Source organism: Mesorhizobium sp. P2_C7 (assembly GCF_056404515.1).
Window position 1 is genome coordinate 1 of sequence record NZ_JBFUDW010000001.1, and the last position, 55,269, is coordinate 55,269.

Here is a 55,269-nt window from a genome sequence, read left to right on the forward strand (position 1 = left end):
GCGCCTGCCGATGCTGGCGGCGTTGCGCCTGCTGGGGCTGGCGGCGGAGTGGCGGCTGCAGCGGTCGCCGCAGGTGCGGCCTCCGCTGCAGGAGGCGTCGCCGGTGCCGTACCCGGTGGCGGCGTTGTGGCGGGTGCGGCCGCGGGCGGAGTGGCGGCAGCCGGTGCAGAAACCGCTGGCGCGTTCGTCGCCGAGGGCGGCGTGGTCAGTGCGGCGACCGATTCGCCTTCGCCGATGCCGCTCTGTCCGCCGGCCGGGCCGGGGTCGACTTCGCTGCCCTGCGGCGTCAGCCGCTGGGTGAATTTCGGGGCTTCGCTTTCGGTGCCGCCGGCCGCGGGTGCTGGCGGCGCTGCCGCGGCATCTGTTGCCGGCTTGGCCGGCGCCGGCTTCACCGGTTCCGTCTTCACGACCTTGGTGCTGCCGTCGAGCCCCAGCATCTTGCCGAAGGCGTCCTTGTTCAGCCAGATGCCATAGCCACCACCGGCAACGACCAGCAAGGCGACGACGACAGCGATCAAGCCGCCATAGCTGCGCCTGCGTTCGGCGGGCCTCAGGCGCTGGAAAGTGTCCGACACCGGCTCTTCGTTGCTTGAAAAGACATCGACCCCGTCGTCCTCGGCCTCCTCGCTGTCCATCCCCGGAAGGGGCGTTTCTGTGCGAGCAGGCGCTGGCGTCGGCTTTTGCYAGCTTGGCTCGACCTTGGCGGCAGGTGGTGGCGCCGGTCGATAAGGTTCCGGTTTGGCCGCGGGCGGTGCCGGCCAGGTTGGTTCTTCCTTCGTCGGTTGCCGTGCATGGCTCGGCTGGTTCTTGTTGCGGTCGATCGAGGAAAAGATGTGTTCCAGCTCCGCAAGCGGATCAGTGTCCGGCGCGCTCTTGGCGTAGTCCCGCTCGACACTCGCGACAGCGTCTTCCAGGGAGCGCTTCTGCTTGGCTATGACCTCGGCGGACAGCGGCGGCGAAAATTCCGCAAGCCTCTTTTCGAGTGCGGTACGCGCACCGTCATAGATCCGCTTGCGCGTATCGAGTCCCGGCTCGCCGTGCTTGTCGAGCTGCCTTTTCAGAACAGAAACGAAATCTGCCATGCTTCGGTCGACCTGTATTTTGCTCCCGGGCCGGCCCCCGCAAATCGGCCGCGATGCCCGGAAAGGCTGAGAAACTAGTCTTGAAACGGATCGGTCACAAGTATCGTGTCATCCCGTTCCGGGCTGGTGGACAGGAGCGCGACCGGGGCGCCGATCAGCTCCTCGATGTAGCGGACATATTTGACCGCCTGGGCCGGAAGATCGTTCCAGCTGCGTGCGCCGGCGGTGGTGCCCTTCCAGCCCTCCAGGGTCTCGTAGACCGGTTCGACGCGTGCCTGCGCGCCCTGGCTGGCCGGCAGATAGTCGATCATCTCGCCGTCGAGACGGTAGCCGGTGCAGACCTTGATCTCGTCCAGCCCGTCGAGCACGTCGAGCTTGGTCAGCGCAATGCCCTTGATGCCGTTGACGGCGACGGCCTGGCGCACCAGCACCGCGTCGAACCAGCCGCAGCGGCGCTTGCGGCCGGTGACGACACCGAATTCATGGCCGCGCGTGCCGAGGAACTCGCCGATCTCGTTCTTCTGCTCGGTCGGGAACGGGCCTTCGCCGACGCGCGTCGTGTAGGCCTTGGTGATGCCGAGCACATAGCCGATGGCGCCCGGGCCGACGCCAGAGCCGGCGGCCGCCTGCCCGGCGACCGTGTTCGACGAGGTGACGAACGGATAGGTGCCGTGGTCGATATCGAGCAACGTGCCTTGCGCGCCCTCGAACAGGATGCGTTCGCCAGCGCGGCGCTTGTCGTCCAGGATTTTCCAGACCCGGTCCATGTAGGGCAGGATCTCGGCCGCGACCGAGGTCAGCTCATGCATGATCGCTTCATGCGTGACTTCGGCATGGCCAAGTCCGCGACGCAGCGCATTGTGGTGCGTCAGCAGCCTGTCGACCTTCAAGGGCAGCGTTTCCAAATCCGCCAAATCCATCACCCTGACCGCGCGCCGGCCGACCTTGTCTTCATAGGCCGGGCCGATGCCACGACGGGTCGTGCCAATCTTCGTTCCGGAATTGGAGGCGGCGTCCTCGCGGAATCCATCCAGCTCCCGATGCAGCGACAGGATAAGCGCTGTGTTTTCGGCTATTTTCAGGCGATCCGGCGCCACTTCGACGCCTTGCGCCTTGAGCTTCGCCACTTCGGCGACGAAAGCATGCGGGTCGAAAACGACGCCATTGCCGATGATGGACAGCTTTCCCTGGCGCACGACCCCGGACGGAAGCAACGATAATTTGTAGACCTTGCCGTCGACGACCAGCGTGTGGCCGGCATTGTGGCCACCTTGAAAGCGCACCACGACATCGGCGCGCTCCGACAGCCAGTCGACGATCTTGCCCTTGCCTTCGTCGCCCCACTGCGAGCCGACGACCACCACATTGGCCATGTTTCTTTTCCCTTGAGACGCCGCCAAGCGGCTTGAATATGGTTCGAAACGACAGGCCTCTATAACGTCAAGACCTCGTGAGCGCGACCTTTCTTTGCCGCCAAAATTGCGCTGAGGCACAACAATTTTCGGCTTTGACATCATTTACTTGGGCAGACGGGGGCAATAGGCCGGCAAACACCGCAGCTCACCTCTGGCGGCCGGAATCCCGCCATGCATCGACGCGCCTACATATTTCTGTTGCTCACCACCTTGCTGTGGGGCGGCAACTCGGTGGCCGGCAAGCTGGCGGTCGATCACGTCTCGCCGATGACACTCGTCTTCCTGCGCTGGGTGCTGGCCGTGGCGATCTTGCTGCCGATCGGCCTTCAGACGATCCGCAAGGACTGGCCGGTGGTGCGCAAGCACTGGCTCGTGCTGGCGGCCCTTGGCGCCAGCGGCTTCACCTTGTTCAACACGATCTTCTACACGGCGCTCAACTACACGACGGCGATCAACGTCTCGATCGAACAGGCGGCGATGCCGATCCTGATCATCGTCGCCAATTTCGTCTTCTTCCGCTTGCGCGTGAACTGGGCGCAGATTGTCGGCGTCGTGCTGACCATCGCCGGCGTGGTCCTGACCGCATGCCACGGCGACCCGCGCCGGCTGTTGACGCTGGAGCTCAATTTCGGCGACGCCATCATGCTGGTCGCGGTGTTTCTCTACAGCGGCTATTCGGTCGGGCTGCGGCTGAAGCCGGTGATGCACTGGCAGAGCCTGATGCTGGCCCTGTCGGTTGCCGCACTTGTCACCTCGCTGCCCTTCTTCGTGTGGGAGATCGCCGCCGGCAAGGTCATCGTGCCCGACGCGCGCGGCTGGCTGGTCATTGTCTATACCGCGGTCGGCGCCTCGGCCATCTCGCAGATCTTCTACATCAGGGGCAACGAACTGATCGGCGCCAACCGCGCCGGCCTGTTCATCAACCTGGTACCGATCTTCGGCACGCTGCTTTCGGTGCTGATCGTCGGCGAGACATTCCAACTCTACCAGGCGCTGGCTCTGGTGCTTGTGGTGGGCGGCATCGGGCTTGCCGAATACAGCGGGCGCAAGGCAGCGCTGGGGTCAGCCAGAACACGCTGAACAGACGAAAGGCGCGGACCAGCCGCGCCTTTCGATCTTTCGCAACAGGTCGCGGCGTCACATCGCGTTGACGTCGAAGTGCAGCCGCTTGGCCGAGTCGATCGACTTGTGCGCCTTGACCTGCTCCAGCACGTTTTCCGGGAACGGCGCATCGAGGTAGAGCAGCGCGATGGCATCGCCGCCCGGCCGGTTGCGGCCAAGCTGGAAATTGGCGATGTTGACGCCGTTCTCGCCGCACACCGTTCCAAGCAGGCCGATGATGCCCGGCGCGTCGGCATTGGTCGTGTAGAGCATGTGCTGGCCGACCTCGGCGTCGAGATTGATGCCCTTGATCTGGATGAAGCGCGGCTTGCCATCGGAGAAGCAGGTTCCGGCGATCGAGCGGGTCTTGTGCTCGGTCTTGACCGTCAGCTTGATGTAGCCGTCGAACACGCCGGACTTGTCGCGCTTGACCTCGGCAACGATGATGCCGCGCTCCTTCACCATGATCGGCGCCGACACCATGTTGACGTCGGAGACCTGCGGCCGGATCAACCCGGCAAGGGTGGCGCTAATCAGCGCGCGCGTGTTCATCGTCGCGGTCGAGCCGTCGAACAGGATCTCGACCTCCGTGATCGGGTCTTCGGTGACCTGGCCGACAAAGGCGCCGAGCACTTCGGCGAGCTTGACGAAGGGCTTCAGCCGCGGCGCCTCCTCGGCGGTGATCGACGGCATGTTGATGGCGTTGGAGACGGCGCCCTTGATCAGGTAGTCGGCCATCTGCTCGGCGACTTGCAGCGCGACATTCTCCTGCGCTTCCGCCGTCGAGGCGCCGAGATGCGGCGTTGCAACCACATTCTCCATGCCGAACAACGCGTTCTGCTCGGCCGGCTCGACCTCGAAAACGTCGATGCCGACACCAGCCACCTTGCCGCTCTTCAGCGCCGCGATCAGGTCGGCTTCGACGACCAGCCCGCCACGCGCGCAGTTGATGATGCGCACGCCGTTCTTCATCTTGGCGATCGCGGCGGCGTCGATGATGTTGCGCGTCTTGTCGGTCAGCGGCGTGTGCAGCGTGATGAAGTCGGCGCGGGCGAAAAGCTCATCCAGCTCGACCTTGTCGACGCCAAGCTCTTCGGCCCGCTTGTCCGACAGGAACGGGTCGAAGGCAATGACATGCATCTTGAGGCCGACGCCGCGCGTGGCGACGATCGAGCCGATGTTGCCGCAGCCAATGATGCCCAGCGTCTTGCCGGTGATCTCGACGCCCATGAAGCGGTTCTTTTCCCATTTGCCGGCATGGGTCGAGGCGTTGGCTTCCGGGATCTGGCGCGCCAACGCGAAGATCATCGCCACCGCATGTTCGGCGGTGGTGATCGAATTGCCGAAGGGCGTGTTCATCACGATGATGCCCTTGCGGCTCGCCGCCGGGATATCGACATTGTCGACGCCGATGCCGGCGCGGCCGATGACCTTGAGATTGGTGGCGGCATTGATCAGCTTTTCGGTGACCTTGGTCGCCGAGCGGATGGCGAGGCCATCGTACTGGCCGATCACTTCGGCGAGCTTTTCCTTGTCCTTGCCGAGGTCGGGCAGATAGTCGACCTCGACGCCGCGATCCTTGAAGATCTGCACGGCGGTGGGAGAAAGTTTGTCTGAGACGAGAACGCGAGGCATGGATTTGATCCTTTGCGATTGGCGTCCCTCCACCTTGAGGGGAGGGTCGGCGCGTAAGCGCCGGGATGGGGTCCTTCTGGCCGGATGGCCTGATCTTCTGGATGTTGGATCGTTGAGCCGGGTGGAGGCGACCCCACCCAGCCCTTCGGAGTCAAGCCGCGACCTTGAGCGAGGCCTTTTGCGCGGCAAAGGCCCAGTCGAGCCAGGACAGCAGCGCTTCGAGATCGGCGGTCTCCACCGTCGCGCCGCACCAGATGCGCAGGCCGGGCGGTGCGTCGCGATAGGCGCCGATGTCATAGGCGGCACCTTCCTTGTCGAGCACTGAGACCAGCCCCTTGGCGAAAGCCGCCTGCCCGTCGGCGTCGAGCGCGGACACGTCCGGGTCGGTGAAGGACAGGCAGACCGAGGTGTTCGACCGCGTCGCCGGTTCGACGGCGAGATGACCGAGCCATGAGGACTTGCCGACAAAGCGATCGATGACGGCGGCATTGGCATCGGCTCTGGCGATCAGTGCCTCGAGGCCGCCGATCGACTTCGCCCAGTGAAGCGCGTCGAGATAATCCTCGACGCACAGCATCGACGGCGTGTTGATGGTCTCGCCCTTGAAGATGCCTTCGATAAGCTTGCCGCCCGAGGTCAGGCGGAAGATCTTCGGCAGCGGCCAGGCCGGCTTGTAGGTCTCCAGCCGCTCGACGGCGCGAGGCGACAGGATCAGCATGCCATGCGCGCCCTCGCCGCCCAGCACCTTCTGCCAGGAGAAGGTGACGACATCCAGCTTGTGGAAGTCGAGCCTTTGCGCAAAGGCGGCCGAAGTCGCGTCGCAGATGGTCAGGCCCTTGCGATCCGCGGGAATGAAATCGCCGTTAGGCACCCGCACGCCCGACGTGGTGCCGTTCCATGTGAAGACCACATCGCGATCGAAGTCGATCTTCGCCAGGTCGGGCAATTGGCCGTAGCCGGCCTCGATCTTGCGCACGTCGGCAAGCCTGAGCTGCTTGACCACATCGGTGACCCAGCCGGAGCCGAAGCTCTCCCAGGCGACCATGTCGACGCCGCGCTCGCCGAGCAGTGACCACAGCGCCATCTCGACCGCGCCGGTGTCCGACGCCGGCACGATGCCGATGCGGTAGTCCGCCGGAACCTGGAGAATTTCCCGCGTCAGCTCGATCGCCTGTTCGAGCTTGGCCTTGCCGATCTTGGCGCGGTGCGAACGGCCGAGCGCAGCAGCTTTCAGCGCCTCGACCGACCAGCCGGGGCGTTTTGCGCAGGGACCTGAGGAGAAATTGGGATTTGCCGGACGGAGTCCGGGCTTCGTATGTGTCGTCATCGTGGTCTATCCTTCCAGATAGTGGCCCCTCGTTGGGGAGGGGTGGCCCACGGACGGCGATATGCGTTCAGGCTTCGGGCGTCAAGAGGAAAGTTTTTGTCGTTGGCAGGATACCGGCGATCCGTGATCAGGATGTCGCGACCTCGAACGCAAACGGCAGATCCGAAGATCCGCCGCCGGTGTTTTGATGTGTACCGAGCCTGCTACCAGAGATCGTAGCGTAGCCCGAGCTTGAGCTGGTGATTGCTGATCCCCTTGTGGACCGGGAAGGAGGTCAGGCTTTCGGCAGTCACATATTCGGCGTCGGGGGCGGAAAAATACTGATAGCCCAGATCGACGGAAACGTTCTTCGACACCTGATAGGCAAGGCCCGCATTCAACGTGTAAGCCAGCGAGTACTTGGTCTGGTCGTCCTGCTGGATCAACTCGCTGGTCGGGTCATTGTTGTCGATGAAGCTAGCCGAAAGCTTGCGCGTGCTGCGGACAACGCCGATACCGGCGCCGAGGTAGGGCGTGATCCCGACATAGGTACCAAGGTCGACATAACCGTTGAGCATGCCAGAGAAGGCGTAGTTCTTCAGCGATGCCGATGCCACGGTCGACTCTACCGGCGGCGTCACGATCGCTGAATTGTCATAGCCGACGCTGATCTTGTTGCCGGGCAGGTAGCCGAGATTGAGATCTGCACGCAGATAGTCGTTGAAATGGTAGCCAAAGCCGATGCTGACAAAGATGGGATCTTCCTTGTCGTCGTAGCTCGCCGGCGTGAAGGTGAAATCCTCATTTTCGAAGCTCTTCTGCACCAGATAGGAGACATCGCCGCGCAGATACCAGCCCGAGCCGACCTCGACGGGCACATAGTCCGGCGCCTGGTCGACGTAGATCGGCGGATCATAGTCGGCGGCGAGCGTGGGCGTCAGCGGCATAAGGGCAAGTGCGCCGAGCGCCAGCGCTATACGCGAAGTAACTGTCATGGACCCGACTCCCGAATTTGGCGCCGCCAGCTATTGCAACGGCAGCCATCGTTTCAGGAAGCATTGTTAACCATAGTGGTTAAGTGCCGGTTAAGGCTAACAGAGCGTTAGCAAATTCATTTCCGGCGGAAACTTTCATTGCAGGCGACCCACGAGCAATTCCAGGAAAAGTGTCAAACGGATTGCGTCAAGACAAAGAGATTGAGCGGTTCTGCGTTTCCATGAAACGCAGAACCGCTCAAACGAAAACCGCCCGGTCGATGCCGGGCGGTTCGCGAACTTGCTGGGAATGCTGGCGTTACTTGGTGTAGACCGGCTCGGGTTCGGGCTGATAGGCAACCACCGGCGCCGCGCAACCGTTGTTCCCGCCGAACTGATAGCGCAGGCCACCGCGCACCTCGTGGGTGTTGATGCCGCCGTCGAAGCCGGGGCCGGCGCTGCTTGCGTCCCATTCGAACATGCGACCGCCCTGGATGTGGCTGTAGCGATAACCGGCATCAAGGATGATCTTGTCGGTCAGGCAGTAGGAAGCACCGGCCATCAGAGCGTAGGCGAAGCGCCAGTTGGACGAGCCGGGGTTGAACTCGGTGGTGTTCGGGTCCCTGAGATCATCCCATTTGACATGCGCGCCGCCGATGCCGGCGCCGACATAGGGCGTGATGCCATGATATGTGCCGAGATCGGCATAGGCGTTTGCCAGCAGGAGCAAGGCGCTCATCTTTGACTCTTCGGTCGATGTCGAGACGGCATCCGAAGTGCCGCCGTCGAAGTTCGACTTGAACCAGTAGTCGGCAGTCAAGTCCGTGCGGAAGTAATCATTGACCTTGTAACCAACACCGCCGCCGAGCGAGAAACCGCCCTTGAGATTGGCGAAATCGAAGCTCTTGTTGCCGGGTGTGATCAGGCAATTACAGGGATCGATGGAGTAAGTCATGTAGTCGACGCCGCGCACATCCGACTTGTGATAGTCGATATCGCCGCGAATATACCAGCCGCCAATATCGGCCGGCTGCTCGTAGACCGGCGGCGGAGCCTCTTCGACCACCGGGAGGTCGGCTGCGAAAACCGGCCCGGTCAGCCCCGCGAACAGCGCAGCGAGCAGGGCCTTTCTTGCTGTATTGAACATGCTTGTCACCCCTAGGAAGTTCGGAACGGCGATCGTGTCCGAAATGCGATTGCTTTCAGTCGTGGATAATGAATTGCAAAGGTTAAAAGGCGTTTAACCCTGTTGCTTAACCACGAATCTCTACACTTCGAGGAATCGGGGCGCGACTTTCGAGACCGGGAGCGACTGCTGGCCAACAAAAAGCCCGCCGGAAGGGCGGGCCTTTTTTGCGGGTGGATATGCTGAGGCGCGACGCCCTTCGGGCGCGCTAGGCGCGACGCCCTTCGGGCGCGCTAGGCGCGACGCCCTTCGGGCGCGCTAGGCGCGACGCCCTTCGGGCGCGCTAGGGATCAGGCGGCGCTGCGTGTTTCCGAGATGACTTCGACGATGTCGTTGACGACCGCCTCGACCAGTTGCGGGTCGTCGCCCTCGGCCATGACGCGGATCAGCGGCTCGGTGCCGGATGGCCGGATGACCAACCGCCCGGCCTTGCCCAGGCGGTGACGGGCGTCCTCGATGGCTGCCTTGACGGGCGCTTCCTCGAGGGGCTTGCCGCCGGAAATATGGACGTTCTTCAGAAGCTGCGGCACAGGTTCGAATTTCTTCGACAGCTCGCTGACCGGCCGACCCTGCCGTTTGATGCAGGCCAGCACCTGCAGCGCCGAAACCAGGCCGTCGCCGGTGGTCGAGAAATCCGACAGCACGATATGGCCCGACTGTTCGCCGCCGACATTGAGCCCATGCGCGCGCATATGCTCCACGACATAGCGGTCGCCGACCTTGGTGCGGTGCAATTGCAGCTTCATGTCGCCGAGGAAACGCTCGAGCCCGAGATTGGACATGACCGTCGACACGACGCCGCCGCCGGCAAGCCGCCCGCTCTGGTGCCAGGATTCGGCGATCAGTGCCATGATCTGATCGCCATCGACGATCGCCCCGTTCTCATCGACAATGACCACACGGTCGGCATCGCCGTCGAGCGCGATGCCGATGTCGGCGCGCACTTCGTGCACTTTCTTCTGCAGGCCCGCGGGATGGGTCGAACCGCATTCCTTGTTGATGTTGAAGCCGTTGGGTTCGACATTGATGGCGACGACTTCGGCACCCAGCTCCCACAGTGCCTCGGGCGCCACCTTGTAGGCGGCGCCGTTGGCGCAGTCGACGACGATCCTGAGGCCCGAAAGCGACATCGAGCGCGGCAAGGTGCGTTTGGCGAATTCGATGTAGCGGTCATGCACGCCGTCGACGCGCTTGGCGCGGCCAAGCCCGTCGGAATCGGCGAGCGTCAGTTCGATGTCCTTGTCGAGCATGCCCTCGATACGCTCTTCGATCTCGTCGGAGAGCTTGTAGCCGTCGGGGCCGAACAGCTTGATGCCGTTGTCGTAGTAGGGATTGTGCGAGGCGGATATCATGACGCCGATATCGGCGCGCAGCGAACGCACCAGCATGGCGACCGCAGGCGTCGGGATCGGGCCGAGCAGGAACACGTCCATGCCGGCGGCGCACAGGCCGGACACCATCGCATTCTCGATCATGTAACCCGAAAGCCTGGTATCCTTGCCGAGCACGACGCGATGACGATGACTGCCGCGCTGGAACGAGAGGCCGGCGGCCATGCCGACCCGCATCGCGATTTCAGCGGTCATCGGAAATTTGTTGGCGCGCCCGCGAATGCCGTCCGTGCCGAAATAATTCCCTGCCATGCTTACCAGATTCCTCGACAGTTCTTTGCTGGCACGTCATGCCACAATTGGCCAGGGCGCCATGATCACATTGTGTGATTGTATGTTACCAATCCTTAGAAAATCATTGTTGTGCACTGCACACAACATGACTGCAACCCAATTGCTGAGACTGCCACGCTGCAATATACCAGTCATGCGAGCATTTCAGCGCGGATGCACCTGGAAAAATCTTGCTCGCAATCCAGCAACAGGCAACAATTTCATCACCTTGTCGGGAGGAGCCAGCTTTGGGCGGTATATACGCCACTTAGCATCTGGCGCAACCGACCGTTGAGCGTTATTGATTTGCAGGGACATATCATGGGCTGCTGCAACGGAGAAACGCTATGCTCATCCACCGACTTGCCACTTTGACCGGCCTCGCCGTCGCGACCTTGTTCCTGGCTTCGCCAGCCAACGCGCTGACGATGGCCGAGTGCAGCACGAAGTATAACGCCGCCAAGGACGCGGGGACACTCGCCGGGGCGACCTGGAACCAGTTCCGCAAGGCGCAGTGCGGCCCCGATGCCGCCGCGACCACCGATACCAAGCCAGCCGACACCAAGAAGGCAGCTGAAACGAAGCCGGCCAAGGCAGCCAAAACGACCACCGCCGCGGCAACAGACAGCACCGCCAAGGGTCTGACGGCCAAGGAATGCAGCGCCAAGTACCAGGCGGCGAAGGCTGCCGGCACGCTGAACGGCATGAAGTGGAACGACTTCCGCAAGGCCGAATGCGCCGCCGGCGCGTCTGCCGCCGCCGACACCAAGCCGGCAACCACCAAGGCTGCCGCGGCTCCCGCCGACAGCAAGGGTCTGACCATGGCTGAATGCAGCACCAAGTATCAGGCTGCCAAGACGGCCAACACGCTGAAAGGCATGAAGTGGAACGACTTCCGCAAGACCGAATGCGGTGCCGCCGCGTCGGATGACGACACGGTGCCGGCTCCGAGTGAGGCAAACTACACCAAAGAGCCGGCAAAGCCGACGACGGCTGCGCCGAAGGGCGTCACTTTCCCGTCGGCGATCTCGCCGAAATACGCCAGCGAGACCCCCGGAAAGGGCCGCATGCATACCTGTCTCGACCAGTACTATGCCCTCAAGGACGCAAACGCGCTTGGCGGCCTCAAGTGGATCCAGAAGGGCGGCGGCTTCTACAGCCTCTGCAACGCCAAGCTGAAGACCTGAGCGCCGCATAGCCAGACAAACACAAAGGCCCGCGAGGCGTCAGCTTCGCGGGCCTTTTTGTTGCCTTCAAGCAGTCTCAATCGACCTGTTTCGCTGACCGCAGAAGCTCGACCAGGCTGGTGAGATCGGCGTTGGCCTTGCCGGCCGCCACGCCGCGCTTCATCAGGCCTTGCATCGGCAGCATGAGTTCGGTGCCGATGCCCGCCGCCTTGCTGGCGTCGATCAGATTGACATAGGCCTCGGCCTGCATGCCGAGATTGGAGGCGACATTGCTGGTGTGGTCGCCGGCGTCGATCTGCTCGGCCCATTTCGGCAACCCACCTTGCATCGCCTGCAGCCATGACATCAGCAGCGGCATGAATTCGCCGGCTGGAATTCCTGCCGAACCCGTCAGCGCCAGCGCCTGCATCACACCCCCGAACAGGCCATACATGCCCGCCAGCAGCGCGATATCGTGGAGCGGTGCCAGGCCGGCATCCTCGCCGAGATATTTGCTGGTTCCCAGCGCATCGAGTTGTCCCGAGTGCATGTCGAATCCCTGCCTGGAGCCGCTATAGAGGATCAGGGCGTGCCGCCCGCCGATCATCGGCGGCACCGCCATGATGCCGCCATCGACATAATTGGCGCCGTGCGTGAGGGCCCACTGCGACATCGCCCGCGCCTGCTCGGGCGTGCCGTTGGTGAGATTGACCAGTGTGCGGCCAGACAGCGCTTCCCGCGCGGGAGCAAGGGCCTCGTGGACCGTGTCGTAGACCAGAAGGCAGACCACGATCAGCGGGCTCGACCTGACAGCGTCCTCGACGCTGGCAGCCACGACAGCGCCCTTGGCCGCCAAAGCGTGCGCCTTTGCTTGAGAACGGTTCCACACTGTCACCACATGGCCTTTGTCGAGAAAGGCCTCGGTGAGAGCCGTGCCCATGGCGCCAAGGCCGATTACAGTCATATCGCTCATCTTGTGTCTCTCCGTGGTTCGGGTTTGCCAGGTCACGCCGGCAAGGGGCTCAGGTCCTGGCCAAGGCCGCCATCGACGGTCAGCCGCGCCCCTGTGGTGAAGGTTGCGTCGAAAGCCAGGAACAGCACCGCACGCGCCACCTCATCGATGGTGCCGTGACGCTTCATCGGTGTGACCGCGTCGCCGATCGCCATGAAGGCCGCCCGCTCCTCGGCGGAAGCGCTCGCCACGCCCATTGTCGGCGTATCGATGAAGCCGGGGCTGACCACATTCACGCGGATCCGGCGCGGCAGGAGCTCGGCGGCGAGGACCTTGGCGAAAGCGCGAAGTGCTGCCTTCGACCCGGAATAGACGCTCATTCCGCCGTTGCCGGATTCATCTGCGATCGACGAGGTGAAGACGATCGCACCACCATCGTTGATCAGCGGCAGCAGGCGCTGTGCGGTGAAGAAGGCGCCTTTCGTGTTGACGCTGAAGATGCGGTCGTAGCTGTCCTCGGTGACCCGCTCCACCGGTTCGAGATTGGCAACCCCGGCATTGATGTGGAGGAAGTCGATCTGGCCGAGCTTCTGTCCTACTTCCGCCCCGAGCGTGACGATATCGGCCATGTCGCCGATGTCCGACTGCACGACATGGGCGCGCGAAAACAACTTCGTGCGGGCGGCTTCGATGTTGCGGTGATCGCGGCCGGTGACCAGCACGTTGGCGCCGCCTTCGACCAGCGCCTCCGCCACGGCAAGCCCAATGCCGTGCGTTCCGCCGATCACCACGGCCTTCTTGCTTGCGTATCGTGTCATGATCCATCCTTTTCGCCAAAATTCGACCACCGACGGCCTTTGCAGGCCGAAGCAAGGTACCGATATGTTGTTGTGCTGTTTGCCGGTGCCGGCGATCTGTTTTGAAGTTATGGACCGGCTTGGGTTTTCTCAAGTACCGACAAAAATGTAAGCCACCCACCGATTGCTCAGAATTGGATGAAATATGGGAAAGAAACAGCCAGATAGTTGCGGATTGGGACCGGCGCTGGAGGTGATCGGCGGCAAATGGAAAGCTTTGCTGCTCTGGCAGATCCACAAGGCGCCGGCGCGCTTCGGTGAACTGAAGCGGCTGGTGCCTGACATCAGTGAAAAGATGTTGATCCAGCAGCTGCGCGAAATGGAGGCCGACGGCATCGTCCACCGCGAGGTCTTCCCCGAAGTTCCGCCCCGGGTCGAATACTCGATCACCGAATTCGGCATCGAGCTGGACAATGCGCTGATACCGCTCGCCAGATGGGGCAAGCAACATGCCGGCCGGTCCGACGGGCAAGGCCACGGCAAGGCAAGCGCGCTCGCGCCGCACGGCCTGTGACCAACGCCGAACAGCAAAACGCCGCGGATTGAAGCCGCGGCGTTTGTTTCTCTGAAATCAGTGGCCCCTGTCAGCTTGACGGCTGCGGTTCCATGCCACCTTCGGGCTCCGGCCCCTTCTTGCGCCGGCCGCCGGACTTCGGCACCGCCGAGCCACGGCTGGGCGGCGTGTCGTCGCCAAGGTCGCGCGAAGGCTTCTGCCCGGCGATCAACTGCTTGATCTCTTCGCCCGACAGCGTCTCGTATTCGAGCAGCCCTTCCGCCAGCGCGATCCATTCCTTCTTCTTCTTGGTCAGGATGGATTTTGCCGTCGAATAGGCCTCGTCGATCAGGCGGCGCACTTCAGCGTCGATGATCTGCGCGGTCTCTTCCGAGACGTTCTGCGTACGCGCCACCGAATGGCCGAGGAACACTTCCTCCTGGTTGTCGCCATAGGCGACGTGGCCGAGCTTGTCGGAAAAGCCCCAGCGCGTGACCATGGCGCGCGCCAGCTTGGTCGCCTGCTCGATGTCCGAGGAAGCGCCCGAGGTGATGTTTTCCTTGCCGAACTTGAACTCCTCGGCGACACGGCCGCCCATCATGATGGCGAGCCGCGAGATCATGTATTTGTAGCTCATCGAGTAGCGGTCGCCTTCCGGCAACTGCATGACCATGCCGAGCGCCCGGCCACGCGGGATGATGGTGGCCTTGTGCAGCGGATCGGCCGACGGCACGTTGAGCGCCAGGATGGCGTGGCCGGCCTCGTGATAGGCGGTCAGCGCCTTTTCGGCCTGGGTCATCGCCGACGAACGCCGCTCGGCGCCCATCATGATCTTGTCCTTGGCGTCCTCGAACTCGGCCATGGTCACCAGGCGCTTGTTGCGCCGCGCGGCCATCAGCGCCGATTCATTGACGAGGTTCATCAGGTCGGCGCCGGAGAAGCCCGGCGTACCGCGAGCGACGACCTTGAGGTCGACATTGGGTGCCAGAGGCACGTTGCGCACATGCACCTTGAGGATCTTCTCGCGGCCGACGATGTCGGGGTTCGGCACCACCACCTGGCGGTCGAAGCGGCCCGGCCGCAGCAGCGCCGGGTCGAGCACGTCGGGCCGGTTGGTGGCGGCGATCAGGATGATGCTTTCGTTGGACTCGAAGCCGTCCATCTCGACCAGCAGCTGGTTCAGCGTCTGCTCGCGCTCGTCATTGCCGCCGCCGAGACCGGCGCCGCGATGGCGGCCGACGGCATCGATTTCGTCGATGAAGATGATGCAGGGCGCGTTCTTCTTGGCCTGGTCGAACATGTCGCGGACGCGGCTGGCGCCGACGCCGACGAACATCTCGACGAAGTCCGAACCGGAGATGGTGAAGAACGGCACATTGGCTTCGCCGGCAACCGAGCGGGCGAGCAGCGTCTTGCCGGTTCCAGGAGGGCCGACAAGCAGCACGCCGCGCGGAATCTTGCCGCCGAGCCGCTGGAACTTCTGTGGATCGCGCAGGAACTCGACGATCTCTTCCAGATCTTCCTTGGCTTCATCGACGCCGGCAACGTCCTGGAAGGTGACGCGGCCATGCGCCTCGGTCAAAAGCTTGGCCTTCGACTTGCCGAAGCCCATGGCTCGTCCGGAGCCGGACTGCATCTGGCGCATGAAGAATATCCAGACGCCGAGGATGAGGATCATCGGCAGCCACGAGATCAGATAGCCGAACAGCGAATTGGAACCGTCGCTCTCAGGCCGCGCATTGATGGTGACGTTCTTGTCCTGCAGCCGCGAGACCAGCGACGGATCGCCGGGCGAATACGTCTGGAAGCCGCTGGCATTGTCGGTGTAGGTGCCGGTGATGCGAGCGCCCGCAATGGTCACCGTCTTGACCCGGCCGGCCGCGACGTCCTGCAGGAACTGCGAATAAGGCACATCGCTGGAAGCCCCTCGCGTCTGCGGCGTCTGGAACAGATTGAACAGGGCGATGAGCAAGACCGCTATGATCGCCCAGAGCGCGAGGTTGCGATAGTTCGGATTCATCAATTGTCCCGTTGGCGTCCGCGCGTCGGACACACGTCATGAGAGGAAACTTGCGCCTAACATAGGGAGAGCGCCTCCCCTTGCCAAGCAGAACAGCAGGTCTGGGTTAAGCTTTCGCCCAACATCGTCAGGCACTGTGGCCACTGAAAGGCAAGGCGGGAAGCGGGGCCGCGCCAATCAGCCTGGCGACGGCCCGCGCCGGTGCCAGGTCGAAGGACGGCAGGAAGCGGGCAAAGGGGGCAACGGCCGGCCGTACCTCGACCACAGCAGGGGCCCGGATGCTCCCCGGCAAACCCAAGCATTCACCGGCTCGCCATAGCGCCGGCTCGGCGGCGAGCGCGGCGCGCATCAGGCTTGGCGGGGATTGCCCCTCGCCGATCGGCGGCCGCTTTGCTGCTGCGCCGAACGGGGCGATCAACAATGCGCCGCTGCTGTCGTTCAATGTGATGCGCCGGCGGCCATCCCAGAGGGTGCCCTCGGTGACTGCGGCGGCGGGCGGCAGGCCGCGCGCCTCGCGGCGCAGGAAAATGCCGGCGCGCCGGGAATCGACCACCGTCCGCGACAATGTGGCGCAAAGAAATCCGGCCTTCAGCCGGCCAAACAGCGCCTCGCTGCGGGCCTGGTCCGGCAGAAAGGCAATCCCGCCGGTCGTGGCCAGCAGAAGGCGCAGTGCGTAGACGGCCGCATGCTCCTCCCCGGCGGTCAGCAAGCCAGGATCAAGACGAATGAGCCCCGCCGCCGGCTGGGTCGCGAAACGGCGGATCAGGTCCGCGGCAGCCAGGCCAAGCTGCCAGCGCGCGTTGCCCTCATGCGCGGCCAGCGCCAGCGCATCGTCGATGCGCTGCATGCCGTTCTCGTCGGCTAGCGTCGCGCGCAGGCGCGGTCGCTCGAACGCCTCGTCGACATTGGTCGGGTCGTCGGCCCAGTCGACATGTTGACGTCGCAGGACGTTGCGCAAGGCCGCGCGGCGCGTGCCGAGAAGCGGCCGCACGATCCAGCTGCGCCAGTCATACAAGGTGGCCGGCGCCATGCCGGCAAGCCCGCGACCTGCCGTGTCGGCATGGCCCCGGCCCTCATCACGGACCTGCCGCATCAACACCGTTTCCGCCTGGTCGTCGGCGGTATGGCCGGTCAGGATCAGGCCGATGCCTTGCGCCAGTGCCGCCTCGGCCAGCAGCCGGTAACGCGCTTCCCGGGCCGCGGCGGGCAGACCGGTCGATGGCTTGGGGCCGGACCATGTCAGGATGCGATGCGCAATGGCGTGCTTGGCGCACAGCCTCGCCATCCCCTGCGCTTCCGCTGCCGAACCGGGCCGCAAATCGTGGTCGATCGTCACTGCCAGCAGCTTCGTTGCCGGCGCAGTGCGATCGAGATGGTGTTTGAGAAGGAGGAGCAGGGCGGTCGAGTCGCTGCCGCCGGACACGGCCGCCACGGCGCCGCTGGTAAAATCGATATGCGAAAAAAGGCTCTTCGAGAGGTCAGGCTCGATATCGAGCATCAATGCATGTCGCCCAAAGATGGTCCCGGTTTCGGGGCAACGACATGCACGGAAAGGATCAGCACGCCGCCAGCGCCTTTTCCTGCTTGACGCGTTCCTTGAGCGCGCCGGAGATGTCGGGGTAGCGCTTGCCGATCTCGCTGAAGGTGGCGCAGGCCACGTCATGCTGCTTCAGGCCGACCAGCGAAACGCCGAGCTTCAGCAACATGTCGGGAGCTTTCTTGGCCTTGGGATAGTCCTTGCTGGCGGAAAGGAAAGTCTCGGCCGCGTCGCGATATTTCTGCTGGCCGAGCAAGGACTCGCCAAGCCAGTAATGCGCATCCGCCGCCTTCGCATCCTTGGGGAAGCGGGAGATATGATCGCGAAAACCCTGCTCGGCGGTGCTGTAGTCGCCCGAGAGGATGAACTGATAGGAGTTGCGGTAGAGTTCCTCGGGGTCGTTGGTGGCGGGCAATGCCGCCACCACCGTGCCGTCGGACTTGCCGGCCTTGGCCGGAGCGCCGCTGGCTGGCGCGGTGTCCTGCACCGGCGCGGTCGCCTGGGTGCTGCCGCCGGCATCGATGACATTGCCGTTCTTGTCGACGGTGATGGTGCCGAAAGTCTTTTCCGGCGCTCCCGTTCCGGGAATCACCTTGCCGGGGTCGCCAGTGGGCGATTCGACGATGACCTCCTGGCCGGCGGCGGGCGCGGTGCCCGCATCGGCCGGCGCCTGCGTTGCCGGAGCCGCTGCCACATCGGTGTTGCTATCCGTCGTGGTGGTGGCGTCCGATTTCTTCTGTGCCGGCGGCTGCCCGCCTTGCGTGCCGCCTTCAAGCTGCTGGAAGCGGAACTCGTTGTCTTCCTGCTGCTTGCGGATCTGCTCCTGCATCTGCAGGACCTGGAAATTGAGTTCCTCGATCTTGCCGTTCATCTGCCGCAGTTGCTCTTCCAGCCCGGTCACGGCGGTACCGTCGGACTGCACCAGCTGGACCTGATCCGGTTTCTTCTTCTGGCCGAAAATGCCGGGCAATTCGATGCTGGGCAGATGGAAGGAAAAGCCGCTGTCGGTCGATTGCCCTGTGCCCGCCAGGGCGGTGACGCCTGATAGGAGCAACAGCGCAAGGGTGCCGCTTAGAACCGATCTCAAATGCATGTGCCTCTCGCCGTGATTTCGTTAGCTTGTTCGCGCCTTCCAATCAGAGTGGGACCAGCCAAGCGCCCTCGGCTCATAGCAGGAGCCGAGACTTCGGCCAAATTTTGTTTCGGGCATCCGGATATGAAAAAGGCGGCCCTGGGGCCGCCTTTCGCATAGGTGTGTGGCATTTCTGCCGCTAGACCGTCGCGCCTCCTTGACGCTCCGGTCGGCAGCACGAAGGCTCAGGAACCCGCGCCGCTGAGCGTGGTGACCGCGCGGCGGTTCTGCGACCAGCAGGAGATGTCGTCGCACACCGCGACCGGACGCTCCTTGCCGTAGGAAATCGTCTTCAACCGGCTCGCCGAAACGCCCTTGGCGACGAGGAAGTCGCGGGTGGCGGCGGCGCGGCGGGCGCCGAGCGCCAGATTGTACTCGCGCGTGCCGCGTTCGTCGGCATGGCCTTCGATGACGATGGCATACTGCTTGTACTGGTTCAGCCACTGCGCCTGGCGCGAAAGCGTCGTCTGCGCATCGGCACGGATCGAGGTCGAGTCCGTATCGAAGAAGATGCGGTCGCCGATGTTGACGGTAAAGTCCTTCGCCGAGCCGGGCGTTGCCGCGCCGGCGCCGTTGAGGCCAAGGTCGGCGGCATTGTTAGGCGTCTTCTTCGAGGCGCAACCGGCGATGGCGAGCATCGCCACCAACGCGATCATGACCGGGTTTCTGGTAAGTGCTGCGATACGGCCCATGCCGCCTCTCCTTCGCATTTCGAGTGATTTCGTTGATCACCCAGTAACCACGTTTGGGTTAACCGGCATTCAAGAAACACGGTTAAAAATTGGTTTAGGCTGCCCGTCCGCAGCTGTCTCGTCCCGAGGGGAACAGAGCGCCACAATGCGTGCGGACCGTAGGCGGAAATGCGGCCAAAACGCGACCTTGGCGTGAAAAAAGCCCCGAAATGGGGCTTTTGAGGTATTGTTGCCAAGTTGCAACGAAGCGAGCGGATGCTCGACCGAAAACCCAGCCTGGTCTATTCGAGCAAGGGCGACCAGGCCGGATCCGAAGCAAAATTCGTCGTCGGGATCGACTGTTCGTTGCGGCCGGTGAGGTCGACGGAGACCAGCTTCGGTCCACCGGCGGAATCCCGGAAGAACATCAGCACGCGACCGTTCGGCGCCCAGGTCGGCCCTTCCTGCTGGAAACCGGACGACAGGATTCGCTCGCCCGAGCCATCGGTCTTCATGACGCCGATCTGGAATTCGCCGCCTGTCTGTTTGGTGAAGGCGATGAGGTCGCCGCGCGGCGACCACACCGGCGTCGAATAGACGCCGTCGCCGAAGGAGATGCGGTTCTGGCCCGAGCCATCGGCGCCCATCACATAGATCTGCGCGCGCCCGCCCCGATCGGAGGTGAACACCACCTGGCTGCCGTCGGGCGAATAGGACGGCGAGGTGTCGATGGCGGTCGAATTGGTCAACCGCGTCGTCGAACGGCTCCGCAAGTCCATGGCGAAGATGTTGGAATTGCCGTCGTCGCGCAGCAGGCTCATGATCACCTTCTGGCCGTCGGGCGAAAAGCGCGGCGCAAAGGTCATGCCGGGAAAATTGCCGACCAGTTCGCGCTGGCCGGTCTCGATCTGCAGCAGGTAGACCCGCGGCTGACCGCTTTCATAGGACATGTAGGTGATTTCCTGGCGGTTCGGCGAGAAGCGCGGCGTCAGCACGATCGACTTGCCGTCGGAGAGATAGCGGACGTTGGCGCCGTCCTGATCCATGATGGCGAGGCGCTTCTTGCGCGCATTCTTGGCGCCGGATTCGTCGATGAAGACGACGCGGGTGTCGAAATAACCCTTCTCGCCGGTCAGGCGTTCGTAGATCGCGTCGGCGATGATGTGGGCGACGCGCCTCGTATTGGCATCGTTGGCGAAGAACTGCTCGCCGGACATCTGCTGGCCGGCAAAGGTGTCCCACAGCCGGTACTGGGCGCGAATGCGGCCGTCAGCCTCCTTGCCGACGCTGCCGGTGACCAGCGCCTGCGCATTGATCACTTTCCAGTCGTCGAAGCGCGGTGCTGCATCCGGATTGGAGATCTTCTCGATAAAGGCACTCTTGTCGATCGGCGCGAACAGTCCCGAGCGCTTCAGATCGGCGGTGACGATTTCGGAGATCTGGGCGCCAAGCGCGTCGCCGCCCTGGAAGTCGGTGATGGCGATCGGCAGCGGTTCGACATTGCCCTTGTTGACGTTGAGCTCGACGAGCGCCAGGGCCGGCAACGTGCCGGCAGCAGTCATGCCCATCGCCATAGCTGCGATCATCAGGAGCGGCTTGAGGATTGATTTCATGTCTTCTCGCTTCTCGTACTGATTTTCGGATACTCGGGCCTACAGGCCCAGCATCTCCCTTGGATCGAAGGTGACGCGGACGTCGGCCCAGATGTCCTGCTTGCCCGCGGGGACCTGCAGGCCGGTGACATCGCATTTCTGCACGGCGCGAACGGCACTTTCGTCGAACTGGCGGTTTCCGCTCGACTTTTCGACATTCGGGCGGCCATCCAGCTTGCCGGAGGCGTCCAGGTTGAAGCGGACGACGACGACGAAGTTTTCCGAACCTTCAAGGCCAACCGGAAGGGTCCAGCAGCCGCCGAGCTGGCTCTCAAGGGCGCCCATTTCCGATTTCGACAGCTTCTGGCCCTGATCCTTGTCGCCGCCGAGCGAGGCCTGCTGGGTCGAGCGCTTGGCGCCGCCGCCGGACGGCTTCTGCTTGTCGAGGAGAGCCGAGATTTCGTCGGCGTTGAATTGCTTGTCTTCGGACTTCGGCTTCGACGAGGCTTCCTTGACCGGCTTGTCGGCATCCTTGCGCTCCGGCGCCTTGGCGCTTTCGGCCTGCGCCGGCTGCGGCTTCGGCCGCGCTTCCGGCGCGGGCGCCGAGTTCGGCAGCTGCGTCTCTTCGGTGGGCGGATCCTTGGCTATGGCTTCGGCGACTGCGTCAGGCTTGACCTCGGGCGTCGGATCGATGGCAGCGGTCTTGTCCTGCGGCGGCGGGGTCGGCGCCGGCTTGGCCGGTGTCGGCTTGGGGTCCGCCTGCTTGACAGGCTCGGGCTTCACCTCTTCCTTGGGCGTCGGCGCCGGCGCCACTTCCGTTGCCGGAATGGGCTTCGGCTTTTCCTGCGGCTTGGGCACGTCCTCGGGCTTCGGCTTTTCGACCGGGGTCGGCGCCGGCGGCGGAGCCGAAGTCATGTCCACCGGCTTCGGCTTGGCCTCCGGCGTTACCGGCTTGTCGGTGTCGACGCTGTTCTCGCCGACCTTCTGCGATACCGGCACGATGTCCGGGCGCTGGGTCGGCACAGGGGCCGGCTTTTCATGCATCACGGCCTTCTTGTCGCCCTGCAACGTCTGCGCAATAGCTTCCATCGGCACGATGTCGACCGCGACCGACTCGACATCGGCGGACGGGAGTGCAGCCGGCGCCGACAGCGTGAACAGACCGAAGGCCAGCACCGCCGTATGCAAGATCACCGATGTGGTGAGGCCGGTCTTCATCTCGCGTCTATTGATCCTGTTCCTGCAGTGAAACCAGGCCGATATTCTTGTAGCCAGCGGCCGAAATGCGGGCCATCACCTTCATCGCCGTGCCATAGTCGGTGGTCTTGTCGCCACGGATGAAGATGCGCTCTTCATAGCCGGTCTTCGAGATCGCCTGCAGCTTGGCCACCAGTTCCTCGATCGGGATCTCGGTTTCCTGCAGATAGATCTGGCCGGCGGCGTTGATCGAGACGGTGATCGGCTGCGTGTCGGCGTTCATCGCCTTGGCCTGCGTGTCCGGCAGGTCGATCGGCACGCCGACCGTCAGCATCGGTGCCGCGACCATGAAGATGATCAGCAGCACCAGCATCACGTCGACCATCGGTGTGACGTTGATCTCAGACATCAGTGCATGGTGACGGCCGCGCCGCCTGTGGCCGCGCCCACCGCGTCCTCCCATGCCAACGGACATACCCATCAGTTACTCCTCAGGCCTTGGGGGCCACTTTTTCATCGATTTGGCGCGAGAGTATGGCGGAGAACTCGTCGGAGAACCCTTCCATGCGCACCGCTATCTTGCTCGCGTCGGACGACAGTTTGTTGTAGGCGATGACGGCGGGGATGGCGGCGAGCAGGCCGATGGCCGTCGCCAGCAGCGCTTCGGCAATGCCGGGCGCGACCACCGCGAGACTGGTGTTCTTGGAGCCGGCGATCGCCTGGAACGAGGTCATGATGCCGATGACCGTGCCGAACAGGCCGATGAAGGGTGCCGCTGAGCCGGTGGTGGCGAGGAAGCCGAGGCGCCCCTCCAGCTTTTCCATCTCGCGGGTCAGCGCCAGGTCCATCGCCTTGTCGATGCGGGTCTGCAGGCCGAGCGGGGACTTGGCGCCCTTCTCGAAGCTTTTCTTCCACTCGCGCATCGCCGCCACGAAAATGGCGCCCATGCCGGTGGTCTTGCGGTCGGCGAGCGTGCGGTAAAGTTCCTCCAGTGACTGCCCGGACCAGAACACCTGCTCGAAGCGGTTGAGTGACAGCCGCATGCGGGCATAGGCAACCAACTTGTCGACGATGATTGCCCAGGTCCAGACCGAAGCGCAGAGCAAACCGATCATGACCAGCTTGACCACCCAGCTGGCCTGCATGAACAGCGCCCAAATCGACAATTGCGCGCCCGGTTCGGCGAGTGCGATATTTTCCATCGTTATCGTCCTTAAGATTTTCCGGGCGAAGCTGGCGGCTGGCCCCTGGCATCCCTTGTGGTCGGTTCGCACGCAGCTACCGGAACAACCCCAAACCGTGCCGTTGGTGGCCTTTTCAGGGCAAATATTGGTGAAAGGAAGGCGCTCGATAGCGCCAAACTTCACCAATCTCTTCATGAACCGTTATGGTTAAGGATGGGTTAGTCCATAAGGCGCGGCGCATTGCCGCGTCCCGCCATCGCAATGCCGTCGCTTCGATGCCTGGACCAGGGTGTGCTGAGATTCAGGTCAGACCGAGTCAGACCGAGCCGAAAACGGTGGTTTCCGAGAACCGGAGCGGAGCGTACTTGAAGTACGTGAGCACCGGAAGCGTAGGAAACCGCCGTTTGCAGGCCGGCATCACCTGAATATCAGCGTACCCGTGGCATGAATGCCGCCACCCATTCCCGGGGAAAGCGCCTTGGCCTGCCATTCTCGCCGATGATCGCCGCTTCGACCTTGGCCTCGACCAGCACCTCGTCGCCGCGTTTGAGCTGCTGCGCCATGAAGATGCGCGCACCGGAAATGTCCTCGGTGCGGGTATCGATCGTCAGGATGTCGTCGATGCGGGCGGGGCCGCGAAAATTGATCTCCATGCGACGCACCACCCAGACGATCTTCTCGCCATGCTTGCCGTCGGCGAGTTCGGTGTGATGCACGCCGGTCAGCCTGAGATAGTCGGAGCGGCCGCGTTCGAAGAATTCGAGATAGCGCGCATGGTAGACGACGCCGGAGAAATCGGTGTCGGCGTAATAGACGCGCGCCATCAGCCGGTGGCCGAACTCCGTCAACGCGCCGGAAAGCCCTGCCAGCAACGCCGCCGATTCACCATGATCGTCCATTGCGCTTCCTTTTTCAGTCCCGACCGGGCACGTGTTTTCCGCGCGACATAGCATCGGATGGCACTGTTGACGGCGATGATCAAGACCTTGATGGCGGCGCTGTTCATGCTGGTGGCTCTGTCGCTGCCTGGCCAAGCGGCCACCTTCTCGATGAAGCGCGGCCTCAATCTCGACCAGTGGACGACGTGGCCGGGCGAGGACCGGTGGGGCGATGCCAAGGCGATCCTGCCCTATCCGGAATGGCGCAAATTCCTTCGGGATGACGACCTCGAGGCGCTCAAGGATGCGGGCTTCGATTTCCTGCGCATGCCGGTCGATCCGTCACCTTTCCTGTCCGGCCAGACCGTGGCCTTGCGCGACGACCTCTATGCCAGCGTGCTGGACTCTGTGCGCATGATCAACCGCGCCGGCTTGAAGGTGATCGTCGACATGCACCTGATCCCGGCCGGCGGCAGCCGCAAGATCGGCATGAGCCAAGTGATGGATGACCCGCGGACCTTCGACGCTTATGTCGACATGGTGCGCGAGATGGCCCGCACGCTGGCCAGCGAAGATCCCGAAAAGGTCGCCTTCGAGCCGATGAACGAGCCGATCGTCGACTGCGACAGCGACGGCACCAGCCTCTGGCCGGAGCGCCAGCAGAAGCTGTTCGCGGCAGCGCGCTCCTCGGCGACGAAACTGACCCTGGTGCTGACCGGCGCCTGTTATTCGGCCGCGACTTCACTCGAGAAGATCGATCCCAAGACGATCCCTGACGACAATGTCATCTGGACCTTCCACTCCTACGATCCGTTCCTGCTCACCCATCAGGGCGCGACCTGGGCCGGCGACTTCATCCCCTATGTGACAGGCCTGCCCTATCCGCTGACCGCGGTGCCGCAGGCACAGCTCGAGGTGACGCTCGACACCATCCGCGCCAGGATCAAGGCAGAGGCCCCATGGACACGGCAGAGCGGCCTGCTTGCCTATCTCGACGAACAGGTCGCCAGCATGGATAGCCCCGACAAGCTGCTCGGCCTGATGGATGCGCCATTCAGACAAGTCGAGGCGTGGGCGAAGGCCAACGGCATCAAGCCGCAGAACGTCACGCTGGGCGAGTTCGGCATGATCCGCCAGGAATATGGCAACGCCTATGTGATGCCGGCCGCGTACCGCGCCGCCTATGTCAGGGACATGATCGCACGCGCCGAAGCGCACGGCTTCTCATGGTCGGTGTGGAGCTATGGCGGCGCCTTCGGCATCGTCGATGCCTTCAACGGCGACAGAGCCGAGCCCGAGGTGATGGATGTGATCCGCGCCCTGCATTGACCGCTCAGCCAAGGTCGATCGACAGGATTTCAGGGCGCATCCCGAAACGCACCGGCACAATGCTGAAGCCAAGCCCGCCCGAGACGATCAGATTGCGGTCGTTCTCGACGACATGGCCATAGGCATAGCGATTGCCGAACCGCGACGGCACGACCGGCGAGTAGCCGAACAGCCGTACCTGTCCGCCATGGGTGTGGCCCGACAGGGTCAGCGACACCCGCGACGGTACGATGGGAAAAATATCGGGTTCATGCGCGAGCAGGATGACCGGCGAGGCATCGGTGACCTTGGCCAGCGTGCCGTCAAGATCGTCAAGCCCCTTGAAGCCGGCGCGAGCCCTAGTCGGCAGCAGGGCCAGCTGATCGGCGAGCCCGGCGATCCAGACGCCATGCCCGTCCTTCTCCAGGCGCATGACGTCGTTCTCCAGGACCGGGATGCCGACTTTCTCCAAGGCTTTACGCGCTATGGTCGGGCCGGCGCCGGCCCGCTGCGCGAAGCCATCGCCCCACCAGTCGTGGTTGCCAAGGATCGACAGCACCCCGAGCGGTGCCTCGAGGCCCGACAACGCCGATGCCCATTGTGACGGCGTCACCGGCCCGGTCACCAGGGGCATGCCGGCGATATAGTCGCCAAGCAGGACGATCAGGTCCGCTTGCTGCGCATTCGCGTCTTCGACAAGCGAAGCGATCCGCTCCGGTGTCATCCACGGCCGGCAGGCATGGATGTCGGCGAGCGCGACGATGCGCAGCTTCAATCCCGCCGGCCAATGCGGCGGCGTCAGCGCGTAGCGCTTCAAATGCGTCAGCAGCATCGGTTCGATGCCGACCGCATAGGCGCTGAGCGCGGCGACCGACAGAAACGACCCGCCGACGAAGCGCAGGAACCCGCGTCTGGTTATCATGCTCGGCTCCGGACAAGATCGCGGCGACAGTCGCCAAGGCCGCGTTAAAGTCCATGATTGCGCCGGCAAACCGGCGAAGCTGAGGAGATTTTGCGCAAGGACGGTCACGGATCCTTGATCGCCGATCCCAGTCCAATCGTCCGGACCGCTACTCTTCCTGGAACAGGTTGATCTGCTGCTGCGCCAGATCCTTCGGCACATCGAGGCCGAGGTGCCGCCAGGCATTGGCCGTCAGCATCCGGCCGCGCGGCGTGCGTTGGATGAAGCCCTGCTGGATCAGATAGGGCTCGATGATGTCCTCGATGGCGTCGCGCGGCTCGGACAGGCCGGCTGCGATCGTCTCGATGCCGACCGGGCCGCCGCCGAAATTGCGGGCGATCATCGACAGATACCGGCGGTCGAGGGCGTCGAGGCCGAGCGCGTCGACCTCCAGCCGGGTGAGCGCCTCATCGGCAATCTGGCGATCGACATGGCCATCGCCAGCGACCGAGGCGAAATCGCGCACCCGGCGCAGCAGCCGTCCGGCAATGCGGGGCGTGCCGCGTGCGCGCCGCGCGATCTCCAGCGCGCCATCGTCGCCGAGCGGCATTTGCAGGATGCGGGCGCCACGCCGGACGATCTGTTCCAGTTCATCGACCGTATAGAAATTCAGTCGTACCGGAATGCCGAATCGGTCGCGCAGCGGATTGGTCAGCAGGCCAAGCCGCGTGGTGGCGGCGACCAGGGTAAAGCGAGCAAGGTCGATCTTGACCGAGCGCGCCGCCGGTCCCTCGCCGATGATCAGGTCGAGCTGGAAATCCTCCATTGCCGGATAGAGGATTTCCTCCACCGCCGGGCTCAGCCGGTGGATCTCGTCGATGAACAGCACGTCGCCTTCTTCGAGATTGGTGAGCAGGGCCGCGAGATCGCCGGCCTTGGCGATGACCGGGCCGGAGGTCGAGCGGAAATTGACGCCGAGCTCGCGCGCCATGATCTGCGCCAGCGTCGTCTTGCCGAGACCCGGCGGCCCGACGAACAGCACATGGTCGAGCGCTTCGTTGCGGCCCTTGGCGGCTTCGATGAACACTTTGAGATTGGCCCGCACCGCCGCCTGGCCGACGAAATCGTCAAGTGTCTGCGGCCGCAAGGTCTGCTCGGCATCCTCGCCGCGTTTTTCGGGCGTAATGAGACGGGGTGACAGGCTCATGGCACCTTCCTTGCACGCGGCAAGGACCTGAACAAGCGACGCCTCACCGCGCCAGTTCCTTCAGACCGAAACGGATCAGCTTCGGTGCATCGGCATCCTCGCCCGCAGTCTTAAGCGCCGCCGCCACCGCATTGGCGGCTGTGTCGCGCGAATAGCCGAGATTGACCAGCGCCGAGACGGCGTCGGTGATCGGCGCGGGAGCGACGCCTTCGCCGAGTTCCTGCTTCAAGCCGATGGTGCCGGAGGCGGTGCCCGCATAGGCCGGCGCCTTGTTCTTCAACTCGGTGACGATGCGCTCGGCCACCTTCTTGCCGACACCAGGCGCACGAGAGACCATGGCGATGTCGCGCAGCGCAATGGCGTTGGCGAGATCGGCCGGCGCCAATGTCGACAGGATGGCCAGCGCCACCTTGGCGCCGACGCCTGGCACATTGTTCATCAGCAGCCGGAACCATTCGCGCTCCAGCTGCGACTGGAAGCCGTAGAGCCGCAGCATGTCCTCGCGCACATAGGTCTCGATGAACAGCACCACCGCTTCGCCCGGCGCCGGCAATGCGGCCAGCGTACGCGCCGAGCAATAGGCGACATAACCGACACCATGGATATCGACGAGGCAATGGTCCTCGTCGATCTCGTCGAGCGTGCCCTTGAGTTTGCCGATCATGCCAGATCTTTCATGGAAGATGGGCCTTCATGGGTGCGTTTCAGGAGAGATGATGTCGAGATCCGGGAAGTAACTGCGATAGCGGGCAGCGTCGCGGGTCAGCAGACGATGTCCGGCAACGGTCGCATGGGCTCCGATGAAAAAGTCTGGCAACGTCCGCTCGCGAACCCCGCCAGCACGGCGATAGCGGGAATGCGTGACGCCTGCAAGGAATGCCGAATCCCAGGGCAGGAACTCGCGATCCATCTCGAGCATGTCGACTGCTTTTCGAAGCGCTGTCTCTGTCGCTATGAGCGGCGCGAGCTCAGACCAGATGATCGTATTGATCACCAAGGCCCCATCGCGGCGGCATGACGCAATCGCCGATGCCGACCATTTTGTCAGCGGTCCGGCCGGTCCCCAGACATCGATCAGGACATTTGTGTCAATCAACGTCGAGATCTTCACGCGGCCCCCTCAGCCAGTCCATGTACTCGTCGGTCGTCATGCCTCCCAGATCCAGCGTCCCCTCCATCCGGTCAAGGACATCACTGAACCTGCGGGATGCCTCTTCCTCGGACAGGTTTTCGTTGACGGCGACAAGACGAGCGCCCTCGTCGGTGGCCACGAACTCCACCTCGGAGCCCGGGCCGATTCCCAGATGGTCTCTTATCTGTTTGGGGATTGTGACTTGCCCCTTGGTGGTCACGCGCATGGTAATACCTCGGAAGTATTACTTATCGCAGGCACGGGAACAAGTCAAGAACATTGCTACCCGGCGAGCGCCATCCGATAGGCGACGCTTTGGCGGTGATGCGCATGGCAGATGGCGATGGCGAGAGCGTCGGCGGCGTGTTCGGTATCGAAGGTGGCCTTTGGCAAAAGCACCTTCACCATCATGTGGATCTGTTTCTTGTCGCCATGGCCGACACCGATCACCGCCTTCTTGACGGCGTTGGGCGCATATTCGGCGACGACGAGACCAGCGCGCGCCGGCACCAGCATGGCGATGCCACGCGCCTGGCCGAGCTTCAGTGTCGCCACCGCGTCCTTGTTGACAAAGGTCTGTTCGACCGCTGCCTCGTGCGGCATGGCGGTGTGCAGGATTTCGGCGAGCCCGTCATGCAATTGGCAGAGCCGCGTCGCCAGTGCCGCCTTGTCGTCGGAGCGCACGGTGCCTGAGGCAACGAAGCGCAGCGAATTGCCGAGGCTCTCGACGATGCCCCAACCGGTGCGCCTGAGCCCCGGATCGATACCGATGATGCGAATCGCTTCCCCCATGCTGTCAGTCTACCTCCGACGGACAGCGATGCCAGCGAAATGTGAACAAACCGGAAACGAATGGCCGCCCAGGTTTAACCGCGAGCGAAAGCCGTGTTCAGCAGGCTGATCTGGTCGGAAACCGGATTGGGGCGGCGGGCCGCCGGTTGCATGTCCACCACGCCGTCGGAGCCGTAGATCTCCTCGTCCATGCGGCGCACCAGCGCCTGCAGGCGCAGCGAGCGGGTGACGAGGTCGAGGAAATCCTTGGGCAGTTCGGCCCAGCCCGCGGCTTCGTCATGGGCGGAAGCGGTGTCAAGGCGCACCTTGGACTTCTCAGACGCAACCTGGTCGCGGGTCATCTCACCGGAATTCGCGGCGCGCTGCAAAAGCAGCCACGAGGCAACCTGCATCAGCCTTGTGGTCAGCCGCATCGATTCGGCCGCATAGAGCGTGGCCCCCAGCCTGGACAATTTCTTTGCCTCGGCCCGGCCCTTGCCGTCGAGATACTCCGCCGCCTGTTCGACCAGGCCCATACCTTCCTGGTAAAGCGGCTTGAAGGATTGCGTGAAAACCCGGCGCTCCGCCAGCTTGACGGTTTTCGCACTGCCCGTCGAAGGCTCGTTCATTGCTACGCCCCTGCACCTACAGCCGGCTGATTCGGCTCACTGCCGATACACCCGGCAGCCTATATGACTGAAGCTTCAAAATGCGCTTCGTCACCCGCGATGGCAAGCACATGTTTAACAGAAGGTTAACGGCGAGCCGACATCGGACGCCCCCGGAATCCAGACAAAAAAAGAGCCGCGGATAAGGCGGCTCTCAGGAGTTTAACAGGGAGGCGTCAAACAAAGTGGCTCCAACCACTCGGTAAGAATCCAGATCACTGGATGGACATAGTAAACACCTGTAAAGCTTAATGAAGCCTTAACGGCGCGCGTGTTTTTTGATCCAAAGCCGCCGTCCTGTGCCGGAACAGCACAGCCCGAACCTCACCTCCAGAGTCCGTTTCGAAATTCGCTCTGGCGAGTCACATGGCGGTGGTTTCGAGAACCGGAGCGGAGCGGACATTTGGTTCGTGAGCACCGGAGGCGCAGAAAACCCCATCAGATGGCCGCCAGAGTAGAGTTTCCAGACGGGCTCTCGGCTCAGGCTTTCTTCCAGACGGCCGGCAAGGCGATGAAGGCAAACAGCAGCATGGCCGCGTAGAAGCCCATCGAAGAAATCCCGACCAGCGGTTCGATCGCGGCATTGCCGGCAAGCAGGAAATAGAGACCGATCAACAGGCCGATGCCGCTGATTGCCGTCAGCCAGAAATGGATGGTGGCGAGCATCTTTTGTCCGACTGCCGGAAATAGATGGTAGAAGAAGGCGAAGACCGCCGACATCAGCCATCCGGCCACCATCGTGTGGGCGTGGGTCGGCATCTGGCTATGGTCCTGGCTGATCGCCATGTGCAGGCCGAGCGCCATCCCGCACAGCGAATAGATGATGGCCAGCGTGAAGAAATTCCGTGCTACCCCTTGCATAATGTCCCCTCGAATGCCTCTTCCCGTGTGCGGGAATGGGTTGTTGTCAGGCGAATCTTGTCGCCACCGGGCTCCCGGCATTGGCGCACTAGCATTGGCACTGTTTCAAGACGATGTCGCGCCAACCCCTCCCGACACTTCTCCCCATAGCAGAAAACCAGGCAGCGCATTCGCCATCTCAGTGGCTGCGTGTGCTGGCGGCAGGCGGAAACAGAACCGGCTCTTTCGCGACATCGTTCCGAAACGGGCGCGGCGCTAAACGCTCGCTCCTCTGACGGCCGGCGCAAATCGCCCCCTGCCGCATCCCTCCAGAACACTCCAGGAGCAACCATGGACTGGTACTCGATCGTAAAATTCCTCCATGTCGTCACGGCCATTTTATGGGTCGGAGGCGGCTTCGTGTTGTTCCTCCTCGGCGTGCTTGCCGAGCGCGCCGGCAACATCGAGGACAAGTTGCAGGCGATGCGCGCCAGYGGGCAGTTGGGTAGCCGTTTCTTCGCGCCGATGTCGATGCTGACCCTGATCTTCGGCCTCATCATGTGCAGTTTCTGGGTTGGCTTCTCGGATCTATGGATCATCATCGGTCTGGTCGGCTACGCGACGACCTTTTCGATCGGCATGTTCATCTTCAAGCCAACGGGCGAGCGCATGGGAGCGATGATCGCCAAGGATGGTATCACGCCTGCTGTTCTGGCCATCGGCCAGCGCATGATGAGCGCCGCACGCTTCGACTACGCAGTGATGCTGGTAGTCATCGCCGACATGGTGTTCAAGCCGAGTGTGCATGACATCGGCATTCTTGCTGGCATGGTGCTGGTCGTCGTGGTCGGCGCCACACTGGCCCTTGGCGTCGACCGTCGCCTCGTGCCGAGCGCCGCCTGACACCGCCGTGATGATGCGGCGGCCTTCTACATGAGGCCGGCGATGCCGTCCCACAGCAGCTTCAGCGCCACCACCGCCACGGTTGCGTAGGTGAAGGGATAGAAGGTTTCCGGGCGCATCCGCCGCACCAGCCAGGCGCCGGCGACGGTCGAGAGCGGCGCCAGCGGCATCAGCACCGCCGAAGCCGTCAGATTGGCGGTGTCGAACTGTCCGAGCGCGAAATAGGGAATGAGCTTCAGCGCATTGGTTGCGGCAAAGAAGATCGCCGCGGTGCCCGACAGAATTTTGGGATCGAGCCGGATCGGCAAGGCATAGACCTGAAACGGCGGCCCGCCGACATGGGCGACGAAGCTGGTGAAGCCGGCGACCGTTCCCCAGATGGCGGCAGCCACGCGGTTGGGCGCGGCCGCGTGGTCGGCGCCATGGCGAAACTGCAGATAGAGCCAGCGCAGGACGAAGATGATGGCGACGGCGCCGACGATCAGCCGTACCGCCTCCTCGGTGACCAGTGCTGCCGTCAGCCAGCCGAGTCCGATGCCGACGACCGCGCCCGGCATCATGTCGACCAGCATCTTGCGGTCGTAGACACCCCACCATGTCCACACCGACACGATGTCCATCAGGCACAGGATCGGCAGCAGGATCGCCGCCGCCTGCACCGGCGGCATGGTCAGCGCCATCAAGGGCACGCCGACGAAACCGACGGCGCCGCCGAAGCCGCCCTTGGACAGGCCGACCAGAATGACCGCCGGAATGGCGGCCGCGTAGAACCACGGATCGAGAAGCAGGCCTGACATGGGGAAGGGGCTGGGCTGGAGGGAAAGCGTATCGACGCCTGAATAGCCCAGATTCCCCAGCGGAGCGACAGCAAATATACCCCACCGGCCGCCGGCGTTTCACCCGATGGCGATCAGGAAGCCTGCACGATCTTTGCCCTGTCATGCGAGGCGGTTGCGTCGAGAGGTGGCGGCCGCCGCCGGATCGGCTGCGCCTTGATGATGGCGGTGCTCGTCTCAGCCTTGTCGGCGATGCGGTCGAGAATGCCGTCGAGATCGCCGATCGAGCGCACGAACAGCCGGGCGACGAAGCAGTCATCGCCCGTCACCTTGTCGCATTCGCCAAATTCGCGGATCTCCTCGATCAGCTTCTGGACGATGTGCAGCTTGCCCGGCAAAGGCCGGATGCGCACGATGGCCTGCAACGTATAGCCGAGCGCCAGCGGATCGATCTCGACGGTGAACGCCCGGATGACGCCGCGTTCCTCGAGCCGTCGAAGCCGTTCCGAGACGCTCGGCGATGACAGCCCGACTTGGGCAGCCAATTCCTTCAGCGAAGTCCGCGCGTCCTTGATCAGAATTTCAAGGAGGCGTCGGTCGAGATCGTCAAGCATTTTACATTTCCCGCAAGTTTGGAGGCGAGGCCTAATATAATTAGGTCAATCGTCTATACTACCTTTCTCATCAGATGGAAAGCTTCGTTGCCGCATGAGATTATACCGGCTCAACGGGTTCGGAGGTTTGTCGTGAACGATACAGTGCGCGGTACGGTCGAAATGTCCGCCGCAATGGCGATCCTGGGGACGATCGGATGGTTCGTCGTCATGTCCGGCCAGCCGATCATGGACGTGGTGTTCTGGCGTTGCGCGTTCGGCGCGCTGACGCTGCTTGTCATCTGCGCCGGGCTGGGGTTGCTGCGCAACAGCTTGTCGCTGCGCATCATCGGCTTCGCCGCGCTCGGCGGCGTCGCCATCGTCGTCAACTGGCTGCTGCTGTTCAGCGCGTTCTCGCGCGCGTCGATCTCGATCGCCACCGCCGTCTACAACACGCAGCCCTTCATGCTGGTCGGCTTCGGCGCGCTGTTCTTCGCCGAGCGGCTGACCCTGACCAAGGTGACCTGGCTGGCCATTGCCTTCGCCGGCATGGTGCTGATCGTGCAGGCCGCCCCTGATGCCGGCGATGTCGGCACGGATTACTTTACCTGCATCGTCATGGCGTTGGGCGCGGCCTTCTTCTGGGCCGTCGCCGCCATCGTCACCAAGAAGCTCAAGGGCACGCCGCCGCACCTGATCGCGCTGATCCAGGTCTGCGTTGGCGTCGTCATGCTGGCGCCCTTCGCCAACCTTTCCCAGCTTCCCGCCGATGCGTGGAGTTGGGCCATGCTGGCGACGCTCGGCATCGTCCACACGGGCCTGATGTACATCCTGATGTACGGCGCCATCCAGAAGCTGCCGACGCATCTGCAGGGGTCGCTGTCCTTCATCTACCCGGTGGTGGCGATCCTGGTCGATGTCGTGGCCTTCGGCCATCGGCTGCATCTGAGCCAGATTATCGGCGCCACCGCCATCCTGATCGCCGCCGCCGGCATGAATCTCGGCTGGACGCTGTGGAAGTCGAAGGCGCCCGTCGCGAGCTCGCACCCGATCAAGTGACACAGGCCCGTCGGCGGCCCGGCGGGTCACAATCGCGATCCCGGCTGCCCGCCTGTTCAAAGCGGGCACTTTGCTCTATGCCGCAATCCAACCATCTTCGCCCGGCATAGGCGAAACGCGGGATCGAAGAACCATGAATGACGCAACGCCCCCCAACCGCTGTCGCATCGTGCTGATCGCGCCGCCCGGCGTGCCGGCGGCCCGTATCGTCGCAGCATTCGAAGGCGGCGATGTCGCCTCGCTGATCCTGCCAGAGAACGGCATGGACGAGGCCTCCTTCCAGGCTTTCGCCGAACAGATCGTGCCGGCCGCGCAGGCCGCGGGCGTCGCTGTCGTCATCGCCGGCGATACCCGCATAGCCGGTCGCGTCCAGGCCGACGGTATCCATGTCGAGGTCTCCAAGGCCGAACTCGCCGAGACGATCGAACATTTCCAGGCAAAGATGATGGTCGGCGCCGGCGGCGCCAAGACACGTGACGACGCGCTCGAGCTTGGCGAGACACGGCCCGACTACATCTTCTTCGGCCGCTTCGGCTACGACAACAAGCCCGAACCGCACCCGCGCAACCTGTCGCTCGGCAAATGGTGGGCCGATATGATCCAGATACCTTGCATCGTCATGGCCGGATCCGACATCGCCTCGGTGGAAGCGGTGGGCGCCACCGGCGCCGAATTCGTGGCACTGTCGAGCGCCGTGTTCGCCGACGCCGCCGACCCCAGGACAGCGGTCGCCAGCGCCAACGCGCTGCTCGACGAGACCGCGCCGCGTTTCGAGGACTGACGTGCCTTCGGCGACGCTTCCCATCCAGGCTCTGCTTGCGGTGCTCATGGTCCAGGCAGCGGCCGCGGAAAACATCCCGCTGCCACAGCCCAACCCGGAAGCCGGCGTGCATACGGACAAGCCGATCGACAAGCCGCTGCCGCAGCCCGCCACCACGGCCGAGCCGGCGCCGCTGCCATCGGCCGATGCCATCAACCCCGATCGCTTCGGCGCAAAACCTGCCGACGCCGCCTATGGCGCTTTCCAGCGCGGGCTATACAAGACGGCCTACAATCTCGCGTTGATCCGCGCGCAAAACGGCGACCCGGCCGCGCAGACGCTGGTCGCCGAGATCCTGTCGCGCGGGCTGGGAGTACCGCTCAATGCCGCGGAAGCGGCGAAATGGTACGCGCTTGCCGCCGAGCAGGGTGTGCCGGAATCGCAGTTCCAATACGCGCTGATGCTGCTCGATGGCCGCTACGTCAAGAAGGACGAGAAAGGGGCCTATGCGCTGATGCAGGCCGCCGCGGAAGCCGGCAACCAGCTGGCGCAGTTCAATTTCGCGCAGATGCTGGTCCAGCAGGACCCCGGCGACGCCGGCCTCGCCAGGGCGGTCTCCTACTACGAGCGTGCCGCCGCCACCGGTCTCGCCGACGCGCAATATGCAATGTCGCAGATCTATGCCAATGGCGTCGGCGGCAAGCCGCGCGACGACGCGCAGGCAAGGCGCCTGCTGGCGCAGGCTGCACGCCAGAATTACGACACCGCGCAGATCGATCTCGCAGCCTGGATGATCGAGGGACGCGGTGGCGGCCGTGACCTGAAATCCGCCTTCGGCTGGATGAAGCGAGCGGCGGAGGGCGGCAATGTCGCCGCGCAGAACCGCCTTGCCAAGCTCTATATGCAAGGCATCGGCACCGATCCGGATCTTGTCCTCGCCGCGGCCTGGTACATCGTCGCCCGCCGCGCCGGTCTCATCGACCCGCAGATGGACGACTTCCTGCAGGGGTTGGGCGACGACCAGACCAAGCAGGCGCTGCAGAAGGCGAACCGCCTGCCCTGATCGGGAATCCAAGACCCGGCCATGCCGATGGAGAGGGTGCGCCGGGGTCACGGGCTCGGCCTCATGCCCATGCATCTACCCCGTCAGCATCTGCCGAAGGGCGTGATGCTCGTTGCCGATGCGTCCGCCAAATCCGTCGGTATCTCCAGGCCCCCGACCCAGTTGTTCATCCCTGCCGCTTGGCCCCAGCCTGCCCGCTCCCTTGCCTCTTCTGGCGATTTGTGGTCTTGGGAGCCCGAAATCGCTTTCCCAGCGAACATCTCATTCCCGGATCAGATCACTATGGCCAAGATCAATGGCAACGAAATCCGTCCCGGCTACGTCATCGAGCATGACGGCGGCCTGTGGGTGGCGGTCAGGACCAACACCGTCAAGCCAGGCAAGGGCGGCGCCTACAACCAGGTCGAACTGAAGAACCTCATCAACGGAACCAAGCTCAACGAGCGCTTCCGCTCGGCCGAGACCGTCGAGCAGATCCGGCTCGATCTCAAGGATTTTTCCTTCCTTTACGCGCAGGAAGACGCGCTGGTGTTCATGGACACCCAGAGCTACGAGCAGCTCGAATTGGCGAAGGATTTCGTCGGCGACCGCGCCGCCTTCCTGCAGGACGGCATGATGGTCACGGTCCAGCTTTATGAAGAGCGGCCGATCGGCATTTCTCTGCCCGACTATGTGACGCTGACCATCACCGAGGCCGATCCCGTGGTGAAGGGGCAGACGGCCGCGTCCTCCTACAAGCCGGCAGTACTGGAGAACGGCATCCGTGTGCTGGTACCGCCCTTCATCGGCGCCGGCGAACGCATCATCGTCGACACCAACGAAATCACTTACGTGCGCCGCGCAGACTGATGCATGTCGCCCAAAAGTGGCCCCGGTTTTGGGTCACCGACATGCATCAAGACAGCGCTTGAAGCGCAGCAGCAGGAAGAAGCACGATGGCACGCTCAGCCCTTCTCAACGTTATGGTCCAGGCCGCAATGAAAGCCGGCCGATCGCTGTCGCGCGACTTCGGCGAGGTGCAGAACCTGCAGGTCTCGATGAAAGGCCCTGGCGACTATGTGAGCCAGGCCGACCGCAAGGCCGAGGAGATCGTCTTTGCCGAACTGTCGAAGGCACGGCCGGGCTACGCTTTCCTGATGGAGGAGCGCGGCGTGGTCGAAGGCGACGACAGCCAGCACCGCTGGATCGTCGACCCGCTCGACGGCACCACCAACTTCCTGCACGGCATCCCGCTCTTTGCCGTTTCGATCGCCCTGGAACGCCAGGGACAGATCGTTGCTGGCGTCATCTACAATCCGGCAATGGACGAGCTCTACACCGCCGAACGCGGCGGCGGCGCCTTCATGAACGACCGCCGGCTACGCGTCGCCGGCCGCATCAAGCTGGTCGACACGGTGATCGGTTGCGGCGTGCCGCATCTCGGCCGCGGCCACCACGGCAATTTCCTCGTCGAACTGCGCAACGTCATGGCTGAGGTCTCCGGCGTGCGCCGCTTGGGGGCCGTCTCGCTCGATCTCGCCTATGTCGCCGCCGGCCGCATGGACGGGTTTTGGGAAACCGGCCTGTCGGCCTGGGACGTCGCCGCCGGCCTGCTGCTGATCCGCGAGGCGGGTGGCTTCGTTTCGGATATGGACGGTGGTCAGGACATGCTCGACAACGGCTCGGTGGTCGCCGGCAACGAGGTCATCCAGCGCGCTTTGCTGAAGGCCGTGAAGAAGCCGCTCTCGGCACGCTGACTGACACGCCGCGCTGATGCGCCGCAGTCGCAAAACCGCAATGGAAGCTTGAAATACTGCCCGGCGAGCGCCCAGATCATAGTGCGCGGCGCAGGAACCCGGCAGTGAACGACATCAAGCCCCACCACGACATCCCGTTCATCGGACGCTGGCACTATTCACGCGCCGAGATGATCGCCGACGGCATCGTCCATGCGGTCGGCATCGTGCTGGCGATCTCGGCGGGTTCGGCACTGCTGGCGCTGGCCGCCTTTCGCGTCGGGCCGGGGGAATACATCGCCGCTGCCTTCTATGTGGTTTCGCTGCTCACCGTGCTGTCGGTGTCGCTCACCTACAATCTGTGGCCGGTGTCGTCGCCGGCGAAATGGATCTTGCGGCGCTTCGACCACGCCGCGATCTATCTCCTGATCGCCGCGACCTACACGCCTTTCCTGGCTCAGCTCGAAGGCTCGCCGCTGGCGCGCTGGATGATCGTCCTCGTCTGGACCGCAGCAGCGCTGGGCATCGCCATCAAGGTGTTTCTTCCCGGCCGTTTCGACCGGCTGGCGATCGTCTTCTATCTCGCCATCGGCTGGAGCGGCATCGTCCTGGTAAAGCCGCTTGTCCAGACCCTGCCGACGACGTCGATCGCGCTGATCGTCGCCGGCGGCATCGTCTATTCCTGCGGCGTCATCTTCTTTGCCTGGAAGGGATTGCGCTTCCACAACGCGCTGTGGCACGGCTTCGTCGTCACCGGCGCCGGCCTGCATCTGGCCGCCATGGTCGACTGTCTGGTCATCAATCGCCTCTGACACAGACTTATAGACGCGGCAATATTGCCAAGCGCCATTCAATTTGGTCACAATTCCGTTTAGAGTCGCGGTCTACGTGATCGGCGGCGGCATCGGAAACGGGGCACGGATGGCTTTTCTCAGATCCTTCGGCATGGGCAGACGCTCTGATGTCCTGATCTACGATCCGCATAAACTGTCGAGCCCGCAGGTCTTTCTGCTGACAATGATGATCTTCCTGGTCATCGTCGCCTTCATAGCCGCCATCCTGACCCGCCAGATCTCGACCGCCTTTGGCAGCAATCCCGGCCTCAACGGCCTGATCGTCGGCGTGTTGGTGGTCGGCATCCTGTTGGCCTTCGCTCAGGTCGGACGGCTGTTTCGCGAAGTGCGCTGGGTGAATTCGTTCCGTGCCGGCTCGGAGACCACCGAACCGGTGCTGCTGGCGCCGATGAAGGCGATGATCGGCCGCTCCTCGGCGACGGCCTTCTCGACCAGTTCAATGCGCACCATGCTCGATTCCATCGCCACGCGCCTCGACGAAAGCCGTGACACCTCGCGCTATCTCGTCGGCCTGCTGGTGTTCCTCGGCCTGCTCGGCACCTTCTGGGGTCTGTTGAACACCATCGCCTCGATCCGCGAGACCATCGAATCGCTCGATCCGGGTACTGGCGATGCCGCCGCGGTGCTCGATTCGCTGAAGCAAGGCCTCTCGGCGCCGCTGGCCGGCATGGGCACGGCCTTCTCGTCCTCGCTGTTCGGCCTGTCCGGCTCGCTGGTGCTCGGCTTCCTCGACCTGCAGGCCGGCCGCGCCCAGACGCGCTTCTACACTGAACTGGAAAACTGGCTGTCCTCGGTCACCGATCTGTCGTCCGACATCGTCGTCTCCGACCAGGCCAAGACCGAATCCTCGGACGAGATCCGGGTCTTGTCGGAAAGGCTGCGCAGCATGCAGGAGAATGGCGGCGGCTCCAATCCGCGCGTCGCCACCGCCATGGCCAATCTCGCCGACGGCATTTCCGGCCTGGTCAAGAACATGCGCTCGGAGCAGCAGATCATGCGCGACTGGGTCGAGGCCCAGTCCGACGAACAGAAGGCGATGCGCAACACGTTGGAAAAGATTGCCGACGCCCTGAAGAAGCCCGGGGTGCATTGACGTGGCGCTGGCGCGTGGACGGCGCACCGATCGCCGCATCGATTACTGGCCGGGCTTCGTCGACGCGCTGTCGACGCTGCTTCTGGCGATCATGTTCCTGCTCACCGTCTTCGTGCTGGCGCAGTTCCTGCTGGGCCGCGAAATCTCCGGCAAGGATACGGCGCTCTCGCGACTCAACTCGCAGATCAACGAGCTGACCCAGCTTCTGGCGCTGGAGCGCTCGACGGCACAGGACAAGGAAGATTCGCTCGCCAATCTGCAGGCATCGCTGTCAGCGGCGGAAGCGGAAAAGAGCCGGCTCGAACAATTGCTGGCGCAAGGTGCCGGCGCCGGAGACGCCGCCAACCAGCGTGCCGTAGCACTTTCGGGCGAACTCGACAGCCAGCGCCAGATCAGTCAGCAGGCGCTGAGCCAGGTCGAGATTCTCAACCAGCAGATTGCAGCACTGCGCAAGCAGATCGGGGCGCTCGAGGATGCGCTCAACGTCTCCGAAACCCGCGATCGTGATTCCAACACCAAGATCGCCGATCTCGGCCGCCGCCTGAACGTCGCACTGGCGCAGCGCGTCCAGGAATTGAACCGCTACCGCTCCGACTTCTTCGGCCGCTTGCGCGAGATCCTCGCCGACCGCGAGAACATCCGCATCGTCGGCGACCGCTTCGTCTTCCAGTCCGAAGTGCTGTTCCCGACCGGCTCCGAAGTGATCAACGATGCCGGCAAGGTGGAGATGAAGAAACTTGCCGACGCCATCATCGAATTGCAGAAGGAAATCCCGCCCGAGATCAACTGGGTGCTGCGCGTCGACGGCCATACCGACAACAAGCCGCTCTCCGGCACCGGCCGCTACCGCGACAACTGGGAGCTATCGACGGCGCGTTCGACCTCGGTGGTGAAGTTCCTGATCGAGAACGGCGTGCCGGCCAACCGCCTGGTCGCCGCCGGCTTCGGCGAGTTCCAGCCGCTCGACCCCGCCGACACCGAAGAGGCGCGCAACAAGAACCGGCGTATTGAACTGAAGCTCACCGAACGTTGATCCATCATCACGCGGCATCACGCGAATTTGTTCGCCGGCTCAACTCTAGGGCGTAGAGCGAGGCCGACAAGGCCTGAAAAGATTATCTTTTTTTAATTACACATCGTCGAATTGCGGTCCTAGCTTCCCCGCCTGGGCCGAGAACCGCCGGCGATGAACCCCATCGCGACGCGACGGAACCGGACGGCCCGCAGCCGGAGGGCAGGCGAGACAATCGCCGCCTTCCTCTTCAGGAGGAGAACGCGACGATGCGCTCTTTTTTTCCCAGCACCTCGCTTAGAACTGCAACACTCACGGCGGTCCTCATCGCCGTTCCGCTTGCCGGCGCCTATGCCGCGGGCCATCACAGAGGCGCTCTGGACGCCGGCGATCCGACCGACTTTACGGGGCCGCGCGTCGAAGGCCTCATCCAACAGGTTCAAGGCGTCCGCCAGGGCATAGTCGATGCAAGGCAGGCCAACAACATCACGCCCGCCGTCGCCGAACGCCTGGAAATGCGGACGGTCCGCATCAGTCAGGCGGCCGAGAAGATAGCGGCATCGGATCACGGCAGGATACCGGCCGCGCAATACCATGAGCTGCTGCGCCGTCTCGACAATGTCGACCAGCGCCTGAGGGCCGGTATTGGCAGCGATTTCCTGATGGGCGATGGCTCCGACGGCGGAAACTATCCGAACGGCTGAAAGCTTGGACACCAAGCTCTAGCACTTCGATCTCGCGCATGATTCCTTCCGAGATCCTGCGCCAGGAAAGGACCACCTGGCGCCCTCGGGGCCCCCTCTCCCGCGGGCGTCCTTTTTCCCTCAGCCCAGGTTGCTACCAGCCCAGGTTCCTGCCAGCCCAGTTTCCTACCAACCAAGCCAGACCGCAATCAGGGCGACGACCGCCGGCACGGTCTGAATGAACAGGATCTTGCGGCCAACCGTTGCCGCGCCATAGAGGCCGGCAATGGCCACGCACAACAGGAAGAAAACCTTGACCTGAAAACCGGCTGTCCCGAGGAAAAGCCCCCAGATCAGGCCGGCGGCGAGGAAGCCGTTGTAAAGACCCTGATTGGCGGCGAGCACCTTCGAGGCGCTGGCGAATTCCGGCTTCAGATTGAACGCCTTGTGCCCGCGCGGCGTGTCCCACAGCACCATTTCGAGATAGACGATGTAGACATGGATCAAGGCCACCAGTCCGACCAGGATGTTGCCGATCATGTTGTTCCCCCTTCAGGCGAGGCCAGCAGCATTTCACGCGTGACCTCACCTGTGCAAGATGCATCCGCCGCACAGTGCCGCAGGCTTGCAAACGCTTTTGCGTTGGTATCTTTTCGCGCCGTCCTCAATCACGGAAGCCGCCATGTCCTTTCAGAAACTCGATGATCTCGGTCACAAGCTCGAAGCGCTTGAGCATGCGCTGGCCATCCTCGGCGCTGACGAGGCCACCCACATGGCTGTCGGCGGCGGCGAGAAGCGCGCCGAGGCAATGTCGGCGCTGGCCGGCATGTACCACACCAGGGCAACGGCCCCGGAAATCGCCGACTGGCTCGCCGCGGCCGAACAGGAAGCGTTGAGTGAGGAGCAACGGGCCGCGGTCGCCGAATTGCGGCGACAGTACACCAACCTGACCTGCCTGCCGGTCGAGTTCGTCGAACGTCAGACCACCGCGCGCATGCGTTGCGAGCAGCTGTGGCGCGACCTGCGCGCCAAGAACGACTGGGCGGGCTTCCTGCCGGCGCTGGAGGGCGTGGTGGCGCTGGTGCGCGAAGAGGCGGCGCTGCGTGCCGACGTGCTCGGTCTTGCCCCTTATGACGCGCTCATGGAGCAATACGACCCCGGCAACCGCGCCGCCGACATCACGCCTGTCTTCACCGACCTCAAGGCTTTCCTGAAAGGCTTCGTGCCGGAGGCGCTGGCGATACAGGAAGCCCGGCTGCGCAAGCGCCCGCTGAAGCCGCTTTCGGGCACCTATGCGATCGACCGGCAACGCGAGCTCGGCCTTGCCATGATGACGGCGGTCGGCTTCGACCTCACGCATGGGTCGCTGTCGGTGTCGCACCATCCCTTCTGCGGCGGCGTGCCGAGCGACGTGCGCATCACCACCCGCTACAAGACCTCGGACTTCCTGTCGGCATTGATGGGCGTGCTGCACGAGACCGGCCATGCGCTGTATGAACAGAACCTGCCGAAGGCATGGGCGCACTGGCCGCTCGGCAAGGCGCGCGGCATGGCCGTGCATGAAAGCCAGAGCCTGTTCGTCGAAAAGCAGCTCGGCCGCAACCCGGCCTTCTGGCGCTGGGCGCTGCCGGTGGTCGAAAAGCATCTCGGCGAAGCCTGGTCGCTCGACGACATCCTGCCGCATGTGCATCACGTCGAGCGCGGCCTGATCCGTGTCGATGCCGACGAGGTGACCTACCCGCTGCATGTCATCCTGCGCTACGAGCTGGAGCAGGAGCTCGTCTCGGGCAGGCTGGAGGTGGCAGAACTGCCAGAAGCCTGGGACGCCAAGATGCGCGACTATCTCGGCCTCTCGACCATCGACAATCCGGCCGACGGGCCGATGCAGGACGTGCACTGGCCGGGTGCCGCCTTCGGCTACTTCCCCTCCTACACGCTGGGCGCGATGATGGCGGCGCAGCAATGGGCGGCGCTGACACGCGAGCATCCTGCCGCCGATGACGATCTCGCCAAAGGCAATTTCGCGTCAATCAACGCATGGCGTCGCGAAAAAATCTGGTCGCAGGGGTCTCGCTGGTCGACCCCGGACCTGCTCGAACGCGCCACCGGCGAAAAGCTCGACGCCAGCTATTTCGTCAACCATCTGAAGCAGCGATACGGAGCGGCTTGAGGGGAGGTCGGCACATCAGGAGGCAGATGTTTGCGACTACTCCGCCGCGCCCCTGAAGGCGCTGGCGCCGGTTTCGAACTGCAGCTTGGCCAGCCGCGCGTAGATGCCGCCCTTGGCGACGAGGCTCTGATGCGTGCCTTCCTCGACGATGCGGCCGCCATCCATGACCAGGATCCTGTCGGCCTTCAGCACCGTCGCCAGCCGGTGGGCAATGACGATGGTGGTGCGGCCCTGCATCAGGCGTTCCAACGCCATCTGCACCAGCGTCTCGCTTTCCGCGTCGAGCGCCGAGGTCGCCTCGTCGAGCAGCAGGATCGGCGCGTCGCGCAGGATGGCGCGAGCGATCGCCACCCGTTGGCGCTGGCCGCCGGACAGCGTCACCCCGCGCTCGCCGACCTGGCTGTCATAGCCTTTCTCGAGCTTGAGGATGAATTCGTCGGCGAGCGCATCCTTCGCCGCCGTCTCGATCTGGGCCTCACTGGCACCCGGCCGGCCAAAGCCGATATTGTCGCGCGCGCTTGCCGCGAAAATGGTGACGTCCTGCGGCACGATGGCGATGCGCTCGCGGACCGAAACCGGATCGGCTTCGCGCACATCGACGCCATCGATCAGGATCTTGCCGGTTTCAGGATCGTAGAAGCGCAGGATCAGCGAAAAGACCGTGCTCTTGCCGGCCCCTGATGGACCAACGATCGCCACCGTCTCGCCGGGCATGACCTGAAAGCTCAAGCCGTGCACGGCAGCGCGGTCGGGCCTTGCCGGATAGGAGAAGGAGACGTCATCGAAGGCGATCGCGCCCTTGGCGACGGCAGGCAGCGGCTTCGGATCGGCCGGCGCCTGGATTGCCGGCTTCTCGGCCAGGATCTCGGTCAGCCGTTCGGCAGCACCCGCCGCCTGTGCCAGCTCGCCCCAGACCTCGGACAGCGCGCCGAGCGCACCGGCGGCAAACACCGAATAGAGCAGGAACTGGCCGAGCGTGCCTGGCGACAGATTGCCGTCGAGCACGTCGCGCGAGCCGAACCACAGCACCGCCACGACGGACGAGAAGATGGTGAAAATGGCAAAGAAGGTGAGGAAGGAGCGCGCGAAGATCGAGGTACGCGCCGCCTCGAAAGCGGCTTCCACCGCGCCGGAGAAATGCCCGGTGACGAGCTTTTCATTGGTGAAGGCCTGCAAGGTGCGCACCGCGCCGATCTGTTCGCTGGCATAGGCGGTGGCATCGGCAAGTGTATCCTGCGCCTGCCGCGACTTGCGCCGCACCGAGCGGCCGAAGGCGACCAGCGGCAGCACGATGACCGGAATGGCCGCAATGACCAGGCCGGACAGTTTCGGGCTGGTGACGACCATCATCCCCAACGCGCCAAGGCCGAGAATGACGTTGCGCAGCGCCACCGATGCCGTCGCCCCGACCGCCGACTTGACCTGCGTCGTGTCTGCGGCGAGCCGCGACACGATCTCGCCCGACTGGGCGGTGTCGAAAAAGGACGGCGACAGCGTCGTCACATGGGTAAAAACATCGCGCCTGATATCGGCGACGACTCGCTCGCCGAGCGTGATGACGAAATAGTAGCGGCTGGCCGAGGCGGCCGCCAGCACGGCGGCCATCGCCACCAAGGCTGCGAAATATTCGGCGATGAAGATGGTGTTGGCCGACGAGAAACCATGATCGATCATGCGCCGCACGGCCAGCGGCAGCGCCAGCGTCGTTGCCGCGGCGATGACCAGCGAAATCAGCGCGCCGACGACGAGCGTGCGATAATGCGTGATATACGGGAACAGGCGCCTGAGCGGCTTGAGCGAGCGCCGGCGCTCGTCTGCGCTGCTGGTTTGCGCCATTCCTGCGTTTCCTCTAGCCGCCTCTCGGCTATGCGCCTCAATATATGCGCTTGCCGCGGCCTTGTGATTCAATTCCGGCTGATGTATAGGCTCGCCGACCGTTTTAGAAGCCGTGGCTCCTCAATAGCTGCGGCTTCGAGTTTTAAAAAGGGGCGCATCGACGCAGGCTTATGCCCGTCGGCAGCGCCGGCAAGCCAGGAACCGAACCATGAAGACCGACATCCATCCCGATTACCACACCATCAAGGTCGTCATGACCGACGGCACCGAATACATGACCCGTTCGACCTGGGGCAAGGAAGGCGATACGATGAACCTCGATATAGACCCGACCACCCACCCGGCCTGGACCGGCGGCCAGCAGACCCTGCTCGACCGCGGTGGTCGCTTGTCGAAGTTCAAGAAGCGTTTTGAAGGTTTCGGCCTCTAAGCCCGACGACCTTTTCGCAGATCGAAAAGCCCGCCCTTGTGGCGGGTTTTTTGTTGACCGCGAGTCGCCGTAGTGGGACGCAGTCGGCCAGGGAGAGCGATATGTCTATGCTCAACGACAAGCGGTGGTCCGGTCTCACGGGTGGGTACAAGGTTGTCTATGATCCCCGACCGGCGTTGCGAGCGCTGACCCTTCGGTATGATGACGAGACGGCGTGGGACGAACTTTGGAATGAATTGCATCATCAAGGCGATGTCGGAGACGCATCCTACGCCGCAATCCCAGAAATCGTTCGAATCTCTGCAGAACGCTCTCCAGTGAATTGGGGAGTCTACGGTCTGGCCGCGGTAATCGAAGAAGCGCGATTGCTCGACAGCCGAAACCCGCCAATTCCAGGTTGGATCGAACCGCACTACAAAGCCGCCTGGCAGTTGTTTTTCCATTTGGCGTTGCGAGATCTGGAAACTGAGGCCGACGAAGCGACAGTGACATATGCGTTGGCTGTTGTTGCGCTTCATCGAGGCAGTCTCGGCCTAGCCCGGATGGCAATGTGCACGGAGGACGAGCGCGCTGAAATGTTACGGAACTATCTCGGCCGCTAGCCTTACTCCGCCAACAGTTCCCGCAGCGCCATCCGCTTGTAAGCCGAGACCAGTCTGTCGCCCTCTTGCCTGTCGACCGAGATCGCCAGCCGGACGGCGGCCTCGCCCATCTGCCAGACCAGGAACGCCGTGGTTTCCAGCGCCGTCGGATCGGCTGCCGGCCGCAGCCGCTTCAGCACCGCGGTGAGGAATTCGGCGTTGGCCCGGCTGTCGGCGAGTTCGAGCTGGCGCAGCGCCTTGTCGGCCTGCGTGCCCGACCAGATGTCGCGCATCACCGGCTCGGCCAGGAACAGCCCGTAGTAGATATCGACCAGCTCCGAAAACGCTTGGCGCAGGCCTTCGGCGTCGCCGACATCGGCGAGTGCCGCCGAGATGCACGCCTGGCTTTCGGCGGTGTAGCGCTCGGCCAGCGCCCAGACGATCGCCCGCTTGTCCGGAAAGAACTGGTAGAGCGAGCCGATCGACACCCCTGCCCGTTCCGCCACTTCGCCCATGCGCATGGCGTCGCTGCCTTGCTCGGCAATCAGTGCCGAGGCAGCGGCGAGCATGCGTTCGACCCGCTCGCGGCTGCGCTGCTGGCTCGGCGCCCGGCGCGGCGAAGCAATCTGCTCCTGTGACGAAACCGGCGCTGTGTCTTCCATGTCTGTCTCCAGTGCCAACAAAATCGCTTGACTCGCAAAATACGAGGGTTTATCACGTTTTGCAAATGTGAGGATTACTCATGTTTTGAAACAGAGGAAACCAGCCATGAACAACACGACACCAAACCCCATCCTGATCCTCGGCGGCACCGGCAAGACCGGCCGCCGCCTTGCCGAGCGACTGACGGCGCATGGCGTGCCGGTGCGCATCGGCTCGCGTTCGGGCACCCCGCGCTTCGACTGGGAAGTCCCGGCGACCTGGGGCCCTGCAATGCAGGGCGTCAGCGCCGTCTACATCAGCTACTATCCCGATCTAGCGGTGCCGGGTGCCGCCGACGTGATCGGCGCCTTCGCCAGGCTTGCCGTACAGAACGGCATCACCCGGCTGGTGCTGCTGTCGGGGCGTGGCGAGGCAGAAGCCCAACGTTCCGAAGAGATGCTGAAGGCTTCTGGCGCCGACTGGACGATCCTGCGCTGCGCCTGGTTCTCGCAGAACTTCAGCGAAGGCTTTCTTGTCGAGCCCTTGGCTGAGGGCGAAGTGGCTTTGCCGGTCGGCAATGTCGGCGAGCCGTTTGTCGATGCCGATGACATCGCCGACGTCGCCTTTGCCGTGCTGACTGAGCCGGGGCATGCCGGCCAGCTCTACGAACTGACCGGGCCGCGGCTGCTGAGCTTCGCCGACGCCGTCGCCGAGATCGGAAAGGCCGCCGGGCGCGACATCCGCTTTGTCAGGATTTCGCATGACGAATTCACCGCCGCCGTGACCGCGCACGACCTGCCGCCCGAATTCGCCTGGTTGCTCAACGAGCTGTTCACCGAAGTGCTTGACGGCCGCAACGAGACGCTAGCCGACGGCGTCCAGCGCGTGCTTGGCCGCCAGCCAAGAGACTTCTCCGCCTACGCATATGAAACCGCAGCAACCGGCATCTGGAGCAACTGACATGATCAAGCTTCTTCCCACCCTTACCATCATTGCCGCAATCGGCTCGGGGGTCGTCGGCGGCGTGTTTTTCGCCTTTTCCAATTTCGTCATGGCGGCGCTTGCCCGACTGCCCGTCCCCAGCGGCATCGCGGCGATGAATTCGATCAACGTCACGGTGATCACCCCGACCTTCATGACGGCGCTTTTCGGTACCGGCCTGCTCTGTCTGGTGCTCATCGCCGCCGCCATCATGGGCTGGAGCCAGTCCGGCTCTTACTGGTTGCTTGCCGGCGCGGTGATCTACCTGATCGGCAACCCGATCGTGACCATGGTCTTCAACGTGCCGCTCAACGATGCGCTCGCCGCCGTCGACCCGGCCAGCAGCAACGGCGCCGCTGTGTGGGCGAACCATCTGAGCCAATGGGTGATGTGGAACCACGTCCGCACCATCACCGCCATCATGGCGATGGCCTGCTTCATTCTCTCATTGCTCTAAGCAACTCCAGGAAAAGTGCGTAGCCGTCCGGATTTGCGTCGAGACAAAGAGAGAAGCGTCCTACGAAAAGCAAAAGATCCCGCTCAGGCGGGGTCTTTTTGCGTATGACCCTTCCGGTCGGAATGGCCGAGATCGCGATCCGGGTCGATGACATCGCGGACCAGTTGCTTGAGCTTGGCCGCTTCCGGAAAGCCGCCGTCACGCTTGCGGTCCCAGATCAGCGTATCATTGCAGGAAATGGTGAAGATGCCGCCGGTGCCAGGCACCAGCGTCACTTCGCCCAGATCGGTGCCGAAGGTCGACAGCAGCTCCTGCGCCATCCAGCCGGCACGCAGCAGCCACTGGCACTGCGTGCAATAGGTGATGCGGATGGCGGGAAGCTGAGCTTCGCTCATGTCTCTGGCTGAGCTCCGCTCATGCCGCGCTGAGCTTGGCCATCGTCTCGTCGTCGACTTCGAAGTTGGCGTAGACGCTTTGAACGTCATCGTCATCCTCGAGCGTGGCGACCAGCTTCATCAGCGACTGTGCCCGATCCTCGTCGACCGGAACGCTGTTCTGCGGCTTCCAGATCGGCTTCACCGATTCAGCTTCGCCGAGCGAGGCCTCCAACGCCTTCGACACTTCGCCGAGATTCTCGAAAGCGCAGTAGATCGTGTGGCCTTCCTCATCGGATTCCACGTCATCGGCGGCGGCGTCGATCGCCGCGTCCATCACCTTGTCGGCGCTGCCGGCCGATGCCGGATAATAGATCTCGCCGGCACGATCCCACATGAACGACACCGAACCGGTTTCGCCCATCGCCCCGCCGGCCTTGGTGAAGGCGGCGCGCACGTTCGAGGCCGAACGGTTGCGGTTGTCGGTCAGTGCTTCGACGATGACCGCGACGCCGCCGGGTCCGTAGCCCTCATAACGCACGGCTTCGTAATTCTCGGCATCGCCCATCGAGGCCTTGTTGATGGCGCGCTGGATGTTGTCCTTCGGCATCGACACCGCCTTGGCGTTCTGCACGGCCAGGCGCAGGCGCGGGTTCATCGATGGATCGGGCGTCCCGCTTTTGGCGGCAACGGTGATTTCGCGCGCCAGCTTGGAAAACATTTTCGACCGCACCGCATCCTGGCGGCCCTTGCGGTGCATGATGTTCTTGAACTGTGAATGGCCAGCCATGGCACCCCTGTCGTCTTCTCGGCTAGAGCATCCCGAAGCGAGGTGATCTCACCTCGTCTTCTGCAAAATGCTCGAATTCAAAATTTCAGAGCGTCCCAGGTGCAACTCGTGGAAGCACGGCGTTCTCTGTCGGAATGGCCGGCTTATAGATAAATCGGCTCAATTCGTCCAGCCGCGAGGCCGCTGCAATCGCTCACGCCTCCAGGTCGGACTTCAGCCGGTCGATGATGCTGATCGCATGGCTGGCATACCGGCTGATCCAGCGATCCTACGCGACAGCGACAAATTCCAAGGTCTCGTGGCGCGGCTATGCTCTTGCCAACCTCAATGCCCCTCGCCGGACTTCGCTTTTCTCCGTCGCCGCGCTAGCATGTTGAGCCCTTCGACCAAGGCCGAGAAACCCATCGCCGCGTAGATGTAGCCCTTGGGCACATGGTAACCCATGCCGTCAGCGATCAGCGTCATGCCGATCATCAGCAGGAAGCCCAGCGCCAACATGACGATGCTCGGGTTCTTGGCGATGAAATTTGCCAGCGGTCCGGCCGCCAGCATCATCACGCTGACCGCGACGATCACGGCAATGTACATGATGGCGATCTCGTCGGTCATGCCGACGGCGGTGATGATCGAATCTATGGAGAAGACGAGGTCGAGCAGCAGGATCTGGAAGATCGCGCCGGCGAGGCTCATCTGCAGAGTCTCACCCAGCATCGTGTCCTGGTGATCGTCGGGATCGACCGTGTGATGGATCTCCTTGGTCGCCTTCCACACCAGGAACAGGCCACCGGCAATCAGGATCAGGTCGCGCCAGGAAAACCCGTGACCGAAGGCGGTGAACACCGGCGTCGTCAGCTGGACGATGATCGAAATCGTGGCCAGCAGCACCAGCCGCATGATCAGCGCCGCCGAGATGCCAAGCCGGCGGGCGCGCGCCCTTTGCACTTCCGGCAGCTTGTTGGTCAGGATCGAGATGAAGATCAGATTGTCGATGCCGAGCACGATCTCCAGCACCACCAGCGTCAGCAGCGCGACCCAGGCCGTTGGATCGGACACAAAGTGAAAATGCGGCGCCAGGAATTCGATGAGCTGCATGGAGGTCGTCCCCTCTACGATCTAGAGCAGTGTCGCCGGCAATTAGGTACTGCTTGCGTCCATATCAATGTCACGACCAGAAGGACGGTGCGGTTTCCTCCAGCCGCGGCCCGCGACGAAACGGCGCGATCCTCTCGGTCAGCCCGGTGCGGTCGGAAATATCGACGCCGACGCCGCACAATGTCGCCGGTCCGGTTGCTGCCTCGAAACGCCCTTTCGGCACTTTCGACAGGAACCGGTTGAGCGGTTCCTCCTTGTCCATGCCGAGCGAGGAATCATAGTCGCCGCACATGCCGGCGTCGGAAATGTACCCTGTGCCGCCATTGAGTATCTGGTGATCGCCGGTCGGCTGGTGCGTGTGGGTGCCGACGACGAGACTGGCGCGCCCATCGACGAAATGTGCAAAGCACATCTTTTCCGAGGTTGCCTCGGCGTGGAAGTCGATGATTACGGCATCCACCTGCTCGCCGAGCGGACAGGCGGCCAGTTCGCGCTCACCGGCCTGGAACGGATCGTCGAGTTCGGGGTGCATGAACACCCGGCCCATGATGTTGGCGACCAGCACGCGCGCACCGCTCCTGGCGATGTAGACGCCGGAGCCGCGTCCGGGCGTGCCCTTGGGGAAATTGGAGGGGCGCAGAAAGCGCTCTTCGCGCGGCGCGAAGGCCAGCGCGTCGCGCTGGTCCCAGACATGGTTGCCGGTGGTGACAACATCGGCGCCCGCCGCGATCGTTTCGCGAAAGATCTCTTCGGTGATGCCGAAGCCGCCGGCGGCATTCTCGCCGTTGACGATGACGAAATCGAGTTTGAAATCGGAGATCAGTCCCGGCAATTGTTCCCACACTGCCGTGCGTCCCGTTTTTCCAACCATGTCGCCGAGGAAGAGAAGTCTCATATGATCCCGCACCGAATGTCAGCGAAGCAAAAGCTGCATGACGTCTGTGAAAAGATCATGCGTCCATTTTGCTTGTCTACAATTTTGGCGCGAAGCGGCGCAACCCACTCTCCGTGAGTATTTCCGGGATGATGACGTCGTGGTCCTCATCCGGCACCAGCCCCACCTCCTGGCAATCGAAGGCAATGCCGATCAATCTGGGCGGCAGCCCCTTGTCAACCAGCTTGGCGATGGCGCGGTCGTAGTAGCCGGCACCATAGCCGATGCGATGGCCGCGCGCGTCGAAAGCGGCGAGCGGCACCAGCATCACCGTGGGGTCGAGCACTTCGGCCTCCTCATGCGGGCCGACAGTGCCGAAACCCATCTCGACCATCGGCGCGCCCCGCACGAGCTCGCGAAAGACGATGGTGGTCTTGTCGAGGATCGCCGGCAGGCAAAGCCTGGCTCCCTTCTCGCGCAACGCGAACATCAACGGCCGGACGTCGACTTCCGAGCGCATCGGCCAGAAGCCCGAGACGATCTGACTCGGCTCGACAGCGAGGTGATCGCGTGCCGTCTCGGCCATTTCGAGGGCGATCTCCACCCGCCAGAATTCATCGAGCGCGTCTCGACGCCCGAGTGCCTCGAGGCGAAGCTGCTTTTTCAGGTGTTTTGAGGATGTCATGCGCAGACGATAGAAAAAGTCAGATTTGGGTGGAGTTTTAGGAGCGACGTTTTCTACCGCATCATCCACCGAAAGACATGGATGCGTTGCGAAAAGTGACGATCCACACAACCGGTGGAGAGAGCGATCCCGGGAACCTACAAAGTAGGTGGGCGCCGTGTGAGAAAACCCACGGGTCTTCCCAGGGACAGCTCCCTAAGGATCGTTAAGGCCCCGGGGAAAATGTTCTCCTGCCGGGAAGCACAGACCGTCCCGACATATATAGGCCGCTAGCCAGCCAAGCACCAGAGAGATGACATTCTTTCCGTGGCGGATCCGCGCCCCTCGCCGCCGCCGACAAGCCACCCTTGCACAGGCGGAGCCGCGTCCTTACGGTCGTCATGACCAACCAAGAGCAATTCCAGGAAAAGTGTGGACGGTTTTCCGTCCGGAATTGCGTCAAAACAAAGAGATAGAGCGGTTCGACGTTTCCGTGAAACGGCGAACCACTCTAAGGAGCAAAAATGCGTTTCGAAGGCACGGCGGCCTATGTCGCCGACAAGGATCTGATGGTGGCGGTCAACGCCGCGATCGCGCTGGAACGGCCCCTGCTGGTCAAGGGCGAGCCCGGCACCGGCAAGACCGAACTCGCCAGGCAAGTTGCGGCAGCCCTTGGCCTCGACCTGATAGAATGGCACGTCAAGTCGACCACCAGGGCGCAGCAGGGCCTTTACGAATACGATGCCGTGTCGCGGCTGCGCGATAGCCAGCTCGGCGACGAGCGCTTCAACGACATCAGGAACTACATCAAGCGCGGTAAGCTTTGGGAGGCGTTCTCGGCCGGCAAGAAGGTCGTGCTTCTGATCGACGAGATCGACAAGGCCGATATCGAGTTCCCCAACGATTTGTTGCAGGAACTCGATCGGATGGAGTTCTTCGTCTACGAGACCGGCGAGACCATTCGCGCCGCGGTCAGGCCGATCGTCATCATCACCTCCAACAACGAGAAGGAACTGCCGGACGCCTTCCTGCGCCGCTGCTTCTTCCACTACATCCGCTTTCCCGACGTCGAGACGCTGCACAAAATCGTCGACGTGCACTATCCCGGCATCAAGCAGAACCTGGTGCGGGCGGCGCTGACCCAGTTCTACGAGATCCGCGAGGTGCCCGGCCTGAAGAAGAAGCCGTCGACCTCGGAAGCGCTCGACTGGATCCGCCTACTGGTCGCCGACGACATCGCGCCGGAAGACCTGCGCGCCGACCCGAAGAACGCATTGCCCAAGCTGCATGGCGCGCTTCTGAAGAACGAACAGGACGTGCATCTGTTCGAGCGGCTAGCCTTCATGGCGAGGCGGCAGGGCTAAGACTGTCCGTGCAGGTGTCCGCTACGAGCGAACCTCGCCTGCTGCCTGAGCGGAACGCTGCCCCCTTTCCTCCCGCGGCGCGTCAGTCTTCGCGCCGAAGATGATGAAGCTGATGACGGCGAGAGCAAGAACGCCGATCCCGCTATAGAGCATGACCCAGCCAAAACCGTTGACCAGGGCTGCGTGCGCGATAGCGCCGGATGGGTCGAGGGTCGCGAGCCTGGGCGAGTCCTGTGTCAGGCTGTCGAGGTTTCCGGTGGCGATCCTTTCCGCCAGCGCGCGCAATTCGCTCGGGTCGAATGCCCCGCCAAATGCGTTCCGCAGATAAGAAACGATCCCCTGCGTCAACAGCAGGCCCAGCACCGCGATGTTGATGGCGAGCGTGATCAGGCGTGCGCTGATATCGATTCCCGAGGCCATGCCGGCACGATCCGGCGATACCGACCCGGTCGTGGTGTTGGTGGTCGGTGAATTGGTCAGGCCGATGCCGATGCCTGCGATCAGCGTACCAGGCAGCATCGTCACCCAATTGGCTCCCTCGAGCCCGGACCCTATCCTCATGGCGATGAAGCCGATCCCCAATGTCAAAAGCCCGAGCGGGATCGCAATTCGCGCCTGATAGCGCGCGCGCAGGCGCTCGGCGGTTGAGGACATCAGCATCAGGGGAAGCGTGTAGACGAGCAGCAACAGGCCGGTCGTGGTGCTGTCATAGCCCAGAACGCCAGAAAAATAGATCGGCAGATAGATGATGAACGGCCAGTAGCTGAAATTCATGCCGATGCCGCCCATGATCGCGCCTGAAAACTGGCGGATGCGGAAGACGGAGAAGTCGAACATCGGATAGGGATTGACCCTTTCGGCAACAAGAAACCCGATGAAGGCCGCTATCGCCGCGACGATCACGCCGACACGGGCGCCGGACCCGAGATCGGCGCCTTGCGTGATCAGATAGGAAAAGCCGAACACCGCCAGCGAAAGCGTCAGGATGCCGGCCCGATCGAGCTTCTGGGCGTTGTGATCGCGTGATTCCGTGACACCGGCGACGATGAAGACCAGGGCAAGGATCGCCAGCGGCACGTGGATGAGGAACACCCATTGCCAGCTCGAGAATGCGACGATCAATCCACCAATGGCGGGACCGAAACCCAACCCGATGCCCGAGACCACGCTCCAGGCAACGAAGGCCTTGCCGCGTTCACCACCATCCTGAAACTGGTGCGACAGCACGGCCACGCTGCAGGTGAACATCGCTCCTCCTGCAAGCCCCTGCAAAAAACGCGCAATGATCAGGATTGGCGCGCTCGGTGCGAGGCCGCACAGCAGGGAGGCAAAGCCGAAGGCGATGGTGGTGGTCACCATCACCCGTTTGCGGCCAAACCGGTCCGCCAGTGTCCCCGTCGCCATCAGCACCGTGGTGCAGGCGATGGTGTAGGCATTCATAATCCACTGCAGATCCTTGAGATCGGCGGCGAGCACGCTTTCCAGTTTCGGCAGGATCACCGGTACGCTCGAGATTTCGAGGCCGAACAGCAGCGAGGCAAGACAAGCCCCCGCAAGCGCAACGGTGTTTCGGTCGATTTGAAACATATCAATCACTTTCCATCGGAGCATTCGCAGGTGAGCCAAGGGCGGGT

General features: G+C 63.2%; 56 protein-coding genes, 1 other RNA gene and 1 pseudogene. 20 read left to right on the top strand and 38 right to left on the bottom strand.

All coding sequences use genetic code 11. From position 1 onward, the window contains the following. Both AC1D2G_RS00005 and AC1D2G_RS00010 read right to left on the bottom strand, forming a co-directional pair. A pseudogene (locus AC1D2G_RS00005) lies at positions 1 to 1,082 on the bottom strand (hypothetical protein); the annotation flags it as partial. Between the two features lie 74 nt (positions 1,083 to 1,156). Next, positions 1,157 to 2,455 carry an adenylosuccinate synthase gene (locus AC1D2G_RS00010; RefSeq protein WP_477411481.1) on the bottom strand — a complete coding sequence of 433 codons (1,299 nt, stop codon included), beginning with the start codon at positions 2,453 to 2,455 and terminating at the stop codon, positions 1,157 to 1,159. Positions 2,456 to 2,668: 213 nt separating this feature from the next. Between AC1D2G_RS00010 and AC1D2G_RS00015 the strand changes: the two genes are divergently transcribed. Further along, complete coding sequence (locus tag AC1D2G_RS00015; RefSeq protein WP_477411482.1) at positions 2,669 to 3,577, top strand: DMT family transporter; 909 nt, start codon at positions 2,669 to 2,671, stop codon at positions 3,575 to 3,577. Positions 3,578 to 3,634: 57 nt separating this feature from the next. Here AC1D2G_RS00015 and serA read toward each other — a convergent pair whose 3' ends face one another. From serA to glmM, 5 genes are all read right to left on the bottom strand, one after another. Beyond that, entirely contained in the window at positions 3,635 to 5,233 is a 1,599-nt protein-coding gene (serA, locus tag AC1D2G_RS00020; RefSeq protein ID WP_095089638.1) for a phosphoglycerate dehydrogenase, read from the bottom strand. 151 nt (positions 5,234 to 5,384) lie between these two features. Beyond that, positions 5,385 to 6,560: a phosphoserine transaminase gene (locus tag AC1D2G_RS00025; RefSeq protein ID WP_477411483.1), complete on the bottom strand. Its 1,176-nt coding sequence runs from the start codon at positions 6,558 to 6,560 to the stop codon at positions 5,385 to 5,387. 203 nt (positions 6,561 to 6,763) lie between these two features. Beyond that, positions 6,764 to 7,534, bottom strand: coding sequence for an outer membrane protein (locus AC1D2G_RS00030; RefSeq protein ID WP_477300001.1), 771 nt, complete (start codon positions 7,532 to 7,534; stop codon positions 6,764 to 6,766). A gap of 298 nt (positions 7,535 to 7,832) precedes the next feature. Beyond that, positions 7,833 to 8,660: an outer membrane protein gene (locus AC1D2G_RS00035; RefSeq protein ID WP_477411484.1), complete on the bottom strand. Its 828-nt coding sequence runs from the start codon at positions 8,658 to 8,660 to the stop codon at positions 7,833 to 7,835. A gap of 329 nt (positions 8,661 to 8,989) precedes the next feature. Beyond that, a complete protein-coding gene (gene glmM, locus AC1D2G_RS00040; RefSeq protein ID WP_184872352.1) occupies positions 8,990 to 10,342 on the bottom strand; it encodes a phosphoglucosamine mutase in 1,353 nt (450 codons plus the stop codon). A 368-nt stretch (positions 10,343 to 10,710) separates the two neighbouring features. Here glmM and AC1D2G_RS00045 point away from each other — a divergent pair, with 368 nt between their 5' ends. Beyond that, on the top strand, positions 10,711 to 11,550 hold the full coding sequence (locus AC1D2G_RS00045) for a hypothetical protein (RefSeq protein WP_477300002.1): 840 nt from the start codon (positions 10,711 to 10,713) through the stop codon (positions 11,548 to 11,550). A gap of 76 nt (positions 11,551 to 11,626) precedes the next feature. On the opposite strand, the gene AC1D2G_RS00050 is transcribed toward AC1D2G_RS00045, so the two are convergent. Further along, positions 11,627 to 12,538: an NAD(P)-dependent oxidoreductase gene (locus AC1D2G_RS00050; protein WP_477300003.1), complete on the bottom strand. Its 912-nt coding sequence runs from the start codon at positions 12,536 to 12,538 to the stop codon at positions 11,627 to 11,629. Then, entirely contained in the window at positions 12,535 to 13,299 is a 765-nt protein-coding gene (locus AC1D2G_RS00055) for an SDR family oxidoreductase (protein WP_477300004.1), read from the bottom strand. The genes AC1D2G_RS00050 and AC1D2G_RS00055 overlap by 4 nt, the downstream gene beginning before the upstream one ends. Before the next feature lie 184 nt (positions 13,300 to 13,483). Here AC1D2G_RS00055 and AC1D2G_RS00060 point away from each other — a divergent pair, with 184 nt between their 5' ends. Next, entirely contained in the window at positions 13,484 to 13,852 is a 369-nt protein-coding gene (locus AC1D2G_RS00060) for a winged helix-turn-helix transcriptional regulator (RefSeq protein WP_477300005.1), read from the top strand. Positions 13,853 to 13,922: 70 nt separating this feature from the next. On the opposite strand, the gene ftsH is transcribed toward AC1D2G_RS00060, so the two are convergent. From ftsH to ybgC, 9 genes are all read right to left on the bottom strand, one after another. Then, positions 13,923 to 15,851: an ATP-dependent zinc metalloprotease FtsH gene (ftsH, locus tag AC1D2G_RS00065; protein ID WP_095089505.1), complete on the bottom strand. Its 1,929-nt coding sequence runs from the start codon at positions 15,849 to 15,851 to the stop codon at positions 13,923 to 13,925. Positions 15,852 to 15,978: 127 nt separating this feature from the next. Further along, entirely contained in the window at positions 15,979 to 17,349 is a 1,371-nt protein-coding gene (gene tilS / locus AC1D2G_RS00070; RefSeq protein WP_477412398.1) for a tRNA lysidine(34) synthetase TilS, read from the bottom strand. Between the two features lie 58 nt (positions 17,350 to 17,407). Next, complete coding sequence (ybgF, locus tag AC1D2G_RS00075; RefSeq protein ID WP_477300006.1) at positions 17,408 to 18,481, bottom strand: tol-pal system protein YbgF; 1,074 nt, start codon at positions 18,479 to 18,481, stop codon at positions 17,408 to 17,410. A 224-nt stretch (positions 18,482 to 18,705) separates the two neighbouring features. Next, positions 18,706 to 19,212 carry a peptidoglycan-associated lipoprotein Pal gene (gene pal, locus AC1D2G_RS00080; protein ID WP_095089511.1) on the bottom strand — a complete coding sequence of 169 codons (507 nt, stop codon included), beginning with the start codon at positions 19,210 to 19,212 and terminating at the stop codon, positions 18,706 to 18,708. Positions 19,213 to 19,493: 281 nt separating this feature from the next. Beyond that, positions 19,494 to 20,777 (bottom strand): Tol-Pal system beta propeller repeat protein TolB, encoded by a 1,284-nt coding sequence (gene tolB, locus AC1D2G_RS00085; protein WP_245331229.1) that lies wholly within the window; start codon positions 20,775 to 20,777, stop codon positions 19,494 to 19,496. Between the two features lie 66 nt (positions 20,778 to 20,843). Continuing rightward, positions 20,844 to 22,001 (bottom strand): energy transducer TonB family protein, encoded by a 1,158-nt coding sequence (locus AC1D2G_RS00090; protein ID WP_477300007.1) that lies wholly within the window; start codon positions 21,999 to 22,001, stop codon positions 20,844 to 20,846. A gap of 7 nt (positions 22,002 to 22,008) precedes the next feature. Further along, positions 22,009 to 22,461 carry a protein TolR gene (tolR, locus tag AC1D2G_RS00095; protein ID WP_457150860.1) on the bottom strand — a complete coding sequence of 151 codons (453 nt, stop codon included), beginning with the start codon at positions 22,459 to 22,461 and terminating at the stop codon, positions 22,009 to 22,011. A 10-nt stretch (positions 22,462 to 22,471) separates the two neighbouring features. Further along, positions 22,472 to 23,182: a protein TolQ gene (gene tolQ, locus AC1D2G_RS00100; RefSeq protein ID WP_095089519.1), complete on the bottom strand. Its 711-nt coding sequence runs from the start codon at positions 23,180 to 23,182 to the stop codon at positions 22,472 to 22,474. Between the two features lie 410 nt (positions 23,183 to 23,592). Then, the gene (ybgC, locus tag AC1D2G_RS00105) at positions 23,593 to 24,063 is read right to left on the bottom strand and encodes a tol-pal system-associated acyl-CoA thioesterase (protein ID WP_477227690.1); all 471 of its coding nucleotides are present in this window, start codon (positions 24,061 to 24,063) and stop codon (positions 23,593 to 23,595) included. Positions 24,064 to 24,120: 57 nt separating this feature from the next. On the opposite strand from ybgC, the gene AC1D2G_RS00110 reads away from it, so the two are divergent. After that, positions 24,121 to 25,371, top strand: a complete 1,251-nt coding sequence (locus AC1D2G_RS00110) for a glycoside hydrolase family 5 protein (RefSeq protein ID WP_477411485.1) — start codon at positions 24,121 to 24,123, stop codon at positions 25,369 to 25,371. Between the two features lie 4 nt (positions 25,372 to 25,375). On the opposite strand, the gene AC1D2G_RS00115 is transcribed toward AC1D2G_RS00110, so the two are convergent. From AC1D2G_RS00115 to AC1D2G_RS00150, 8 genes are all read right to left on the bottom strand, one after another. Further along, positions 25,376 to 26,272: a metallophosphoesterase gene (locus tag AC1D2G_RS00115; protein ID WP_477227688.1), complete on the bottom strand. Its 897-nt coding sequence runs from the start codon at positions 26,270 to 26,272 to the stop codon at positions 25,376 to 25,378. 148 nt (positions 26,273 to 26,420) lie between these two features. Then, entirely contained in the window at positions 26,421 to 27,458 is a 1,038-nt protein-coding gene (ruvB, locus tag AC1D2G_RS00120) for a Holliday junction branch migration DNA helicase RuvB (RefSeq protein WP_477411486.1), read from the bottom strand. A gap of 43 nt (positions 27,459 to 27,501) precedes the next feature. Continuing rightward, entirely contained in the window at positions 27,502 to 28,122 is a 621-nt protein-coding gene (gene ruvA / locus AC1D2G_RS00125) for a Holliday junction branch migration protein RuvA (RefSeq protein WP_095089529.1), read from the bottom strand. Positions 28,123 to 28,149: 27 nt separating this feature from the next. Continuing rightward, positions 28,150 to 28,569, bottom strand: coding sequence for a type II toxin-antitoxin system VapC family toxin (locus AC1D2G_RS00130; RefSeq protein WP_477396267.1), 420 nt, complete (start codon positions 28,567 to 28,569; stop codon positions 28,150 to 28,152). Then, a complete protein-coding gene (locus AC1D2G_RS00135; RefSeq protein WP_095089533.1) occupies positions 28,547 to 28,816 on the bottom strand; it encodes an AbrB/MazE/SpoVT family DNA-binding domain-containing protein in 270 nt (89 codons plus the stop codon). The genes AC1D2G_RS00130 and AC1D2G_RS00135 overlap by 23 nt, the downstream gene beginning before the upstream one ends. Before the next feature lie 56 nt (positions 28,817 to 28,872). Then, positions 28,873 to 29,382 carry a crossover junction endodeoxyribonuclease RuvC gene (ruvC, locus tag AC1D2G_RS00140; RefSeq protein ID WP_095089535.1) on the bottom strand — a complete coding sequence of 170 codons (510 nt, stop codon included), beginning with the start codon at positions 29,380 to 29,382 and terminating at the stop codon, positions 28,873 to 28,875. A gap of 74 nt (positions 29,383 to 29,456) precedes the next feature. Then, entirely contained in the window at positions 29,457 to 29,990 is a 534-nt protein-coding gene (rcdA, locus tag AC1D2G_RS00145) for a protease adaptor protein RcdA (RefSeq protein ID WP_477227686.1), read from the bottom strand. Positions 29,991 to 30,509: 519 nt separating this feature from the next. Further along, positions 30,510 to 30,890 (bottom strand): hypothetical protein, encoded by a 381-nt coding sequence (locus AC1D2G_RS00150; protein ID WP_457150855.1) that lies wholly within the window; start codon positions 30,888 to 30,890, stop codon positions 30,510 to 30,512. Between the two features lie 330 nt (positions 30,891 to 31,220). Between AC1D2G_RS00150 and AC1D2G_RS00155 the strand changes: the two genes are divergently transcribed. Continuing rightward, a complete protein-coding gene (locus tag AC1D2G_RS00155; protein WP_477411487.1) occupies positions 31,221 to 31,772 on the top strand; it encodes a DUF2269 family protein in 552 nt (183 codons plus the stop codon). Between the two features lie 26 nt (positions 31,773 to 31,798). On the opposite strand, the gene AC1D2G_RS00160 is transcribed toward AC1D2G_RS00155, so the two are convergent. Together AC1D2G_RS00160 and AC1D2G_RS00165 are read right to left on the bottom strand one after the other, a co-directional pair. Beyond that, complete coding sequence (locus AC1D2G_RS00160; protein ID WP_477411488.1) at positions 31,799 to 32,569, bottom strand: sulfite exporter TauE/SafE family protein; 771 nt, start codon at positions 32,567 to 32,569, stop codon at positions 31,799 to 31,801. A gap of 113 nt (positions 32,570 to 32,682) precedes the next feature. Beyond that, the gene (locus tag AC1D2G_RS00165) at positions 32,683 to 33,162 is read right to left on the bottom strand and encodes an Lrp/AsnC family transcriptional regulator (protein WP_477411489.1); all 480 of its coding nucleotides are present in this window, start codon (positions 33,160 to 33,162) and stop codon (positions 32,683 to 32,685) included. Positions 33,163 to 33,294: 132 nt separating this feature from the next. Between AC1D2G_RS00165 and AC1D2G_RS00170 the strand changes: the two genes are divergently transcribed. The 9 genes from AC1D2G_RS00170 to AC1D2G_RS00210 all read left to right on the top strand — a co-directional run bounded on the left by AC1D2G_RS00170 (position 33,295) and on the right by AC1D2G_RS00210 (position 41,401). Then, positions 33,295 to 34,200 carry a DMT family transporter gene (locus AC1D2G_RS00170; protein ID WP_477411490.1) on the top strand — a complete coding sequence of 302 codons (906 nt, stop codon included), beginning with the start codon at positions 33,295 to 33,297 and terminating at the stop codon, positions 34,198 to 34,200. 133 nt (positions 34,201 to 34,333) lie between these two features. Continuing rightward, positions 34,334 to 34,981, top strand: coding sequence for a thiamine phosphate synthase (locus tag AC1D2G_RS00175; RefSeq protein WP_477411491.1), 648 nt, complete (start codon positions 34,334 to 34,336; stop codon positions 34,979 to 34,981). A 46-nt stretch (positions 34,982 to 35,027) separates the two neighbouring features. Further along, entirely contained in the window at positions 35,028 to 36,023 is a 996-nt protein-coding gene (locus AC1D2G_RS00180; RefSeq protein WP_477412400.1) for a tetratricopeptide repeat protein, read from the top strand. Positions 36,024 to 36,305: 282 nt separating this feature from the next. Beyond that, positions 36,306 to 36,872, top strand: a complete 567-nt coding sequence (gene efp, locus AC1D2G_RS00185; RefSeq protein WP_095084240.1) for an elongation factor P — start codon at positions 36,306 to 36,308, stop codon at positions 36,870 to 36,872. A gap of 86 nt (positions 36,873 to 36,958) precedes the next feature. Further along, positions 36,959 to 37,759: an inositol monophosphatase family protein gene (locus tag AC1D2G_RS00190; RefSeq protein ID WP_477300018.1), complete on the top strand. Its 801-nt coding sequence runs from the start codon at positions 36,959 to 36,961 to the stop codon at positions 37,757 to 37,759. Positions 37,760 to 37,863: 104 nt separating this feature from the next. Continuing rightward, positions 37,864 to 38,550, top strand: a complete 687-nt coding sequence (trhA, locus tag AC1D2G_RS00195; RefSeq protein WP_477411492.1) for a PAQR family membrane homeostasis protein TrhA — start codon at positions 37,864 to 37,866, stop codon at positions 38,548 to 38,550. A 109-nt stretch (positions 38,551 to 38,659) separates the two neighbouring features. Further along, positions 38,660 to 39,685 (top strand): MotA/TolQ/ExbB proton channel family protein, encoded by a 1,026-nt coding sequence (locus tag AC1D2G_RS00200; protein ID WP_095084237.1) that lies wholly within the window; start codon positions 38,660 to 38,662, stop codon positions 39,683 to 39,685. 1 nt (position 39,686) lies between these two features. Next, entirely contained in the window at positions 39,687 to 40,718 is a 1,032-nt protein-coding gene (locus AC1D2G_RS00205; RefSeq protein ID WP_095084236.1) for a peptidoglycan -binding protein, read from the top strand. 248 nt (positions 40,719 to 40,966) lie between these two features. Then, complete coding sequence (locus AC1D2G_RS00210; protein WP_477227681.1) at positions 40,967 to 41,401, top strand: hypothetical protein; 435 nt, start codon at positions 40,967 to 40,969, stop codon at positions 41,399 to 41,401. A gap of 165 nt (positions 41,402 to 41,566) precedes the next feature. On the opposite strand, the gene AC1D2G_RS00215 is transcribed toward AC1D2G_RS00210, so the two are convergent. Continuing rightward, positions 41,567 to 41,920 carry a DUF1304 domain-containing protein gene (locus tag AC1D2G_RS00215; RefSeq protein WP_457154390.1) on the bottom strand — a complete coding sequence of 118 codons (354 nt, stop codon included), beginning with the start codon at positions 41,918 to 41,920 and terminating at the stop codon, positions 41,567 to 41,569. A 142-nt stretch (positions 41,921 to 42,062) separates the two neighbouring features. Here AC1D2G_RS00215 and AC1D2G_RS00220 point away from each other — a divergent pair, with 142 nt between their 5' ends. Continuing rightward, entirely contained in the window at positions 42,063 to 43,550 is a 1,488-nt protein-coding gene (locus AC1D2G_RS00220; RefSeq protein WP_477300020.1) for a carboxypeptidase M32, read from the top strand. Between the two features lie 36 nt (positions 43,551 to 43,586). On the opposite strand, the gene AC1D2G_RS00225 is transcribed toward AC1D2G_RS00220, so the two are convergent. Then, positions 43,587 to 45,386 carry an ABC transporter transmembrane domain-containing protein gene (locus AC1D2G_RS00225; RefSeq protein WP_477411493.1) on the bottom strand — a complete coding sequence of 600 codons (1,800 nt, stop codon included), beginning with the start codon at positions 45,384 to 45,386 and terminating at the stop codon, positions 43,587 to 43,589. 208 nt (positions 45,387 to 45,594) lie between these two features. Here AC1D2G_RS00225 and rpmE point away from each other — a divergent pair, with 208 nt between their 5' ends. Further along, positions 45,595 to 45,816 (top strand): 50S ribosomal protein L31, encoded by a 222-nt coding sequence (rpmE, locus tag AC1D2G_RS00230; RefSeq protein ID WP_006327661.1) that lies wholly within the window; start codon positions 45,595 to 45,597, stop codon positions 45,814 to 45,816. A 101-nt stretch (positions 45,817 to 45,917) separates the two neighbouring features. Continuing rightward, a complete protein-coding gene (locus AC1D2G_RS00235) occupies positions 45,918 to 46,418 on the top strand; it encodes a hypothetical protein (protein ID WP_477411494.1) in 501 nt (166 codons plus the stop codon). 2 nt (positions 46,419 to 46,420) lie between these two features. Here AC1D2G_RS00235 and AC1D2G_RS00240 read toward each other — a convergent pair whose 3' ends face one another. After that, entirely contained in the window at positions 46,421 to 47,059 is a 639-nt protein-coding gene (locus AC1D2G_RS00240) for a TetR family transcriptional regulator (protein ID WP_477411495.1), read from the bottom strand. Positions 47,060 to 47,165: 106 nt separating this feature from the next. On the opposite strand from AC1D2G_RS00240, the gene AC1D2G_RS00245 reads away from it, so the two are divergent. Both AC1D2G_RS00245 and AC1D2G_RS00250 read left to right on the top strand, forming a co-directional pair. Continuing rightward, complete coding sequence (locus AC1D2G_RS00245; RefSeq protein WP_477411496.1) at positions 47,166 to 47,999, top strand: NAD(P)H-binding protein; 834 nt, start codon at positions 47,166 to 47,168, stop codon at positions 47,997 to 47,999. Position 48,000: 1 nt separating this feature from the next. Beyond that, entirely contained in the window at positions 48,001 to 48,477 is a 477-nt protein-coding gene (locus AC1D2G_RS00250) for an anthrone oxygenase family protein (RefSeq protein ID WP_477411497.1), read from the top strand. 83 nt (positions 48,478 to 48,560) lie between these two features. On the opposite strand, the gene AC1D2G_RS00255 is transcribed toward AC1D2G_RS00250, so the two are convergent. From AC1D2G_RS00255 to ssrS, 6 genes are all read right to left on the bottom strand, one after another. Beyond that, complete coding sequence (locus tag AC1D2G_RS00255) at positions 48,561 to 48,872, bottom strand: Rdx family protein (protein ID WP_095084229.1); 312 nt, start codon at positions 48,870 to 48,872, stop codon at positions 48,561 to 48,563. Between the two features lie 19 nt (positions 48,873 to 48,891). Then, a complete protein-coding gene (locus AC1D2G_RS00260; protein ID WP_477411498.1) occupies positions 48,892 to 49,641 on the bottom strand; it encodes a YebC/PmpR family DNA-binding transcriptional regulator in 750 nt (249 codons plus the stop codon). A 324-nt stretch (positions 49,642 to 49,965) separates the two neighbouring features. Beyond that, positions 49,966 to 50,733 (bottom strand): TerC family protein, encoded by a 768-nt coding sequence (locus AC1D2G_RS00265; protein WP_477411499.1) that lies wholly within the window; start codon positions 50,731 to 50,733, stop codon positions 49,966 to 49,968. 70 nt (positions 50,734 to 50,803) lie between these two features. Continuing rightward, positions 50,804 to 51,628, bottom strand: coding sequence for a TIGR00282 family metallophosphoesterase (locus AC1D2G_RS00270; RefSeq protein ID WP_477411500.1), 825 nt, complete (start codon positions 51,626 to 51,628; stop codon positions 50,804 to 50,806). Between the two features lie 76 nt (positions 51,629 to 51,704). After that, complete coding sequence (locus AC1D2G_RS00275) at positions 51,705 to 52,292, bottom strand: 5-formyltetrahydrofolate cyclo-ligase (RefSeq protein WP_477411501.1); 588 nt, start codon at positions 52,290 to 52,292, stop codon at positions 51,705 to 51,707. Between the two features lie 96 nt (positions 52,293 to 52,388). Then, a non-coding RNA gene (gene ssrS / locus AC1D2G_RS00280) (6S RNA) lies at positions 52,389 to 52,544 on the bottom strand. 251 nt (positions 52,545 to 52,795) lie between these two features. Between ssrS and AC1D2G_RS00285 the strand changes: the two genes are divergently transcribed. Further along, positions 52,796 to 53,635: an AAA family ATPase gene (locus AC1D2G_RS00285; protein ID WP_095084224.1), complete on the top strand. Its 840-nt coding sequence runs from the start codon at positions 52,796 to 52,798 to the stop codon at positions 53,633 to 53,635. Between the two features lie 21 nt (positions 53,636 to 53,656). On the opposite strand, the gene AC1D2G_RS00290 is transcribed toward AC1D2G_RS00285, so the two are convergent. Next, entirely contained in the window at positions 53,657 to 55,222 is a 1,566-nt protein-coding gene (locus AC1D2G_RS00290; RefSeq protein ID WP_477411502.1) for an MFS transporter, read from the bottom strand. Positions 55,223 to 55,269: the final 47 nt, after the last annotated feature.

Bases quoted from the DNA above. Each gene is read 5' to 3' on its own strand.
- tilS (WP_477412398.1), bottom strand. From the start codon at position 17,349: ATGCTCGATATCGAGCCTGACCTCTCGAAGAGCCTTTTTTCGCATATC.
- ruvB (WP_477411486.1), bottom strand. From the start codon at position 27,458: ATGAGCCTGTCACCCCGTCTCATTACGCCCGAAAAACGCGGCGAGGAT.
- AC1D2G_RS00240 (WP_477411495.1), bottom strand. From the start codon at position 47,059: ATGGAAGACACAGCGCCGGTTTCGTCACAGGAGCAGATTGCTTCGCCG.
- AC1D2G_RS00220 (WP_477300020.1), top strand. From the start codon at position 42,063: ATGTCCTTTCAGAAACTCGATGATCTCGGTCACAAGCTCGAAGCGCTT.
- AC1D2G_RS00010 (WP_477411481.1), bottom strand. From the start codon at position 2,455: ATGGCCAATGTGGTGGTCGTCGGCTCGCAGTGGGGCGACGAAGGCAAG.
- AC1D2G_RS00275 (WP_477411501.1), bottom strand. From the start codon at position 52,292: ATGACATCCTCAAAACACCTGAAAAAGCAGCTTCGCCTCGAGGCACTC.
- AC1D2G_RS00090 (WP_477300007.1), bottom strand. From the start codon at position 22,001: ATGAAGACCGGCCTCACCACATCGGTGATCTTGCATACGGCGGTGCTG.
- AC1D2G_RS00190 (WP_477300018.1), top strand. From the start codon at position 36,959: ATGGCACGCTCAGCCCTTCTCAACGTTATGGTCCAGGCCGCAATGAAA.
- pal (WP_095089511.1), bottom strand. From the start codon at position 19,212: ATGGGCCGTATCGCAGCACTTACCAGAAACCCGGTCATGATCGCGTTG.
- ruvA (WP_095089529.1), bottom strand. From the start codon at position 28,122: ATGATCGGCAAACTCAAGGGCACGCTCGACGAGATCGACGAGGACCAT.
- efp (WP_095084240.1), top strand. From the start codon at position 36,306: ATGGCCAAGATCAATGGCAACGAAATCCGTCCCGGCTACGTCATCGAG.
- AC1D2G_RS00015 (WP_477411482.1), top strand. From the start codon at position 2,669: ATGCATCGACGCGCCTACATATTTCTGTTGCTCACCACCTTGCTGTGG.
- AC1D2G_RS00135 (WP_095089533.1), bottom strand. From the start codon at position 28,816: ATGCGCGTGACCACCAAGGGGCAAGTCACAATCCCCAAACAGATAAGA.
- rcdA (WP_477227686.1), bottom strand. From the start codon at position 29,990: ATGAACGAGCCTTCGACGGGCAGTGCGAAAACCGTCAAGCTGGCGGAG.
- AC1D2G_RS00285 (WP_095084224.1), top strand. From the start codon at position 52,796: ATGCGTTTCGAAGGCACGGCGGCCTATGTCGCCGACAAGGATCTGATG.
- AC1D2G_RS00225 (WP_477411493.1), bottom strand. From the start codon at position 45,386: ATGGCGCAAACCAGCAGCGCAGACGAGCGCCGGCGCTCGCTCAAGCCG.
- AC1D2G_RS00255 (WP_095084229.1), bottom strand. From the start codon at position 48,872: ATGAGCGAAGCTCAGCTTCCCGCCATCCGCATCACCTATTGCACGCAG.
- AC1D2G_RS00265 (WP_477411499.1), bottom strand. From the start codon at position 50,733: ATGCAGCTCATCGAATTCCTGGCGCCGCATTTTCACTTTGTGTCCGAT.
- AC1D2G_RS00115 (WP_477227688.1), bottom strand. From the start codon at position 26,272: ATGATAACCAGACGCGGGTTCCTGCGCTTCGTCGGCGGGTCGTTTCTG.
- AC1D2G_RS00260 (WP_477411498.1), bottom strand. From the start codon at position 49,641: ATGGCTGGCCATTCACAGTTCAAGAACATCATGCACCGCAAGGGCCGC.
- AC1D2G_RS00245 (WP_477411496.1), top strand. From the start codon at position 47,166: ATGAACAACACGACACCAAACCCCATCCTGATCCTCGGCGGCACCGGC.
- AC1D2G_RS00235 (WP_477411494.1), top strand. From the start codon at position 45,918: ATGTCTATGCTCAACGACAAGCGGTGGTCCGGTCTCACGGGTGGGTAC.
- rpmE (WP_006327661.1), top strand. From the start codon at position 45,595: ATGAAGACCGACATCCATCCCGATTACCACACCATCAAGGTCGTCATG.
- AC1D2G_RS00060 (WP_477300005.1), top strand. From the start codon at position 13,484: ATGGGAAAGAAACAGCCAGATAGTTGCGGATTGGGACCGGCGCTGGAG.
- AC1D2G_RS00045 (WP_477300002.1), top strand. From the start codon at position 10,711: ATGCTCATCCACCGACTTGCCACTTTGACCGGCCTCGCCGTCGCGACC.
- AC1D2G_RS00180 (WP_477412400.1), top strand. From the start codon at position 35,028: ATGGTCCAGGCAGCGGCCGCGGAAAACATCCCGCTGCCACAGCCCAAC.
- tolB (WP_245331229.1), bottom strand. From the start codon at position 20,777: ATGATCGCAGCTATGGCGATGGGCATGACTGCTGCCGGCACGTTGCCG.
- AC1D2G_RS00030 (WP_477300001.1), bottom strand. From the start codon at position 7,534: ATGACAGTTACTTCGCGTATAGCGCTGGCGCTCGGCGCACTTGCCCTT.
- AC1D2G_RS00250 (WP_477411497.1), top strand. From the start codon at position 48,001: ATGATCAAGCTTCTTCCCACCCTTACCATCATTGCCGCAATCGGCTCG.
- ruvC (WP_095089535.1), bottom strand. From the start codon at position 29,382: ATGGGGGAAGCGATTCGCATCATCGGTATCGATCCGGGGCTCAGGCGC.
- AC1D2G_RS00025 (WP_477411483.1), bottom strand. From the start codon at position 6,560: ATGACGACACATACGAAGCCCGGACTCCGTCCGGCAAATCCCAATTTC.
- AC1D2G_RS00035 (WP_477411484.1), bottom strand. From the start codon at position 8,660: ATGTTCAATACAGCAAGAAAGGCCCTGCTCGCTGCGCTGTTCGCGGGG.
- AC1D2G_RS00055 (WP_477300004.1), bottom strand. From the start codon at position 13,299: ATGACACGATACGCAAGCAAGAAGGCCGTGGTGATCGGCGGAACGCAC.
- AC1D2G_RS00200 (WP_095084237.1), top strand. From the start codon at position 38,660: ATGGCTTTTCTCAGATCCTTCGGCATGGGCAGACGCTCTGATGTCCTG.
- ybgF (WP_477300006.1), bottom strand. From the start codon at position 18,481: ATGCATTTGAGATCGGTTCTAAGCGGCACCCTTGCGCTGTTGCTCCTA.
- glmM (WP_184872352.1), bottom strand. From the start codon at position 10,342: ATGGCAGGGAATTATTTCGGCACGGACGGCATTCGCGGGCGCGCCAAC.
- AC1D2G_RS00270 (WP_477411500.1), bottom strand. From the start codon at position 51,628: ATGAGACTTCTCTTCCTCGGCGACATGGTTGGAAAAACGGGACGCACG.
- AC1D2G_RS00165 (WP_477411489.1), bottom strand. From the start codon at position 33,162: ATGCTTGACGATCTCGACCGACGCCTCCTTGAAATTCTGATCAAGGAC.
- AC1D2G_RS00175 (WP_477411491.1), top strand. From the start codon at position 34,334: ATGAATGACGCAACGCCCCCCAACCGCTGTCGCATCGTGCTGATCGCG.
- tolR (WP_457150860.1), bottom strand. From the start codon at position 22,461: ATGGGTATGTCCGTTGGCATGGGAGGACGCGGTGGGCGCGGCCACAGG.
- AC1D2G_RS00215 (WP_457154390.1), bottom strand. From the start codon at position 41,920: ATGATCGGCAACATCCTGGTCGGACTGGTGGCCTTGATCCATGTCTAC.
- tolQ (WP_095089519.1), bottom strand. From the start codon at position 23,182: ATGGAAAATATCGCACTCGCCGAACCGGGCGCGCAATTGTCGATTTGG.
- serA (WP_095089638.1), bottom strand. From the start codon at position 5,233: ATGCCTCGCGTTCTCGTCTCAGACAAACTTTCTCCCACCGCCGTGCAG.
- AC1D2G_RS00290 (WP_477411502.1), bottom strand. From the start codon at position 55,222: ATGTTTCAAATCGACCGAAACACCGTTGCGCTTGCGGGGGCTTGTCTT.
- AC1D2G_RS00110 (WP_477411485.1), top strand. From the start codon at position 24,121: ATGGCACTGTTGACGGCGATGATCAAGACCTTGATGGCGGCGCTGTTC.
- ftsH (WP_095089505.1), bottom strand. From the start codon at position 15,851: ATGAATCCGAACTATCGCAACCTCGCGCTCTGGGCGATCATAGCGGTC.
- AC1D2G_RS00160 (WP_477411488.1), bottom strand. From the start codon at position 32,569: ATGTCAGGCCTGCTTCTCGATCCGTGGTTCTACGCGGCCGCCATTCCG.
- AC1D2G_RS00210 (WP_477227681.1), top strand. From the start codon at position 40,967: ATGCGCTCTTTTTTTCCCAGCACCTCGCTTAGAACTGCAACACTCACG.
- ybgC (WP_477227690.1), bottom strand. From the start codon at position 24,063: ATGGACGATCATGGTGAATCGGCGGCGTTGCTGGCAGGGCTTTCCGGC.
- AC1D2G_RS00150 (WP_457150855.1), bottom strand. From the start codon at position 30,890: ATGCAAGGGGTAGCACGGAATTTCTTCACGCTGGCCATCATCTATTCG.